The sequence below is a fragment of the Streptomyces sp. NRRL F-5630 genome (assembly GCF_000719475.1).
Classification (GTDB): Bacteria; Actinomycetota; Actinomycetes; order Streptomycetales; family Streptomycetaceae; genus Streptomyces.
Map to the genome: position 1 here is coordinate 1 of NZ_JOGO01000028.1, position 57,494 is coordinate 57,494.

The window sequence follows — 57,494 nt, forward strand, 5'->3', positions numbered from 1 at the left end:
GAGGGGGTGCGGGGGTCTCGGTGGGGGATCTACTGCGGTCGGGGTGCCTTCGTCCTTGTTGCCGGGGCGGGGCCTGGCTGTCGGTGGGGCTCGTCGCCAGGGCGGGGAGGGGAGGGGAGGGGTTGGTTGGGGCCCTCGCCGAAGCTTGGGGTGCCGGTTGGGGTTCCTCGCCAAAGCGGGGCGGGGGCGTCGGTTGGGGTCCCTCGCCAGGGCGGGGCGGGGCGTCTCGGCTCGTGCGGGCTCCCCGCCGGGGTGGGGACCTTGGCTACCGGCGGGCGTCTCCTCGTCGCAGTGGGCGCGGCTGGGCTGTCGGCCGGCGTCCGCGCGGCAGCGGGTTGGAGTTGCCGGCTCGGGGGCCCCTCACCGCAGCGGGGCTGAGGTGTGGGCAGGCATCTCCTCGCCCAGGCGGGACCTGGGCCGTCGGCGGCGCCGCCTCGCTGCCTCGCCCCCGCCTTCTCGCCGCGACGGTGCCAGGGCAGCCCCCACCCTCCCTGGGGGGCGACCCCAATACCAGTCTCTCGCACCCCCCACCCGCCCCGCCCCCCACCCCGCCCGATCTGTGGACAACTCCGCAAGATTCTTCACCGGCTCACTCGTTGAGGTGAGCCGCTTTTCGCGCCTCCTTTCCGACCCGCCCTCGAAGGGGTGAAGTCGCAGGCGTCTCGCGGCCCCTGGAGCCCTTTCGTCGCACCACTCGGGAGGGGATATCCACATGCTCGGCCGCAAATACGGTTAATGCCCTCATGTGCGTGTCGCCCGCCAAGCCCCATATTCAGGTGGGTAGTTTGCGCGGACCGATACCGCTATGGATGGGCTGGTCTCTTGCCGATGGCCGTCGAGCCACTGATCGAACTGCGTGACGTCAACAAGTACTACGGGCAGTTGCACGTACTCCGGGACGTCTCGCTCACCGTGCATCGCGGGGAGGTGGTGGTCGTGATCGGTCCCTCCGGGTCCGGCAAGTCCACGCTCTGCCGCACGGTCAACAGGCTGGAGGCGGTCCGGTCCGGCTCCATCCTGCTCGACGGAGAGCCGCTGCCGGACGAGGGCCGAGGTCTCGCCCGGCTGCGGACCGAGGTCGGCATGGTCTTCCAGTCCTTCAACCTCTTCGCGCACAAGACCGTGCTCCAGAACGTCTCGCTCGCGCAGATCAAGGTCCGCCGCCGCAAGCGTGAGGAAGCCGACCGGCGTTCGCGCGAACTCCTCGACCGCGTCGGGCTCGCCCCGCAGGCCGACAAGTACCCCGCACAGCTCTCCGGCGGCCAGCAGCAGCGCGTCGCGATCGCGCGGGCCCTCGCGATGGACCCGAAGGCCCTGCTCTTCGACGAGCCGACCTCCGCGCTCGACCCCGAGATGATCAACGAGGTCCTCGACGTCATGAAACAGCTCGCCGAGTCCGGCATGACGATGGTGGTCGTCACGCACGAGATGGGGTTCGCCCGGTCCGCCGCGGACCGTGTCGTCTTCATGGACGGTGGCCGTATCGTCGAGGACCGCACGCCAGAGGACTTCTTCACCGCCCCGGAGAGCGAGCGTGCCAAGGACTTCCTCTCCAAGATCCTCAAGCACTGAGTGGAGAGGAGCCCCGTCGTGACCAGCACCCCCAGCCCCGGCCCCCACTCCCGCGAGCCCGAGCACCGCCACCTTGGCGCACCTTCGTGCTGCCCCTCCCACAAGCCCGAGCACAGCCACCCCCGCCAGCCCGCGCACCGCCACCCCGACACGTCTGCGTACCGCCACCCCCGCAAGCCCGCTCGCCCCCATCCCCGTGAGCCGCGCCGCCGCTCCCGCGCCGCCGTCCTCCTCCTAGCCCTCCTCTGGCTCCTCGCCGCCGCCTGCGGCAAGGAGGGCAGCCCGCCCGCGAAGGGTCCCAGCGCCGCCGAACTGCCGCGCTACCGCGTGGACACCGGCTTCCGGCTGCCCGCCTCGACGACGTGGCGCAAGGCCAAGGCGCGCGGCCGGCTCGTCGTCGGCGCCAAGGAGGACCAGCCGTACCTGGGCGAGAAGGACCCGGCGAGCGGCAGGTACAGCGGCTTCGACATCGAGATCGCGAAGATGGTCGCGGCAGGTCTCGGCTTCCCCGCGAACCGCGTCACCTTCCGCACCATCGCCTCCGCCAACCGCGAGACCTCGCTCCAGAACGGCCAGATCGACTACTACGTCGGTACGTACACGATCAACGCCAACCGCAAGAAGCTCGTCGGCTTCGCCGGGCCGTACTACATGGCAGGGCAGGGCCTGCTCGTGCGGAAGGACGAGAACGGCATCAAGGGCCCGGCCGATCTCGACGGCAAGCGTGTCTGCTCGGCGGCCGGATCGACCCCGTACCAGCGCATCCAGCACGATTACCCCAAGGCGCACCTCGTGTCGTACGACACGTACTCGATCTGCGTCGACAACCTGCTCACCTACCAGGTCGACGCCGTCACGACCGACGACTCGATCCTGCTCGGCTACGCGGCCAAGGTGCCCGAAGAGCTGAAGGTGGTCGGCAAGCCCTTCTCGAAGGAGCCGTACGGGATCGGCGTGCCCCGCCGGGACAACGCGCTGCGCCTCGCCATCGACGGCATTCTCGCCGCGCGCGAGCGCGACGGCACCTGGAAGAAGGCGTACGACGCGACCCTCGGCCTCTCCGGTGTCCCCGCCCCGAAGCCACCACCGATCGACCGCTACCCGGCCCCCTGACCCGCACGGGTGCCCGCCCCCGGCGAGCGGCACCACGGGGCGCGCCACTCGGCGCGCGAACGGCACCACGCAAGGCCGGGCACCCGCCGGCAAGGCACCGCGCAGAAAGCACCCCCGGACCGCCCATGGACGTACTGACCCAGAACTTCTCCGAATACGGAAAGGGTTTCCTCGGCACACTCGAACTCACCGTCTATGCCTCGCTGCTCGCCCTCGCCCTCGGCTTCGTCATGGCTTCCTTCCGGGTCGCCCCGGTCGGCAGCCTGCGGGCCTTCGGTACCGCGTGGGTCACGGTGCTGCGCAACACACCACTCACGCTGCTCTTCTTCGCCGTGCTGCTCGGCCTGCCACGCTTCGGGCTCGTACTGCCCTTCCAGCTCTTCGCCGTGCTCGCGCTCGGCTGCTACACCTCGGCGTTCATCTGCGAGGCGCTCCGCTCGGGCATCAACACCGTGCCCAAGGGGCAGGGCGAGGCGGCGCGTTCGCTCGGCATGAGCTTCGGCCAGACCCTCACGACGGTGATCCTCCCGCAGGCGTTCCGCTCCGTGATCCCGCCCGTGGGCTCGCAGTTGATCGCCCTCGCGAAGAACTCGGCGATCGCGGGCGCCTTCAGCGTCACCGAACTGCTCGGCACGTACAAGACGCTCAACGAACGCGGCTTCAACATCGTGTGGGTCTTCGTCTGGATCGCCGTCGGCTACCTCATCCTGACCCTCGCCATCAGTGCCCTGTTCAACTACCTCGAACACCGTTGGGGGGTGCCGCGGTGAAGTCCGTCTTCTCGCGTCGCGGCGAGACCGGGGCCAGTGCCCTCTACGACATCCCCGGGCCACGCACCCGCCGCAGGCACGCGCTCTACGGCGTGGCCGCGACCGCGGTGCTCCTCGGCCTCCTCGGCTGGCTCGTCTACCTGCTTTTCGACACCGACCAGTTCACGGCGGCCAAATGGACTCCCTTCGAGTACGTCGGCATCCAGGAGCTACTGCTGCGCGGGCTCGGCAACACGCTGAAAGCCTTCGCGATCTCGGCGGTGCTCGCCCTCGCGCTCGGCACCCTGCTCGCGGTGGGGCGCCTGTCCGAGCACCGCCTCGTCCGCTGGCCCGCGACCACGCTCGTGGAGTTCTTCCGGGCGATGCCGGTCCTCGTGATGATCTTCTTCGTCTTCATCGCGCTGAAGGTCCAGCCCCTGCCCGCCCTCGTCACCGGGCTCACGCTCTACAACGGCTCGGTGCTCGCCGAGGTGTTCCGCTCCGGGATCGCGTCCGTCGACCGCGGCCAGCGGGAGGCGGCGTACGCGCTCGGCATGCGCAAGACGCAGGTCATGGCATACGTGCTGATCCCGCAAGCGGTCCGTGCCATGCTGCCGTCGATCATCAGCCAGCTGGTCGTGGCGCTCAAGGACACCTCGCTGGGCTTCCTGATCACCTATGAGGAGTTCCTCCATGCCGGAAAACTGATCGCGTCCAACCTGGACTACGACCTGCCCTTCATCCCCGTGGTGATGGTCATCTCGCCCGTCTACATCGGGATGTGCATGCTCCTGTCCTGGCTGGCCCGGTGGCTCGCGCGCCGGGAGCGCCGCGACCCCAAGGCCAAGGCGGCCGCGACACCGGAGCCGGGCCCCGGTGCCCCGCTCCAGAACACCGCGTCCCCCGCCCACTGAGGACGAGGGACGCAGAGGGTGGTGTGACCCGTCCGGCGCCAGCCGGGGATCACTGCTCGCGCAGCGGTACCGACAGATACGAGGGGTCGGCCGCCGGCGAGGAGAAGGTCAGCTGCGCGCCGGACGGGTTGTGCTCGACGTAGAGCGGGTCCACCGTGTCCACGACGAGGGCGAGCTTGTGGCCCGCCGGGACGTCGTACGCCGTCGCGAAGAGGTCCACGTCGACGGCGAAGGGCTGCCCCGGGGTGCGGTCGTGGAACGTGTACGGGGCGTGGGTGACGAGTTTGCCGACGCCGAGCGGGCTCACGTCGTAGAGGTACGCGACGAAGGTGCCGTCCGCCTTCGTCGGGGTCACCGTCGTGTGCAGACGCGTCGTGCCGCGTACGTGGCGCTCGCTGCCGTACGCCGACGACTGCCACACCGCTGTCCAGGCGCGCGGAAGGAGCGGAACCGAGACGGTCGGGGGCAGCTTGACGAGCTGGTCGAGCGCGTTGGACAGGAGGGTGATACCACCGTCGGCGCCGGAGTCGAGGTTCGTGGCGATGCGCTGACTGCCGCCGAGGTCGAGCTTCGTGTCGGCCTTGCCGACGTCCTGCCAGCTCGCGTAGTCCTCGTAACCGCCGCCCGAGCGCGAGGAGATGTGCACGGGCGCCTCGTTCTGCACGCCGTTGTCGTCGCCCTTGAGGTAGTGGTCGAGCCAGCGGCGCGTGTCGGTCCAGGTGTCGTTGGGCAGTCCGAGCAGGCCCGTCGCCTCGGACGTCGCGTGGTCACCGGGCCGGAACTCCAGGCGCTTGGGCCCGGCGAGCTTGGAGAAGAAGTCGGCGTACTGGTTGGGAGGGAAGAACGAGTCGCCCCACGCGTTGCCGAGGAAGACCGCGGGTTTGTTGCGGTTGATGCCGTCGAGATACGTCGAGGGGGAGCGGACCTTCCCCCACGCGATCATCTCGTCCTCCTTGGCCAGGTTCGAGCCGAGGAAGTCCTTCAGGATCTGCTGGAACTCGGCGCTCGGCCGTCCGGTGAGGTAGCCGAGGCCGCCGAGGAGCGCGCCCGCCATGGCGTGCTGGGTGCGACCGCTGTAGATCGAGTCGATGAGGTCGCCCCACCCGCTCAGCGCGGCGACCGCCTTGATGCGGGGATCGTGGCCCGCCGCGAGCAGGCTGATCCCCGCCCCGTACGAGACCCCGGCCATGCCGATGCGGTCGGCGTCGGCGGACGTGTGGGCGAGCGCCCAGTCGATGACGGCCGAGGCGTCCGCGACGTCCTTCGGGCCGCCGACCTCGATCTCGCCGCCGGACTGGAGGAAGCCGCGCGAGTTGTACGTGACGACGACGTAGCCCGTCTCGGCGAGCTTCTGCGCCTGTGCCAGGTATTCGACCTGCGGTGTCGACCAGCTCGTCGGCAGGACGACGAGGGGATAGGTGCGGCTCGTGTCGGCCGGGGCGACGACGTTGCCCTTGAGGACGGTGCCGCCGTCACCGGGGATGTCGGCGAAGCGGACGGTCGGCGCGGCGGCGGAGGCGGCGGGGGCCGCGACGGCTCCTGCGGCGGCCGGCCCGGTGAGCAGGAGCGCCGCCGCGAGGACGGCGAGCGTGGGGGAGGAGCGGGGGGCGCGCATGGGTCACCTTTCGGCAAGGGTGAGCGACGCGGTGAGGACCGCTAAGTGACCCGACGGTAACCGGAGGTGCTTACCGGAGGTAACCGGTTGGCATGTTACGCGCGAGTAACGATTGCGTGCGGGCGGGTGCGCGCGGAAGAGCGCGGAGGACGGCGGCGACCTCGGGGGTCTCGGCGGCGGTCCGGGCACGCACGGAAAGGCGCCCCCGGGCCCGTACGGACCGGGGGCGCCGCGCGGCGCGTGCCGCTCAGGCCGCCCGCGCCTCGTCCGGAGCCGGCCCAGCCCCGCCCTTGCGCACCGACGTCTGGAGCGACTCGTCCCCCATGTCCACGACCACCGTGTCCCCCGGGTCCGCCTCACCGCCGAGGAGCAGATCGGCGATGCGGTTGTCCAGCTCCGCCTGGAGCGTGCGGCGCAGGGGCCGCGCACCGAACTCCGGCCGCGTGCCGTGCGCGACGAGCAGCTTCTTCGCCGCGGGGGTGATCTCCAGGCCGAGACCCTGGGCGCGCACCCGCCGCTCGCTGCGCTCCAGGAGCAGGTCGAGGATCGAGGTCAGCTCGGTGTCGCCGAGGCTGTGGAAGATGATGACCTCGTCCACGCGGTTGAGGAACTCCGGCAGGAAACGGGACCGCAGGTCCTCCATCAGCTCGTCCTTGATGCCGCTGATGTCGCCGTGGTGATTGAGGATGCGCTGCGCGCCGATGTTCGACGTCATGATGATGACGGTGTGCCGGAAATCGACGGTGCGGCCCTGCGCGTCGGTGAGCCGTCCGTCGTCGAGGACCTGGAGCAACGTGTTGAAGACGTCCGGGTGCGCCTTCTCGACCTCGTCGAAGAGCAGCACGCTGTACGGGCTGCGGCGCACCTTCTCGGTGAGCTGCCCCGCCTCCTCGTGCCCGACGTATCCGGGCGGGGCGCCGACGAGCCGCGAGATCGTGTGCTTCTCCTGGAACTCGCTCATGTCGAAGCGCACCATGCGGTTCTCGTCGCCGAAGAGCAACTCCGCGAGTGCCTTCGCGAGTTCGGTCTTGCCGACCCCGGTGGGGCCGAGGAAGAGGAAGGAGCCGACGGGCCGGTCCGGATCGCCCATCCCGGCCCGGTTGCGGCGCACCGCCTGCGCGACAGCGGTCACCGCCTCCTCCTGCCCGACGACGCGTGAGTGCAGCGCCTCCTCCAGCTTCATGAGCTTCTGCTTCTCGTCCTCGGTGAGCTGCGCGACCGGGATGCCGGTACGGTGCGAGAGGACCTCCGCGATGTCGGCGACCGTCACCTCGCGCACGCCCTCGCGCCGCTCGGCGATCCCGTCCAGCTCCGCGCGCGCCGTCCCGATCTCCCGTTTGAGGCCGTCCGCCCGCTCGAAGTCCTCGGCCGCGACCGCCTGGTCCTTCTCGCGGCCCAGCTTCGCGAGCCGGTCCTCCAGCTCCGTCGCCTCCGTCGAGCCACCGAGCGAGCGCAGCCGGACGCGCGCCCCCGCCGTGTCGATGAGGTCGATCGCCTTGTCGGGCAGGAAGCGGTCCGTGACGTAGCGGTCCGACAGCTCGGCGGCCCCGGCGAGCGCCTCGTCGGTGAAACGCACCTGGTGGTGTGCCTCGTACGTGTCGCGCAGCCCCTGAAGGATCTGCACCGTCTCCTCGACGCTCGGCTCGGAGACCATCACCGGCTGGAAGCGGCGTTCGAGTGCCGCGTCCTTCTCGATGTTCTTGCGGTACTCGTCGATCGTCGTCGCACCGACCACGTGCAGCTCGCCGCGCGCGAGCGCCGGCTTGAGGATGTTGCCCGCGTCCATCGCGCCCTCGCCGCCCGCGCCCGCGCCGACGACGGTGTGCAACTCGTCGATGAAGAGGATCGTCGAGTCCTGGGCCGCGCGGACCTCGTCGATGACCTTCTTCAGCCGCTCCTCGAACTCACCCCGGTACTTGGAGCCCGCGACGAGCCCCGGCAGGTCGAGCGCGACGACGCGCCGGTCCTTGAGCGTCTTCGGCACGTCACCGCTCACGACGCGCTGCGCGATGCCCTCGACGATCGCGGTCTTGCCGACGCCCGGCTCGCCGATGAGCACGGGATTGTTCTTCGAGCGCCGCGAGAGGACCTCGACGGTTTGCTCGATCTCCTCCGCGCGCCCCACCACGGGGTCGAGCCGGCCGGCCTTCGCCTCCTCGGTGAGGTCGCGACCGTACTCGTCGAGCGTCGGGGTGGCACTCTCCTCACGGCCCGCACCGCCCTGCCGCCCCGCAGCCGCCCCCGCGGCCCGCTCGCCGCCGCCACGCCCGGCCTCCGCGCGTATCTGCTCCGCGTCGGCGCCGCTGTCGCCGAGCACCCGCTCGACGGCTGGGGACGAGCCGTCGACCAGGCTCGCGAGGATGTGCTCCGGGCCGATGTACGAGACCCCCGCGGCCTGCGAGCGCGCGTGCGCGTCGATCAGTACCCGCTTCGCCGCGGGCGTGAGCCCCGGCTCGGCGGAGGGCACCGCGCTCTCACCGGGCAGCACCCGCGCGAGCCGCTCCGCGAGCGCCTCGGGGTCGGCTCCGGCCCGCGCCAGCAGTGAACGGGTCGGCTCCACCTGCGTCGCCGCCCACAACAGGTGCTCCGTGTCCAGGTCCGGGCTCCCGTCCCGCTCCGCCCGCCGGGACGCCCGCGCGAGCAGTTCACGCGCCGAGTCGCTCAGCAGCCGCCCGATCGGCACCCGCTGCACGGCGGGCGGCGAGGAGCCGGGGGACATCCCGAAGAAACGGTTGAGTAGATCCGAGAAGGGGTCCTGGCCGCCGAGGGACCCGAAGGACGACAGTGACATAGGCGCTCCCTGTGAACGGCACGCACGGATGCCGAGGCATGTGCCCTGCGTGGACGTGTCCTACTACGGGCGCATTCGCCCCCACTACCGAAACACCGCCGCATGGGGGACGCAAGCGGGGCGGCCCCGGCCCCGGACGGACGACCGCCGGTTTTCCGCGCGTGTCCCGGCCGGGCAGGGCGGTGCCGCCCGGCAGGAGCGGCAACGCGGCGAGCCGTACGAGGGCGCGAGCGGGTGCGGCCATCGCGCCCGGCGGTCGGCAGGGGGTGCGTTGCCGCTCCGGCGATCCCGGCACGCGCTCCTTCCGCCCGCGCGGCGGCCCGAGGGACCGTCCCCTACGGCACCTCGCCACCACTTGGCGATACGACGACGACCCCACCGCACTCGGTCACGCCGACGGCCGGTGTCACGCCTCCGCGGCGTCCACGGGGGCCGTCTCCGGGGGAGCCCCGGCGCGGGTCATCGCCGCGCGCGTGACGTCGCCGATCAGTTCGACGACGTCGGGGCCGTACGCCGCCGAGTTCACGACCCGCAGCAGCAGGACGAAGGAGTCGCGGCGGTAGCGGCGGCGCAGGCGCTCCTGGTGGGTCACGAGGTAGCGCGCCGCCGCCTGGTTGTTCACCGAGCGCTGCCCGCACAGGAGGAACACCGGACGCGTCAGTTCCTCGCGCCCCGTCGTGAGCCGCGCGAGCAGGACGTACTCGGACCGGCCGCGGTCGAGCGCGTACCGCTCGCCGTCGATGACGAACGCGTTGCGCTCGGGACTGGGGTCGCTCTCCACCCGTATCCCGGGGAGCAGGGCGGCCAGGTGCGCGGCCGTCCGGCGGTTCGAGTACGGGCCGCCCACGCAGAACTCCGCCAGTTCGCCGAAGCCCCGCCTGGCCTCGTCGTGGGCGAGGACCTGCGCACGTGCCCCGCACTCCTTGATCAGTGCCGCGAGTTCGAGCAGCGCGTACGCGTCGAAGCGGGCGACGGCGAAGTCCGGGCCACCCGCGTCCTTGTTCACCACGAGCAGCGCCTCGCTGTGCGCGGGCAGCCCGAAGAACTCCCTGGTACGGCCGAGGCGTCGGCGCGCGAGGAAGGCGCGCGCCGACCAGGCGAGCGCGGCGCTGAGGGCCGAGGCGAGGAGGCCGAGCAGGATGTCGCGTACGTCGTCCGTCATGGCGCGCGATCGTACTGGCTCGGAGGTCCAACAGGCTGGCGAACGGCGCGGGTTGGAGTCTCTCCGCGCACCGCCGGGAGGCGGGGTGGTGCGGTGGCGGTCCCGTGTGCGTGCTGGTGGTGGGGTGCGGTTTCCCCTGGCGTCCTGGTGGTGGCGCGGGTGTCAAGTTAGTCTGCTGGGACGGCTGTTCACTGGAGGAAAGACCGGATGTCACATTCCGCGGCGCGGCGCGTCGGGCGTCGCCGCACCTTCTCGTACTTGTCCCTGACCGCCGTTGTCGCCGGGGCGCTCAGTCTCGGCGCGGCGCCACCGCGGCACGGTTCCCCGGAGCCTCCCGCGAAGACCCCCGTCGCCACCGGCTGGGGCGGGGCCGTGGCGAGCGTCGACGCGGACGCGAGCGCCGCCGGGATCGAGGTGCTGCGCAAGGGCGGCAACGCCGTCGACGCGGCCGTCGCGACCGCCGCCGCGCTCGGCGTCACCGAGCCCTACTCCTCGGGCATCGGCGGGGGCGGCTACTTCGTCTACTACGACGCCCGCACCCACCGCGTCCACACCCTCGACGGCCGCGAGACCGCGCCCCGCGCCGCCGACAAGGACCTCTTCGTCGAGAACGGCAAACCGCTCGCCTTCGCCGACGCGGTCACGAGCGGCCTGAGCGTCGGCACCCCCGGCACCCCCGCGACCTGGGACGAGGCGCTCCGCTCCTGGGGCCGCAAGTCCACCCGCGACGTCCTCGCGCCCGCGACCCGCCTGGCGCGCCAGGGCTTCACCGTCGACGACACCTTCCGCCAGCAGACCGCCGACAACGCCGCCCGCTTCCGGGACTTCCCGGCGAGCGCGAAGCTCTTCCTGCCCGGCGGCGAGCCCCCGGCGGTCGGCACCACCCTCAAGAACCCGGACCTGGCCCGTACCTACGACGAACTCTCCCGCAAGGGACTCCGCTCGCTGTACGGCGGTGCCCTCGCCCGGGACATCGTGCGCACCGCCACCCACCCGCCGCTCGCGCCCGGCTCGACCCGCGACGCGCGCCCCGGCAAGCTCGCGCTCGCCGACCTGCGCGCCTACGACGTCAAGCACCAGGCCCCGACCCGTACCGGCTACCGCGGCCTCGACGTCTACTCGATCGCGCCCTCCTCCTCCGGCGGCACGACCGTCGGCGAGGCGCTGAACATCCTGGAGAACGACAAGCTCGGCACGCTCTCGCAGGAGCAGTACCTGCACCACTACATCGAGGCGAGCCGCATCGCCTTCGCCGACCGGGGCCGCTGGGTGGGCGATCCGAGCAGCCAGGACGTGCCGACGAAGGAACTCCTCTCGCAGCGCTTCGCGGACTCGCGCGCCTGCCTGATCCAGGACGACGCGGTTCTGAAGAGCCCGCTCGCCCCCGCCGACCCGCGCCACCCCGGCAAGGGCTGCGCGCCCGCGGGCAAGGGCCTCGACACGACGTACGAGGGGGAGAACACGACGCACCTGACGACCGCCGACCGCTGGGGCAACGTCGTCTCGTACACCCTGACCATCGAGCAGACCGGCGGCAGCGGGATCACTGTGCCGGGGCGCGGCTTCCTGCTCAACAACGAGCTGACCGACTTCTCCTTCACGCAGGCGAACCCCGCCGTGCCCGACCCGAACCTGCCGGGCCCGGGCAAGCGCCCGCGCTCCTCCATCTCCCCGACGATCGTCCTCGACCGGCACGGCGAGCCCGTCGTCGCCCTCGGCTCGCCGGGCGGAGCGACGATCATCACGACCGTGCTCCAGACCCTCACCGGCTACGTCGACCGGGGCCTCCCGCTCGTCGACGCGATCGCGGCGCCCCGCGCGAGCCAGCGCAACGCCGCGGCGACCGAACTCGAACCCGGGCTGTACGACAGCGCGTTGCGCGGCAAGCTGGAGGCGATCGGGCACACGTTCACGCAGGTGCCGGAGATCGGCGCGGCGACCGGGATCGAGCGCCTGAAGGACGGCCGCTGGCGGGCCGCCGCCGAGCCCGTACGGCGCGGGGGCGGCAGCGCGATGGTGGTCACACCGACGCGGTAGGCGTTGCGTGAGGTGACGGGCGGCCGGGGCCCGCGAAGGGCGCCGGCCGCCCGTGGCACGTCCGCGCTTCTCGGGGCCCGGCCCCGTCTGCCGTGCCGAACGCCCCGGATCAGGCGCGCGTGCTCCCGGTCCCGTGCGCAAGCGGCGTCCCCCCGAGCGAGGCCGTGCCCGGGGCTACAGCGCCGTGAGGATCTGCGGGCCCTCCTCCGTCACCGCCACCGTGTGCTCCACGTGTGCGGCGCGGGAGCCGTCGTTGGTGCGCAGGGTCCAGCCGTCGGGGTCCGGGTGGTAGCCGTCGGTGCCGCCCGCGACGACCATCGGCTCGATGGCGATGACGAGCCCCGGGCGGAGCACCATGCCGCGCCCCGGCCGCCCCTCGTTGGGCACGCCCGGGTCCTCGTGCATCGCGCGGCCCACACCGTGCCCGCCGAAGTCCTCGGGGATGCCGTACCCCTCCGCCCGGCACACCGTGCTCACCGCGTAGCCGATGTCGCCGATCCGCGCGCCCACCTTCGCCGCCTCGATCCCGGCGGCGAGCGCGCGCTCCGCCGTCGCGATGAGCTTGACGTCCTCGGGGCGCGGCGTCCCCACCGTGAAGCTGATCGCCGAGTCCCCGGCCCAGCCCCCGAGGAGCGCCCCGAAGTCCGCGCTCACGAGGTCGCCGTCGCGCAACGGCTCGTCGCCCGGGATGCCGTGCACGATCGCGTCGTTGACCGAGATGATGAGCGTCGCGGGGAACGGGACCGGGGCGAAGTGCGGGTGGTAGTTCAGGAACGGCGAGTCCGCCCCCGCCTCCCGCAGCACCTCGCGTGCCACCTCGTCCAGCTCGCGCGGCCGCACACCTGGCGCGGCGGCCTCCCGCACGGCGTGCAGGCCCCGGGCCACCACCCGCCCGGCTTCGCGCATCTCAAGAATCTCGGCTGCTGTCTTCCTTCGCACCATGCCAATTACTATACCGAGATTCTTATACCGGTCGCGCACGCCCGGTCAGCGGCCCGGACCCACCCGCCCCGGGGTCGTCCTGATCGCGCCCCTCCGTACGCCGCGCGGGCCCCGTAGAATCGCCGTATGGTCCGAACACCGCTCACTCCCGAGGAACGCGCCCGCGGCGAACGGCTCGGGGCGCTCCTCCGGGACGCGCGCGGCGGGCGCAGCATGGCCGAGGTCGCCATCGAGGCGGGCATCTCCGCCGAGACCCTCCGCAAGATCGAGACCGGGCGGGCGCCCACGCCCGCCTTCTTCACCGTGGCGGCGCTCGCCCGCGCCCTGGAGCTGTCGCTCGACGCCATCGAAGAGGCGTGCGGCACCGCTCCCCTCACCGCGGCGAGCTGACGCCGTCTCGCGCGACTCCGCTCCCGCACGGCCGGGGCCCGGACCGTGCGGGGGCTCAGGCTGAGGCCGCCTGCCGGAGCGAGGCGACCAGCGCGCGCTCGAAGCGCGTACGCGTCTCCGCGTCGAGCAGCCCGAGCGACAGGTACGGGTTGTGGTCCTCCAGCTCGACGAGCAGCAGTTGCCCCTCCCGTGTGCGGCACGCGTCCACGCGCTGGATGCCGTACGGCAGGGCGTTCCACTCGACGAAGCGGCGCGCGACGGCGAGATCCGCCGCGCTCGGGCGGTAGGGGGCCAGCTCCCAGCGGCGCGCGGGGTCCGAGGCGTACAACGCGTACTGGAACACCCCGTCCACGAAGGTGAAGGAGACCTCGTACCGGAACGGGACGTACGGCTGGACGAGCGTGCGCGGGTCGGGGGTGCGGGCGGCGAGCGCGGCCGGGTCGAGGTGCGCCAGGCCCACCGAGTCCGCGCCGTCGACCGGCTTGACGACGTAGGAGCCGGACGCGGGCAGGTCGCCGGGGGCCGTGTCGCCCGCGTACGTCGGGATGACGGGCAGGCCCGCGCGCGTCAGTCCGACGAGGTATCCCTTGCCCGCCATGTCGGCGCGGCCCGTGAGCGGGTTGTGGACGGGGATGCCGCGCCGCAGCGCCTCGGCGCGGAACTCCGCGTAGGCGGCGCGGTAATGGAGGACGGGGCCGCTGTTGCGGACGAGCACGGCGTCGAAGCCGTCCATGAGGCGGGCGGCGTCGCGCGGGTCGCACAGGGCGAGCGGGAAGTCGGCGCGCAGGCGGGCCGACAGCTCCAGGTCCTCGTCGGCGTAGCGGCGTCCCGCCGCCCGGTAGGCGAGGTCGGTCACGTAGAGCAGTCGCGGCGGGCGCCGGGCCATGGGGAGTCAGTCCTCGTGCCCGCGACGGACCGGCGTGTCGTCGGGGGAACCACCGCCGTGCGAGCGGCTCATCTCGATACGCAGCGGGACGGCGACGCAGACGACCGCCGCGGTGAGGAGGAGGCCGAGCACGAGGAGCCAGTCGAGTCCGGGTAGCCAGACGCCGGCCCGGACCCACCCGTCGTGCTGCGTCATCCTGTGCGACTCCTCCGTCATGCCCCGCGCGGGGTTCTCCTGCCCCGCCCCGACGGCGCCACGCCTCTCCGCCGACGGAGACCACCATGCTCCGCGACGCCCGGTAACCGGAAACCGGGGCGGGGGACTCGCCCCGGTACGCCACGAAGATCACGTCGAGGCTGGGGCCGTGGCCGTGGCGGGTGTCCCCGCTCGGGCGGCGGGGTCTCGGGGCGGACGCGGGTACGTACGGCCGGTCGGCCGCGCGCCCTGCTCCCCCCCGCGTCACTCCGTCGCTCCCCGAAAAGCCCGTGTAGCGACCGCGTAACACGGGGGGTGTTTCCTTCCGCACCAAAGGACGCCGCAGCGGGAGCGGGGCACGCGTGATGGGACAACTTCCCTTAGGGGCCGAACAGTTCGAGAACCCCGGGGAGCGGGACCCGGTCGCGGAGTTCGCGCGCGCCTTCGGTGAGTTGCTCGCGGGGCTCGACCCGGGCGACGGCTGGTGCCAGGTCTTCTGGGCCCGCGATCCCCAGGGGCTGCGGGCCTGCGTGGACGGCACGGAGACGCCGCCGTGGGACGTCGTCGAAGCGCTCGTCGAGGACCACGTGACGCGCGCGGCGCCGGGGACGGAGCCGCGGCAGGCCGCCGCCGGACTGCGTCCGGCGTATCTGGCCGCCCTCGCCGGACGCGACGCCCGCCCCGGTGCGGCCGGGGAACTCGCCCGCCGCCTCCCCGGCATGGTGCGCGCACGCGAGCGCGCCGCCAGGCGCGTCACCGACCTCGAACGCGGACTCGTGGGAGCGGACGGCCCTGCGGCGGCCCACCTGCACGGGCACCTCGCCTGGGCGCGCGACGACCTGTGGCGCGCGGAGGCCCGCTGCGCCGAACTCGCCGACAGGCTCGCGCGCGTGCGACCGGGGGAGGGGCACGGGGTGCCGGGCGGCCCCGCGCCCGAGTCGCCGCCCACCGGGCGGCGGCCCGCCGGGGCGGACGCCCCGCGACGCGAGGCACCCTCGTACGGAGGCGCCCCCGATCCCGACCCGGACCCCCCGGAGCCGCGCCCCGCTCCCCGGCGCGAGCCCGCGCCGGGCGGCACGGCGAAGCCCGTCAAGTCCACGCCCAGGAGCAGGCGTTCGGCTCGTTTCGCCGGTGTGGACGACGCGCTCGTGGGGCCCGGCAGTGTGCTGCCGCCGCGCGCGGCGCCGCCTGTGGCGGCGGCGGGGACGGGGGAGGCGCCCACGGGGGCGCGGTTCGCCGGGAGCGCGGCGCACGGGGCCCGCGAGGCGGCCGCGCCGGACGCGGAAGGGATGCGGCGGTCCGGGGAACTCCTCAGCCTGCTGGGTCACGTGCGCGCCGAGGGGCGTGAGGGCGAGGCGCATCTGCTTCTCGTGGACGCGGCGCACTGGCCGCCCGCCCACGTGTGCGCGCTCGGCTCCCGCCTGGCCGCCGACGGGCTCGCCGCCGACTGGAGCACCGTGCTGTGGGAGGCCGCCGCGCTCCCGCTGCCGCCCCTGACCGCGCTCGCGACCGCGCTGGAGGCGGCCGGGCACCGTGCCGACGCAGCGCGCATCCTGCGGCAGGGCGTCGTACGGCCGCTCCGGGAGGTCGCCGCCGCTCTCGCGGACCCCGCCGTCACCGGCGTGCCGGGCGCGCTCGACCGCCTCGCCGTGTCCTGCGTGACCGCCCGCAGTGCCGAGGACGTGGCCCGCATCGCCGCCTCCGCGCCCGGCACCCTCACGGCACCCCTCCTCGCGGCTGCCGCCCGCACCTCCGACCTGTGCCACGAGGCACTGACGCACGCGCTGAGAGTGGCAGGGGTGGCCGGGGGCTGACGGGTGGAGGCGACCCGGCCCGGGCACCGGCCCCCTGCCGCCCCCTGCCCCGCACCTCGTCCCCCGGCCGGGCGCCTCACCCCCGGCCAGGTACCTCGCCCCACGGCTGGGCGCCTCACCCCCGGCCGGGCGCCTCGCCCCCCGGCCAGGCGCCTCCGCACCGGCCACCCGGCCCTCCGCCCCGTTCCCGCTCACCCGCTGGGGTGGCATCCCTCGTGTCCGGCGACCCGGCGGTCTTGCCCCGCCACCGCCCCGGGCTTACGTTCGTGCCTCTACGGCCCGGGGCTCCGGGCGGTAGCGGCTCTCTGACGTCTTGTCGAAGGAGCACTGCTCATGGCTGCCTCCGTCGTCCGCGCCGCACTCGTCCAGGCCACCTGGACCGGCGACACCGAATCCATGATCGCCAAGCACGAGGAACACGCCCGTGAGGCCGCCCGGCAGGGCGCGCGGATCATCGGCTTCCAGGAAGTCTTCAACGCTCCGTACTTCTGCCAGGTGCAGGAGGAGGAGCACTACCGCTGGGCCGAGCCCGTGCCCGACGGGCCGACCGTGCGCCGGATGCGGGACCTCGCGCGCGAGACCGGCATGGTGATCGTGGTACCGGTCTTCGAGCGCGAGGCCGAGGGCTTCTACTACAACACCGCCGCGGTCATCGACGCCGACGGCAGCTACCTCGGCAAGTACCGCAAGCACCACATCCCGCAGCTCAAGGGCTTCTGGGAGAAGTTCTACTTCCGTCCCGGCAACGCGGGCTGGCCGGTCTTCGACACCGCGGTGGGCCGCGTCGGCGTCTACATCTGCTACGACCGTCACTTCCCCGAGGGCTGGCGCCAACTCGGCCTGAACGGCGCCCAGATCGTCTACAACCCCTCCGCCACCTCGCGCGGCCTCTCCAGCTACCTGTGGCAGCTCGAACAGCCCGCGGCGGCCGTCGCCAACGAGTACTTCGTCGCCGCGATCAACCGCGTCGGCCAGGAGGAGTACGGCGACAACGACTTCTACGGCACGAGCTACTTCGTCGACCCGCGCGGGCAGTTCGTCGGCGAACCCGCGAGCGACAAGGAGGAGGAACTCGTCGTACGCGACCTGGACCTCGGCCTCATCGACGAAGTGCGCCACCAGTGGGCCTTCTACCGCGACCGCCGCCCCGACGCCTACGAGGGACTGACCCGCCCGTGAGCGACCTCCTGGCGCGGCACCGCGCCGTACTCCCCGACTGGCTCGCCCTCTACTACGACGAACCCATCGAGCTCACCCACGGCGAGGGCCGCCACGTGTGGGACGCCGAGGGCCGCCGCTACCTCGACTTCTTCGGCGGCATCCTCACCACCATGACCGCGCACGCCCTCCCCGAGGTGACCAAGGCGGTCAGCGAGCAGGCCGCCCGGCTCGTCCACTCCTCGACGCTCTACCTCAACCGCCCGATGGTCGACCTCGCCGAGCGGATCGCGCACCTCTCCGGCATCCCCGACGCGCGCGTCTTCTTCACCACGTCGGGCACCGAGGCCAACGACACCGCGCTGCTCCTCGCGACCGCGTACCGCCGCTCCAACCAGATCATCGCGATGCGCAACAGCTACCACGGCCGCTCCTTCTCGGCGGTCGGGATCACGGGCAACAGCGGCTGGTCCCCGACGAGTTACTCACCGCTCCAGACTCTGTGGGCACACGGGGCCGTCCGCGGGCGCGGCCCGTTCGCGCACCTGGACGACCGCGAGTTCACCGAGGCGAGCGTCGCCGACCTGCGCGACCTGCTCGGCCAGGCACGCGGTCAGGTGGCGGCGCTGATCGCCGAACCGGTGCAGGGCGTCGGCGGGTTCACCTCGCCGCCCGACGGGCTCTACGCCGCGTTCCGTGAAGTCCTCGCCGAGCGCGGCATCCTGTGGATCGCCGACGAGGTGCAGACCGGCTGGGGGCGCACGGGCGACCACTTCTGGGGCTGGCAGGCCCACGACGGGGCCGGGCCGCCGGACCTGCTCACCTTCGCCAAGGGCATCGGCAACGGCATGTCCATCGGCGGCGTCGTCGCACGTGCCGAGATCATGAACGTCATCGACACCAACTCGCTCTCCACCTTCGGCGGTTCACCCATCACGATGGCCGCGGGGCTCGCCAACCTCACGTACCTCCTGGAGCACGACCTCCAGGGCAACGCGCGCCGCGTCGGCGGGCTGCTGCGCGAGCGGCTGCGGGCGGGGACGGCCGGCATGGCGCACGTGCGGGAGGTGCGCGGGCGCGGGCTCATGCTCGGCGTCGAACTCGTCGCGCCCGGCACGGACCGCGCCGACCCGGCACGCGCGGGCGCCGTCCTGGAGGCCGCGCGCGCCGCCGGCCTCCTCATCGGAAAGGGCGGCGGCCACGACACGAGCGTGCTGCGCGTCGCGCCGCCGCTGAGCCTGACCGTCGCGGAGGCCGAGGAGGGCGGCGACCTCCTCCTGTCGGCCCTGCGCGCGACGGCCTGAGCGGTCAGGAGCGGGCGCCACGGATTCGGGCCCCGCACCCGTGGCGCGAGCCCCCGTGGCACCCGCCCCGCAGCCGCACGAGAGCCGCCCGCCCCACCCGAGCCCGAGGAGAAGGAGCCCCCATGAGCAACCGCACCCTGATCCGCGGCGGACTCGTCGTCACCGCCGCCGAGGAGACCCACGCCGACGTGCTCGTCGAGGACGGGCGGGTCGCCGCCCTCGCCACCACAGGCTCCGCCGCCGCCGAGGCGTGGACGGCGGAGCGGGTCGTCGACGCGCGCGGCACGTACGTGATCCCCGGCGGTGTCGACGGGCACACGCACATGGAGATGCCCTTCGGCGGTACGTACGCGTCCGACACCTTCGAGACCGGTACCCGGGCCGCGGCCTGGGGCGGCACCACGACGATCGTCGACTTCGTCGTGCAGAGCGTCGGCCACGGACTGCGCGAGGGCCTCGACGCCTGGCACGCGAAGGCCGAGGGCAACTGCGCGATCGACTACGGCTTCCACATGATCCTCGCCGACGTCAATGAGGACACCCTGAAGGAGATGGACCTCCTCGTCGGCGAGGGCGTCACGAGCTTCAAGCTCTTCATGGCCTATCCCGGCGTCTTCTACTCCGACGACGGCCGCATCCTGCGCGCGATGCAGCGCGCGGGCGAGAACGGCGGCCTCACGATGGTGCACGCCGAGAACGGCATCGCCATCGACGTCCTCGTCGAACAGGCCCTCGCGGCGGGCCGTACCGACCCGCGCCACCACGGCGAGGTCCGCAAGGCCCTCCTGGAGGCCGAGGCCACCCACCGCGCGATCCAGCTCGCGCGCGTCGCGGGCGACGTCCCGCTGTACATCGTGCACGTCTCGGCGCAGGAGGCACTCGCGGAGATCGCCGCCGCGCGCGACACGGGCCTGCCCGTCTACGGCGAGACGTGTCCGCAGTACCTCTTCCTTTCCACCGACAACCTCGCCGAACCGGACTTCGAGGGCGCCAAGTACGTGTGCTCGACGCCGCTGCGCCCCCGGGAGCACCAGGCGGCACTGTGGCGCGGGCTGCGGACCGACGACCTCCAGGTCGTCTCGACCGATCACTGTCCCTTCTGCTTCAGTGGCCAGAAGGAGCTGGGCCGGGGCGACTTCTCGAAGATCCCCAACGGGATGCCCGGCGTCGAGCACCGCATGGACCTCCTCCACCAGGCCGTCGTGGAGGGCCACATCTCCCGCCGCCGCTGGATCGACCTCGCCTGCGCCGCGCCCGCCCGCATGTTCGGCCTCTACCCGAGGAAAGGCACGATCGCCCCCGGCGCGGACGCGGACATCGTGATCTACGACCCGCACGCGGAACAGGTCCTCTCGGCCGCCACCCACCACATGAACGTCGACTACTCGGCCTACGAGGGCAAGCGCGTCACGGGCCGGGTCCGCACGGTCCTCTCGCGCGGCGTCCCGGTCCTGGAGGACAGGGAGTACGTGGGCCGCGCGGGCCACGGCGTGTACGTGCCGAGGGGACTGAGCACGTACAGGAGCTGACCGGCACGCGGTACGGCGGCGGGGGCGGGGCGCACGGGCGGGGCGCGGGACCACCGGTGCCTGATCGGTCCCCTTCGCGCGGTATCGCCTGACACCCTCACGCACACCGTCGTCCGCGGCCCGGCGGTACGACGGCCCCCAGGAGCCCCGAACACAGGAGCACTCGCCATGGACTTCGGACTCGTCCTCCAGACCGACCCCCCGGCCTCCACCGTCGTCGGCCTCATGCGCCGCGCCGAGCAGCAGGGCTTCACCCACGGCTGGACCTTCGACTCCGCCGTCCTGTGGCAGGAGCCCTTCGTCATCCACAGCCAGATCCTGGAGCACACCGAACGGCTCGTCGTCGGCCCGATGGTGACCAACCCGGGGACCCGTACGTGGGAGGTCACCGCCTCGACCTTCGCGACGCTCAACGACATGTTCGGCAACCGCACCGTGTGCGGCATCGGGCGCGGCGACTCCGCGATGCGCGTCGCGGGCCGCCCGCCGAACACCCTCGCCCGCCTCGGCGAGGCCATCGACACCATCCGCGATCTCGCCGAGGGTCGCGGCGCGCGGCTCGGCGACACCGAGGTGCGGCTGCCGTGGGTGCGGGAGGGGCGGCTGCCGGTGTGGGCCGCCGCGTACGGGCCGAAGGCGCTCGCCCTCACCGGGGCGCGCGCCGACGGCTTCATCCTCCAGCTCGCCGACCCCTACCTGACCGCCGCGATGGTCGAACAGGTCCGCACCGCCGCCTCCGACGCGGGCCGCGACCCCGCCTCCGTCACGATCTGCGTCGCCGCCCCCGCCTACGTGAGCGAGGACCTGGCCCACGCGCGCGAGCAGTGCCGCTGGTTCGGTGGCATGGTCGGCAACCACGTCGCCGATCTCGTCGCCCGCTACGGCAGCGAATCCGCCTCCGTACCGCCCGAGCTGACCGCGTACATCGCCGACCGCGAGGACTACGACTACAGCCACCACGGCCGCGTGGGCAACAGCTCGACCGACTTCGTGCCCGACGAGATCGTGGACCGCTTCTGCGTCCTCGGCCCCGTCGAGGCGCACATCGAGAAGCTGCGCGAACTCCGCGCCGTCGGCGTCGACCAGTTCGCCGTCTACGCGATGCACGACGCGCGCGAAGAACTCATCGACGTGTACGGGAAGGAAGTCATCCCCGTCCTCAACTCCTAGAGTCGGCAGACCTTTCCCCCGCCCGGCGCGCCCCCGCCCCACGCGACGGGGCACGTCCCGCCGGAAGCGCGGCACGTCCGCGCGCCCTTTTACCCCGCACCCGCACGGCACCCCACGGCACCCGAGCACGGCACCGCATCCTCCCGCACCGTTCTCCCCGAAGGGTCCCGCCATGACTGACGCCCTCGCCACCCCGCCCGGCACCCCGCCGGGCCCACCGCGCCCCTCCCACGCGGCCACCGCTCCGGGGCAGCACCTCACCCCCGACGGCCGCGTCGAACTCGACCCGGGCGCCTTCCCCGCCGACTCGCCGCACGCCAACGAGGATCTGCGCCCGATCCCCGTCGCCCACCGCCACTGGGGCACCTACAACTTCACGGCCCTGTGGATCGGGATGGCGCACAACATCCCCTCCTGGACGCTCGCTTCGGGCCTCGTGGCGCTCGGCATGGACTGGAAGCAGGCCGTCCTCACCATCGCCCTCGCCAATGTCGTCGTCCTGCTCCCCATGCTCCTGACCGGGCACGCGGGACCCAAGTACGGCATCCCCTTCCCCGTCCTCGCGCGCGCCTCCTTCGGGCTGCGCGGCGCGAACCTGCCCGCTCTCCTTCGCGCGGCCGTGGCCTGCGGCTGGTTCGGCATCCAGACGTGGATCGGCGGACAGGGCGTCTTCGTCCTACTCGACAAGCTGCTGCCGGGCTCCTGGGCGCACGCCTCGCGCCTCGGCGGGCAGCCGTGGCCGCTGTGGGTGTGTTTCGGGATCTTCTGGCTGCTGCAACTCCTCATCATCCACCGGGGAATGGAGACCCTGCGGCGCTTCGAGAACTGGGCCGGGCCCTTTGTGTTCCTCGGCGCGCTCGCGCTGCTCGCGTGGATGGCGGACGAGGCGGGCGGCTTCGGCCCGCTGCTCGACCAGCCCTCGGAGCTCGGCTGGGGCGGCGACTTCTGGCCCGTGTTCTTCCCCGCGCTCATGGGGATGATCGGCTTCTGGTCCACGCTCTCGCTGAACATCCCCGACTTCACGCGCTTCGGCAGGGGCCAACGCGCCCAGGTCTGGGGCCAGTCGCTCGGCCTGCCCACCACGATGACGGCCTTCGCGCTCCTCTCCGTGCTCGTCACCTCGGGCTCCCAGGCGGTCTACGGCGAACCCGTGTGGGAGCCGGTCGACCTGGCGGCCCGCGCGGACAACGCCTTCGGTCTGCTCTTCGCGCTGATCACGGTCCTCGTCGCGACGATCTCGGCGAACCTCGCGGCGAACGTCGTCTCGCCCGCGTACGACCTCGCCAACCTCGCCCCCCGCTTCATCAGCTTCCGCACCGGGGCGCTCATCACCGGTGTGGTGGGCGTGCTGATCATGCCGTGGAAGCTCATCGCGACGCCGGAGCTGTACATCTACACGTGGCTCGGGGTGGTCGGCGGGCTGCTCGGCACGGTCGCGGGCATCCTCATCGCCGACTACTGGCTCGTCCGGGGCACCTCGCTGCACCTCGCGGAGCTGTACCGCAGGGAGGGCCGCTACTGGTACCGCCGCGGCTGGCACCCGGCGGCGGTCCTCGCCTTCCTCGCCGGTGGCGTCCTCGCGGTCGGCGGCTCCCACTCCGCGCCCGGCAAGGGCCCCTTCCCGGAGGACGGCCTCATCCCCCTCCTCAAGCCGCTCGCCGACTACGGCTGGGCGATCGGCTTCGCCTCGTCACTCCTCGTGTACGTGATCCTCGCGGGACGCTCGGGGAGGCGGGCGGAGCGGGAGTGAGGGCCGGGGAGGGGCGCGGAAGCCGCGGGGCGCCGTACGGGGCCCGCCGCCACCGCGCGGCCCGTGGCACCCCCGAGTACCCTCCCACCCGTCCCCAGCTGCGGTTTCCGCCCCCCGCGGTTAGCGTGGGCTGAGGGCTGGGCCCTCCCGGCCGGCCGGTCCCGAGCCGGAAGGACGTGTGACATGCGAACGCCCCGTACCGGAACCCGTACCGCCGCCGGAGCCGCGCGGTGACCGCCGCCGCGCACGGGCTCGCTCCCGTCATGACCGGCATCGCGGCCATGGTCTTCGACGTCGACGGGGTCCTCACCGACTCCGCGCGCGTCCACGCCGAGGCGTGGAAGGAGGCGTTCGACGCCTGCCTGCGCGCGCATCCCCCCGCCGACAAGGCGCTGGACAGGCCCTTCGACGCCGCCGACGACTACCTGCGCTACGTCGACGGCAAGCCCAGAGCCGACGGCGCCGCCGCCTTCCTGCACTCCCGGCGGGTGCCGATCCCGGACGGCAGCCCCTCCGACGCCCCCGGCACGGACTCGGTCGCCGCCGTCGCCGCGCTCAAGGACGGCATGTTCACGCGCCGCGTCCGCGAGAACGGCATCGAACCCTTCCCGGGCTCCGTCCGGCTCCTGAAGGCCCTGCGCGCCGCCGGTGTCCCCATGGCCGCCGCCTCCTCCTCGCACCACGCCCGCGACGTCCTCGCGGGGGCCGGACTCCTCGACTACTTCGTCAGCCTCGTCGACGGCGACGAGTCCCACCGCCTCGGCCTGCCCGGCAAACCCGACCCCGCGCTCTTCCTGGAGGCCGCGAACCGTCTCGGCACCGAGCCCGCGCACGCCGCCGTCGCCGAGGACGCCCTCGCGGGGGTCGAGGCGGGGCGGCGCGGCGGCTTCGGCCTCGTCATCGGCGTCGACCGGGCCCACACCACCGACACCGCCAGGAGCCTGCGGGAGCACGGCGCCGACCTCGTCGTCGACGACCTCGCCCACCTCCTGCGCGCACCGGGCACCGACGACCGCCCACCCGGGAAGGACGACCGCGCGTCCGGGGCCCACGGCGGTGCGTCCGGCACCGACGGCAAGGAGTGACCGCATGTCCGAATGGACCTGGGAGTACGAGGGCTACGACCCCGCAGAGGAGACGCTGCGCGAATCCCTGTGCAGCCTCGGGAACGGCTACTTCGCGACCCGCGGCGCGGCCCCCGAGTGCGCCGCGGGCGGCCCGCACTACCCGGGCACCTACGCCGCCGGCGTCTACAACCGGCTCACCTCGGAGGTCGCCGGGCAGACGGTCTCCAACGAGGACATGGTCAACCTCCCCAACTGGCTGCCCCTGCGCTACCGCCTCGCCACGCCCGACGGCAGCGGCGGCGACTGGTACACGCCCGACGACGCCGCGCTGCGCTCGTACCGCCAGCTGCTCGACCTGCGCGCCGGGATCTACGAGCGCCACCTCTTGTTCGAGGACGCCTCGGGCCGCAGGCTGCGCGTGCGCCAGTCCCGGATCGTCCACATGGACGACCCCCATCTCGCCGCCCTGCGCACCGAGTTCACCGCCGAGAACTTCAGCGGCACCGTCGAGGTCGAGTCCGCGATCGACGCAGCAGTCACGAACGACGGCGTGGCACGCTACCGCGAGCTGAACGGCCAGCACCTGGCCGAGATCATGAGCGGCTACCCCGAGGACTGCACCGTGTGGGTCCGCGCGCGCACGATCAACTCGGGCATCGCGGTCGCCGTCGCCGCCCGGACGTACAGCAGCCAAGGCCCCTCGTGCGAGCCCCGCCCCTCCACAGGCACCCCGACCCGGCCCGCGACGCGCGTCGACCTGGCCCTGAAGCAGGGCGAGACGGCGACGGTCGACAAGATCGTCGCCCTGCACACCTCGCGGGACTCCGCGATCAGCGACCCGCTCGACGCGGCGCTCGACGGCGTGCGCAACGTGCCCGGCTGGGACCAGCTCCTCCTCGGCCACCGTCTCGCCTGGCAGCGCCTGTGGCACCGCGCGCTCCTCGAAGTCCCCGGCGAGGCCGGGCACATCCTGCGCTTCCACCTCTTCCACGTCCTCCAGACCCTGTCCCCGCACACCGCCGACCTGGACGCGGGCGTGCCCGCGCGCGGCCTCAACGGCGAGGCGTACCGGGGGCACGTCTTCTGGGACGAACTCTTCGTCCTGCCCTACCTCAACCTGCACTTCCCCGAGGTCTCCAAGGGCCTGCTCCGCTACCGCCACCGACGCCTGAACCGCGCCCGCCGCCTCGCCCGCGACGCCGGGTACGACGGCGCGATGTACCCCTGGCAGTCCGGCAGCGACGGTCGCGAGGAGACCCAGGAACTCCACCTCAACCCCAGCTCCGGACGCTGGCTGCCCGACAACTCACGCCTCCAGCACCACATCGGCTCGGCCGTCGCGTACAACGTGTGGAGCTACGCGCGCGCCACGGGCGACAGACGCTTCATGGAGCAGGAGGGCGCCGAGACGCTGCTCCAGATCTCGCGCTTCTGGGCCTCGAAGTCCGAGTGGGACGGCGACATCGGCCGCTACCGCATCCGCCGCGTCGTCGGCCCCGACGAGTACCACGACGCCTACCCCGACGCGACCGAACCCGGGCTCGACGACAACGCGTACACCAACGTCACCGCCGCCTGGGTCCTCCAGCGCACCCTCGAATCCCTCGCCGCGCTCCCCGAGGAACGCCGCGCCGAACTCGCCGAGCACACCGGGCTGGACGACACCGAACTCTCCCACTGGGACGACATCTCGCACCGCCTCCACGTGCCCTTCCACCAGGGTGTCGTCAGCCAGTTCGACGGCTACGGGGAACTGCGCGAACTCGACTGGGTCGGCATGTCCACCAAGTACGGCGACATCCGCCGCCTCGACCGCGTCCTGGAGGCCGAGGGCGACAGCGTCAACCGCTACCAGGCGTCCAAGCAGGCCGACACCCTGATGCTCGGCTACCTCTTCCCGCCCCGCGAACTGCGCGCCCTCTTCGCGCGCCTGGGCCACCGGCTCGACGACGAGACGTGGCGCCGCACGGTCGACTACTACGTGGCCCGTACGAGCCACGGTTCCACGCTCAGCGGCCTCGTGCACGCCTGGGTGCTGGCCCGCGTGCGGCCCGCCCAGGCGTGGGGCTTCTTCCAGGAGGCGCTGCGCGGGGACGTCGCCGACCTCCAGGGCGGGACGACGGGCGAGGGCATCCACCTCGGCGCCATGGCCGGGACCCTCGACCTCGTGCAGCGCTGCCTGACGGGACTGCGCATCCGCTCCGACGGCGCACTCAGCCTCGCCCCCGTGCCCCAACCCGAGCTGTCCGGCTACGACTTCGCGATCCACTACCGCCACCTGTGGGGCGTGCGCTTCCGGATGCGCTCGGGCGGCCTCGACATCAGCCTCCCCGCCACCAACCGGCGCTCGCTCGACATCCGGCTCGTGGACCGCACGGTGACGCTGCGGCCGGGCGACTCCTTCCACCTGACCCTGCCGGACGGGGACTGACCTGCCCCCCGGGGCGCCGGGGGCGCGCCGGGTCCCTACGGAACCCGCGCCGTCCACTCCTGCGAGTCGAACTTCGTGCGTGCCAGCTCGCGTGCGCGGGCCATCTCCGCCTCCGTCACGGCGCCCTCCGTGAGCCCGTAACGGCTGCGGAAGGAGGCGACCATGTTCGCGATGACGCTCTCGCGCGGCAGACCGGTCTGCCGGCGCAGCGGGTCGACGCGCTTCTTGGCGCTCGTCGTGCCCTTGTCGGAGAGCTTCTCCTTGCCGATCCGGAGGACTTCGGTCATCTTGTCGGCGTCCATGTCGTACGCCATCGTGACGTGGTGCAGCACGGCGGGCATCCCGCCCTGCGGCGCGGCGACCCGGCGCTGCGCGGCACCGGCGATCTTCCCCGCCTCGGTCGCGATGTCGTTGAGCGGCTGGTACCAGGCCTTGATGCCCATGTCGCCGAGCGCGGAGAGCACCCAGTCGTCGAGGTAGGCGTAGCTGTCGGCGAAGGAGAGGCCCTCGACGAGCGCGCTCGGCACGGAGAGCGAGTACGTGATGCTGTTGCCGGCCTCCATGAACATCGCCCCGCCACCGGTCACGCGGCGCACGACGGTCACGCCGTGCCGCGCGGCGCCGTCCGGGTCCACCTCGTTGCGCAGCGACTGGAAGCTGCCGATCACGACGGCCGGGTCCTGCCACTCCCACACCCGCAGCGTCGGCGGGCGGTTCCCGGCGGCGACCTCCTGCGTGAGGATCTCGTCGAGCGCGAGGTGCAGGCCGACGGGCTGCGGGCCGACGTGGATGAGCTGCCACTCGTAGTCGGTCCAGTCGGTGGCCCGCGCGAGCGCCCGGCGCACCGCGACCCCGATGCCCTCGGCGGTCAGCCCGTACATCACCGTGCCCGGCGGCAGCGCGGCCTGCACCCGCGCGGCGAGCCCGGCCCCGTCCGTGCCGGAGGGGGCGCCTTCGAGCGCGGCGTTGATCGCGTCGATCGCCTCGTCGGGTTCGAGGAAGAAGTCCCCGGCCACCCGCACATCGCGCAGCACCCCGTCCCGCTCGTCGAGGTCCACCACCACGAGCTTCCCGCCCGGGATCTTGTACTCACCGTGCACGGCCGCCGCCTCCAGTTGTTTCGGGCCCGGGACGGGCACTTCGGTCATTTCCCTGCGGACAGGGCAACGTTAGCGGGGAGTACGGGATTCCCGGGGCGGGGGTGGGGGAGAGGCGGCACGGTACGCGAGGAGGCGGCGCGTCCCCCGGATGCGGAGGCCGTGCGGGGGGTACGGGGCGGGAAAGGCGCGACCGGCGCCCGCCCCTCGACCCCGTCCGTTCCCCTCCCCGCAAGCCCCCGTTCCCCCTCCCTCTCCGCGATGTCAGTACCACGTGCTCTCATGAAGCCATGCTCGAAGACCTGCGCGATTCCGCCCCGGCTCACCCCGCCACCAGCGCCTTCGCCGATCCCCCCGCCGTGGCGGCGCTCGCCTCCGCGCTCGACGCCGACCGCGTCGCGGCCGTCGAGGCGGCCGTGCGCGCCGCCGTGGACCGTGCCGTGCTGCCCCGCTTCCGCCACCTCGCGGACGGCGAGGTCAGCACGAAGGCCGGGCCCCACGACCTGGTCACCGTCGCCGACCGCGAGGCCGAACAACTCCTCACCGAGAGCCTGCCCGCCCTCCTCCCCGGCTCCGTCGTCGTCGGCGAGGAGGCCGTCGCCGAGGACCCGCGCCGGTACGAGGCGCTGCGCGAGGCCGCGCCCGTGTGGATCGTCGACCCCGTCGACGGCACCCGCCAGTTCGTACGCGGCGAGCCGGGCTTCTGCACCCTCGTCGCGCTCGCGGTCGAAGGCGAGGTCGTCGCCTCCTGGACGTACGCGCCCGTCCTCGGCCTCATGGCCGTGGCGGTACGCGGCAGGGGCGCCCTGCTCAACGGGGAGCCCCTGGCCCGCACCGCCGCCGTGCCGGGCGCGCCGCTGAGCGTCGCCTGCTCGCACCCCGACTACACGACGGGTCCCCAGCAGGCCCAGCTCCGCCGCCTCGCGGTCCCCGGCCTCGCACCGCGCCCCTGCGGCTCCGCCGGGCTCGAATACCTCGCGGTCGCGCGCGGTGAGCTGGACGCCACGGCCTTCGGCTGGGAGCTGGCCTGGGACCACGCGGCCGGGCTCCTCCTCGTCGAGGAGACCGGCGGCGCGCACCTGACGGCCGACGGCGTCCCGTTCCGTGTCACCGGGGGCAACGCGCTGCCCTTCACCACCGCGCGCGACGCGGCGACGGCCGAACGGGTCCGCGCGCTGCTCGCCGGGGAGAGGGGCGGCGCCCCGGCGTGAGGGAGGCGCGTGAGGGAGCGTCAAGGGCCGGGAAAGCGGGGCGGCGGCCGTGCCGGGCGGCATATCCTGGCCGCCGGGCCGTCGGCTGACGTGAGGAGTCCGGAGGTGTCGACTTTGCTGGACGCGGTCGTCGTGGGGGCGGGACCCAACGGGCTCACCGCCGCCGTCGAACTGGCCCGGCGGGGCCTCTCCGTCGCCGTCTTCGAGGCCGCGTCCGAGGTGGGGGGCGGCGCACGCACGGAAGAGCTGACCCTCCCCGGCTTCCACCACGACCCCTGCTCCTCCGCGCACCCCCTCGGCATCGCCTCGCCCGCCTTCCGGGCCCTGCCCCTCGCGCGGTACGGGCTGCGCTGGCTCCACGCCGACCTGCCGATGGCCCATCCGCTGCCGGGCGGCGACGCCGTCGTGCTCGCCCGTTCCGTCGGCGAGACCGCCGCCTCGCTCGGCGCGCGCGACGCGGGGAGGTACCGGCGCCTGGTCTCCCCGCTCCTTCGGCACTGGGACGCCGTCCTGCGCGACTTCATGGCGCTCCCCTCCACCGCGCTGCCCCGGGACCCGCTCGCCCTGGCCCGCTTCGGCCTCGCCGGGCTGCCCCCCGCCCACGTCCTCCTCGCCCGCTTCCGCGAGGACCGCGCGCGAGCGATGCTCGCCGGGCTCGTCGGTCACGTCATCGCCCCGCTGAGCGGTCCCGCCACCTCCGCCGTGGGGCTCCTCTTCGCGCTCGCCGCGCACGCGCGCGGCTGGCCCGTCGCCGCGGGCGGCTCCGGCGCGATCACCGGCGCCCTGGCGGCGTACCTCAAGGACCTCGGCGGCACCATCGAGACCGGCTTCGAGGTCCGCCGCCTCGACGACCTCCCGCCCGCGCGCGCCTACCTCTTCGACACCTCGCCGCACGCCCTCGCCCGCATCGCCGGGCTCGGCGCGCGCGCCTACCCGCACTACCGCTACGGCGCCTCCGTCTTCAAGCTCGACTACGCGCTCGACGGCCCCGTGCCCTGGAGCTCCGGGGCCGCCCGCCGCGCCGGCACGGTGCAACTCGGCCCCGGCAGCCGCGACATCTCCCGCTCCCTCGTCGATGTCTCACGGCGCGGCACCCCGCCGGACGACCCCTTCCTCATCACGGTCCAGCCGAGCCTTGCCGATCCCTCCCGCGCCCCGGAGGGCAAGCACGTCTTCTGGGCGTACGGGCACGTGCCGCACGGCTGGGACGGCGACCTCAGCGACGTCATCGAGCGCAAGATCGAACGCTTCGCCCCCGGCTTCCGCGACCTGATCCTCGCCCGTGCCACGGCCGGGCCGCCCCAACTCGCCGCGCGCAACCCCAACTACGTCGGCGGCGACATCGCCTGCGGCGCCGCGAGCGGCCTCCAGCTCCTCTTCCGCCCCCGCCCCACCCTGCGCCCCTACGCCACCCGCCACCCCGCCGTCTTCCTCTGCTCCTCGGCGACCCCACCGGGCCCCGGCGTCCACGGGATGAGCGGCCACAACGCGGCACGAGCGGTGTGGCGGGCACTGAGGGCGCGGGACGCGGCATAGCACTGGAGCCCGCGACGGGCGCGCGGCGCCGTTGGGCGAGCCGCAGGGCTCTCGCCGTCCTCTCGGCCGCATGGACGTCGCCCTGCCCGTTCCGCGTCCCCAGCGGGAACCGTGCCCGCCGCAAGGCGACCACGGACCGGCGAACCCCCCTGCCCGCACTCCCGGCCCTGGTCGAAGCAGTCGAGCACCAGCGCGGGGACATCCGGGCCCGTCACGCCACCGGGCGGGAGGCCCCTGCCGGAGCCCCGCCCGCCACCCCGGCGGGCGAGAACCTCTCCCGCCGGGGTGGCGGCGTCCTCCCGCCTCTGCGCCGCCGCCACCGGCCGTCGCCGGGCCCCGACGAGGGAAGAGGAACGTGCCTGCCCCGCCCTTGGCCTGCGGGTGCTGGGCTGGTTGCTGCCGATCTTCCGGGTGTCCGCCGACAGGCTTTGGACGGCCCGGGGCACCCGGCGGTGATTGCGTCGCCGGGCCCGCCGAGGGCCGGCGCCTGACCTGGTCCCGTTCACGGCGACGGTCGTCGCGCCGGAGCGCGGTCGCCGTCCGTCGCCGTGATCCTCGCTGCCACGGTCGGCAGCGAGGCGTCAGGACGCTGACATGCCGGCGTCGATCTTGTGCTCCGCGCCGGTGATGTAGGAGGACTCGTCAGATGCCAGGAACAGCACCAGCGAGGACACCTCGTCCGCCTCCGCGAGCCGGCCGAGGAAGATCTGTGCCAGCGCGTCGCCGCCTTCCTCGTCGGTCGCCTCGACCATCATCGGCGTGTTGATGAAGCCGGGGTGCACGGAGTTCACGGGGATGTTGTCGCGCCCGTACTCCTGGGCGGTCGCCTTCGTCATCCCCCGGGTCGCGAACTTGCTGGCCACGTAGGCGAGGCTCGGGAAACCGTAGTTGGCCCGCAGACCCGCCAGGGACGAGATGTTCACGATCGAGCCGATGCCCGGGCGCTGCATCGACGGGATGACCGCCTTCATCCCCAGGAACTGGGAGTGCTGGTTGATGGCACAGACTTTGAGGTAGTCGTCTTCGTCGAGGTCCGCCGTCTTGGCGATCGGCCCCAGGATGCCCGCGTTGTTCACGAGGACGGTGACGTCACCGAACGCCGTCTCGGTCTCCTCCACGACGCGCCGCCAGTCGTCGGCCTTCGTGACGTCCTGCACCGTGTACCGCGCGTTGTCCCCGAGTTCTTCGGCCAGCTCACGGATGGCGGCCTCGTTGACGTCGGTGAGAGTGACCTTCGCTCCCTCCTTGACGAAGCGGCGGGCGTGCGAGGCGCCCATTCCTCGGCCCGCTCCGGTGATGATCGCGACCTTGTTGTCCAGACGAGCCATGGCAGGGACTCCTTCGTCCTGTGCGGCACCCGACTTTCGGGACCTGGTCCCAAAATACACGCGGGGGCACACGTCGGGTCAGGACAGGTCCCTTCCGTTGAGCAGCGTCTGGAAGGCGTCGGTGACGGGGCGCAGTGCCTCGTCCAGTTCGGCGAAGTCGACCGGCTCGTCCCTGGTGGTCCAGCGCCTGAGCACCGCGACGTAGGCGGCCTGGACCGCGCCGCCGATGGCGGCCGGGACGGGAGCGCTCGCGTCGAGTCCCGTGCGCTCCGCCACGTAGCGGCTCACCGTCTCGGCCCAGACGTGCCAGTGCGCGGCGGTCTCCGCGGCGAGCGCGGGGTCCCGGTCCAGCACGCGGAAGCGGTCGAGCCATGATTCCGGCGCCGCCGCCTGGGACAGGCGTGTCGAGCGGACCACCGCCGCTCGCACGGCCGCCATGACGGGTGCGTCGTCGGCGTCCCGCAGGGCCGACCGCAGCCGCTCGACGGCGCGGTCGAACTCGCCCCACACGATGCCCGCCTTGGAGCCGAAGTAGCGGAACAGCGTCGAGCGGCCGACACCTCCGGCGGCCATGATGGCCTGGAGCGTCGTGGCCTCGTAGCCGTCGCGCAGCAACAGCTCGAAGGCGACCTCCTCAAGGGCTTCGCGGGTCGAGGCCGGCGGTCGTCCGCGGCGCGTACGGGGGCGGGGGCTTGTCATCGTCCGAGCCTAGAGGAGTATTTTCGGTACCTGGTATCAATAATGAGTCGGGAGCGAATGATGCGCGCATGGCAGTTCACCGAAGTCGGGAAACCCCTCACCCTGAGCGAGGTGCCGGCACCGGCACCAGCCGCCGACGAGCTCGTCGTCCACGTCCGCGCCGCCGGACTCTGCCACAGCGACGTCGGATTCCTGGACGGCACGCTGACGTCGCTGCTGCCGTTCCGGCCCATCACCCTGGGGCACGAGATCGCGGGCACCGTGTCCGCCGTGGGGCCTGAGGTGACCGAGTTCTCCGTAGGCCAGAAGGTCGTCGTTCCGGCAGCCATCGAAGGGCCGGGAACTTCGCTGAACGGCGGGTTCGCGGACGAGGTCGTCGTCCCCGCACGGCTCGTGGTCGCCTTGCCCGACGGCGTGCCGTTCGATCAGGCGGCAGCCGCCACCGACGCGGGGCTGACCTCGTACCACGCGGTCGCCGTGCAGGGGCGGGTCGCCTCCGGTGACCGCGTCGGCGTCATCGGGCTCGGTGGGCTCGGTTCGCTCGGCGCGCAGACCGCGCGCGCCCTCGGTGCCAGGCTCTTCGTCGCCGAGAAGAACGAGCGCGTGCACGACTTCGCCCGCTCGCTCGGTGCCGAGAGCGTCGCGAGCGACATCACCGACTTCGCCGGCGAGGGACTCGACGTGGTCATCGACTTCGCGGGGTTCGGGACGACCACCGACGGTGCGATCCATTCCGTGCGGCGCGGCGGACGGATCGTCCAGGTGGGCCTCGGTCGCGCGCGCGGCGAGATCGACCTCCAGGCGCTCACGCTCAACGAGGTGGAGCTGGTCGGCTCGCAGGCCGGGACGAAGGAGGACTGCGTCGCGGTGCTGGATCTCGTCGCCGAAGGCAGCTTGTCGTCGCGCATCACCGAGATCGGCTTCGAGGAGATCGCTGACGGGATCGGCCGCCTTGAGCGAGGAGAAGTGATCGGACGGCTGGTCGCCACGTTCGGATAACGGGTCTCGGGCGGGAGGATCACCCCGGGACCGTCCGGAAACGGCGGGAGCCTTCGTAGTGGTCGCGTCGGGGCTGCCCCGGGGGCGCCTTCGTGCCCGGCCGCGCCTTCACGGCCTCCCGGCCCCGTGGCCTCCGCCGCCGGGCCCGGCGACGGCGCCGCGCTCACCGCGTCATCCCGCCGCCTTCCCCAACGCGTCGAGGACCGGCCGGATCAACGGGTGCTCCTCCGCCCCGCACCGCACGGCCGCGAACACCCTGCGGGTCGGGGCCGCGCCGTCCACCGGGCGGACGACCGCGCCGTCGAGGTCCATGCCCCGCAGCGCCGAGCGCGGGACGAGCGCGACGCCCGCGCCCGCGGCGGCGAGGGCCACCACCGCGCGGAAGTCGTCGGAGAGGTGCTCGATGGGTGGCTGGAAGCCCGCGTGCTCGCAGGCGAGGACGACGACGTCGTGGCAGGGGTTCCCCGGGAAGGGCCCGATCCACGGGTCGGCGGCGAGGTCCGCGAGCGGGACGTGCTCCTCGGCGGCGAGGGCGTGGCCCGGCGGGAGGACCGCGTCGAAGGGCTCCGCGTAGAGCGGGACGCGGGTCAGGCGCGGGTCGTCGGCGCCCGGCGCGCCCCGGTACTCGACGGCCACCGCGACATCCGTGCGGCGGTCGAGGACCATCCGCAGGCTCGCGTCGCCCTCGGCGTCCCTTACCCGCACCCGTATCCCCGGCGCCGTGCCGGCCAGCACCGCGAGCGCCGGGGCCACGACGAGGTTGATGCCGGTCGCGAAGGACGTCACCGTGACCGTGCCCGAGGCGCCCGTGCGGTAGGCGGCCAGCTCGGCCTCCGCGCGCTCCAGCTGGGCGAGGACGGTGTGCGTGTGCGCGAGGAGGATCTCGCCCGGCGGTGTGAGCCGTACGCCCCGGGCGCCGCGCTCGACGAGCCGGTGCCCGGTCTCCTGCTCCAGGGCGCTGAGCTGCTGCGAGACCGCCGAAGGGGTCAGGTAGAGCGCGGCGGCCGCCGCGGTCACCGTGCCGTGGTCCGCCACCGCGCGCAGGATGTGCAGCCGCCGTGCCTCGATCATGGGAACGATTGTCGCAAATCGGCGGAACGGGTGGTGCCGGGGCGGTCGAGCCCCGGGCACCACCCGCTCGGGCGGCTTTGGGCTCAGACCGCCGGCCTGTCCGTCGCCGCGGCCTCGCGCGCCGAGACGAAGGCCGCGACGGCACGGTCCACGTCCTCGGCCGAGTGGGCCGCCGAGAGCTGCACGCGGATGCGCGCCCGCCCCTGCGGCACGACCGGGTACGAGAACGCGGTCACGTACACGCCGCGTTCGAGCAGCAGCTCCGCCATGCGCCCCGCGAGGGCCGCGTCGTGGAACATGACCGGCACGATGGGGTGCTCGCCGGGCAGCAGCTCGAAGCCCGCCTCGCTCATCGCCGCACGGAAGCGCGCGGTGTTCTCGCGCAGCCGTACGCGCTGGTCCGAGGCGCCTTCGAGGAGGTCGAGGACCTTGAGGGAGGCGCCCGCGATGACCGGCGCGAGGCTGTTCGAGAAGAGGTAGGGGCGCGAGCGCTGGCGCAGCAGCGCGACGATCTCGGCCCGCGCGGCCACGTACCCGCCCGAGGCCCCGCCCAGCGCCTTGCCGAGCGTGCCCGTGAGGATGTCGACGCGGTCGCTCACCCCGGCCAGCTCCGGGGTGCCGCGTCCGTTCTCGCCGACGAAGCCGACCGCGTGCGAGTCGTCGACCATGACCATCGCGTCGTAGCGCTCGGCGAGGTCGCAGATCTCGCGCAGCGGGGCGAGGTAGCCGTCCATCGAGAAGACGCCGTCGGTGACGACGAGGCGGCGGCGCGCGTCGCCCGCCTCCTTCAGGCGCTGCTCCAGCTCCGCCATGTCACGGTTCGCGTACCGCAGCCGGCGCGCCTTCGACAGGCGGATGCCGTCGATGATCGAGGCGTGGTTGAGGGCGTCCGAGATGACGGCGTCCTCGGGGCCGAGCAGCGTCTCGAAGACACCGCCGTTGGCGTCGAAGCACGAGGAGTAGAGGATCGTGTCCTCCTGCCCGAGGAACGCGGACAGGCGCCCCTCCAGCTCCTTGTGCACCTCCTGCGTGCCGCAGATGAAGCGGACCGAGGCCATGCCGTAGCCCCAGCGGTCGAGCGCCGCGTGCCCGGCGGCGATGACCTCGGGGTCGTCGGCGAGGCCGAGGTAGTTGTTGGCGCAGAAGTTGAGCACCTCGCCGGGCAGGCCCCCGGCGGTGACGTCGACGGTCGCGGACTGCGGGGTGCCGATGACGCGCTCGGGCTTGTACAGGCCCTCGGCGGCGATCTCGTCGAGAGTGGTACGCAACTGGTCGCGCACGGAACCGAACATGGGGGATTCCTCCGGAGGATGGATGCGGGCGGTACGAAGGTTCAGGCCGCGGGGGAACGGCTCACGCGGTCCAGTCCATGACGACCTTGCCGCCGTGCCCGCTCGCGGCGTCCGCGAACGCGGCCTCGAACTCGGCGGCCGGGTAGCGGCCCGTGATGACGGGGGCCAGGTCAAGACCGCCTTCGAGGAGGACGGACATCGCGTACCACGTCTCGAACATCTCACGGCCGTAGATGCCCTTGATCGTGATCATCGAGGTGACGATCCGGGCCCAGTCGACGGCGAACTCCTGCGCGGGCAGGCCGAGCATCGCGATCTTGCCGCCGTGCGTCATGTTGGCGAGCATGTCGCGCATCGCGGCCGGGTTCCCGGACATCTCCAGGCCGACGTCGAAGCCCTCGCGCAGGCCGAGGAGCCGCTGGCCGTCCGCGAGGGAGGCCGAGGAGACGTCGAGGGCGAGATCCGCGCCGACCTTGCGGGCCAGGTCGAGCCGCGCCTCGCTCACGTCGCTGACCGCCACATTGCGCGCCCCGGCGTGCTTGGCGACGGCCGCGGCCATGAGCCCGATGGGGCCCGCGCCCGTGATGACCACGTCCTCGCCGACGAGCGGGAAGGAGAGCGCGGTGTGCACGGCGTTGCCGAAGGGGTCGAAGATCGCGGCGATGTCGAGGTCGACCGGCTTGCGGTGCACCCACACGTTGGAGGCCGGGAGCACGACGTACTCGGCGAAGCAGCCGTCGCGCCCGACGCCCAGCCCGACCGTGGCGCGGCACAGGTGGCGGCGGCCCGCGAGGCAGTTGCGGCACGTGCCGCACACGAGGTGGCCCTCACCGCTGACGAGGTTCCCCACCTCGATGCCGTTGACGTCGCGGCCCACCGAGACGACCTCGCCCGAGAACTCGTGACCGACGACGAGCGGCGCGCTGACGGCCTGCTGGGCCCAGCCGTCCCAGGCCCGGATGTGCAGGTCCGTGCCGCAGATCCCGGTGCGCAGCACCTTGATGAGCACGTCCCCGGGACCGGCCTCGGGCTCCGGGACCTCCACGAGGCTCAGACCCGGCGCCGCCTTCTCCTTGACCAGTGCCTTCACTCCGGTGGCTCCTCTTCTGTGCGCGCCGCACCGCGCGACCGGCGGACCGGCGGGTACGGAGGGGTGGGGGACAGCCGCGGCCCGACAGGGCGCGCACGACCGGCATCAAGATCCTGCCGCCCCGCACACCACCAGGTCCATCGAGGTTTTCTTAACCGCGCCTGCGGCTTTCCTACAGGCTGCGGGCACCCGGCGGCGTGCGCGGCACGCCGTCCCCGCCGGTGCTCAGCGCGGCGGCAGGTCGTTCAGGATGATCTGGAAGAGCCGGTGGTCGCGCCAGGCGCCGTTGATGTGGAGCATCCGCGGAGCGACGCCGAACTCGGTGAACCCGGCCTTGGCGAGGACGCGCTGCGAGGCGAGGTTGTCGAGCAGCGTCCCGGCCTCCACACGGTGCAGGCCGAGCACCTCGTCCGCGTAGCGGACGACGAAGGCGGCGGCGGCGCCGGTCAGGCCGCGGCCCGCGTACTCCCCGTCGACCCAATAGCCGAGGTTCGCGCTGTTGAGCGGGCCGCGCGCGACGTGCGTGAGCGTGATCGTGCCGACGATCCGCTCCTCGTCCACGAACACCCAGCCGAAGAGCGCCCCGGCCTCCTGCGCGGCGAGCTGGTTCGCGAGCCGCTCGCGCTGCCCGGCGAGCGTGTAGAACTCCTCCGTCCGCACCGGCTCGAACGGCTGGAGGTGGGAGCGGTTGCGCACGTAGGCGTCGAGCAGCGCGGGGGCGTCGCCTCCGGCGAGCGGGCGCAGGAGGATACCCCCGGGGAGGATGGTGTGATCATCGTTCGCCATGTCGGGAGGCTATCCGACCAGCCGGAACGCCGTACGGGCCCGGGCGCGGCCCTCGGCCCGCCCGGCCCCGTGCCGCGTGCGCTCACTGCCCCCCGAGGCCCGTCGTCGCGACGGACTTCACGATCTGGCGCTGGAAGACCATGAAGACGAGCACGAGCGGCAGTGAGGCGAGCATCGCCGCCGCGGCGGACTGCGCGTACTGGAGTCCGTAGGAGTCCTTCACCGTCGAGAGTCCCACCGGGAGCGTCATGAGGTCCGGGTCGCTCGTGCTGACGAAGGGCCACAGGAAGTTGTTCCAGGTCGTGATGAACACGAAGATCGCGACGGCCGCGAGGATGGGGCGCGACAGCGGCAGCACGATGCTCCGGAAGACGCGCAGGCTCCCGGCTCCGTCGATGCGTGCCGCCTCCTCCAGTTCACGCGGCACCCCGTCGAAGAAGCGCTTCAGGATGAACACCATCGCGGGCGCCACGACCTGCGGCAGGATCACCGCCCAGTAGGTGTCGGCGAGGCGGGCCGTGATCATCTCGCGGAACAGCGGCACGATGAGGATCTGCGGCGGCACCATGATCGACGCGAGGGTCAGCGCGAGGAGCGCCTTGCGGCCCCGGAAGAGGGTCCGCGAGAAGCCGTAGGCGGCGAGCGCCGACACGGCGACGGTCAGCGCCGTCACGACGACCGTGACGAGCAGGCTGTTGAACGCCCACAGCGGCAGGTTCCCCTGGCCGAGGATCTCGCGGTACGCGCCGAGCGTGAAGCCGTGCGCGGGTATCCAGCCGTCGTCGGGGGTCGCCGCGTCCGTCTCGCTCTTGAAGGACGTCACGAGCCCCCACGCGAGCGGCAGCAGCCACAGCACGGTCGCCGCGAGCAGGACGAGGAGCGCGACGATCTTCGGGAGCGGCCCCGAGCCGAGCACGGGCCCGGGGCGTACGGAGAAGCGCTGCCCGCGCGGGACCGGCCGGGGCGGGCGGCGGGACGCGGCCACGGGCGGTCGCCCGGCGGAGGGAACGGTCGGGGTGCTCATGTGTCACGCCTCCTTGCGCGAGAAGAGCTTGAACTGCGCGAGCGACAGGATGACGAGGATCGCGAAGAAGACGTACGAGACGGCCGAGGCGTAGCCGAGCCGGTAGCCGGTGAAGCCGGTGTCGTAGATGTACTCCAGGATCGGCCGCGTCGAGCCGTTCGGGCCGCCGCGCGTCAAAAGGTAGATCTGGTCGAACACCTTGAGCGAGGCGAGGACCTGGAGCACGGCGATGAGCCCCGTCGTGCGCCTGAGCTGGGGCAGGGTGATGGACCACAGGCGCCGCCAGGCGCCCGCGCCGTCGAGCGCGGCGGCCTCGTAGAGGTGGTCGGGCACGGCTTGGAGAGCGGCGAGGTAGAGCAGGAAGTTGAAGCCCGCCGTCCACCACACCGTGACGAGGACGACCGCGTACATCGCCCACTTCTCGTCGACGAGCCAGCCGACGCCGTCCAGCCCGATCGCGTGGAGGAAGTTGTTGACCAGTCCCAGATCGGGCTGGAACATCATCGACCACACCTGCCACACGACGGCGACGGGCAGCACGTACGGCGCGAAGAACGCGAACCGCCACAGCCACTGTCCCGGCAGGTTCGCGTGCACGAGCAGCGCCATCGCGAGCGCGAGCACGACGAGCGGTACGGAGGAGAGCACCGTGAAGACGGCGGTGTTGCCGAGGCTCTTCCAGACCTCGGGGTCGGTGAGCGCCTCGGCGTAGTTGCCGAGCCCGGCGAAGGAGCTGTCGCCGTGCCCGGTCAGGCTCGCGTCCGTGAAGCTCATCCAGAGCCCGTAGACGAGCGGGACGAGCAGGAAGAGCCCGAAGAAGAGCAGGAAGGGGGCGACGAAGAGGCCGCCCGAGCCGCTGCGGGGGGAGCGGGCCGCGGGACCGCGCGTGGCCGCGCGGGCGGCCCCGGCGGAGGAGGTGGCTTCGGCGGCGGGGGTCGCCGGGCCCGTGGTGGGGACCGTACTCATCGTTGAGTGCCTTTCTGTCCCGGTCAGGCCGGATTGGGCTTGGAGAGGAAGAAGTCGAGGCCGGAGAGCATCTCGGCGACCGCCCCCCGCGCGGAGTCGGCACCTCGCACCCCTTGCAGGAGGGCACTGCACATCCGCGCCTGGAAGTCCGAGCCGGCGCCCGTGAACCACGCGGGCGGGTCGATCGCGGGATGCTCCGCCGCCGGTGCGTACGAGGACTGCGGGTCGAGCTTCGCGTACGCCTTCGAACCGACGACCGGCAGGTAGGCGGGGATGTGGCCCGCCCGCGCCCACGTCATGCTGCCTTTGAGGAGTTCGGCCACGAGCCGGTGGGCGGCGCGCCGCCGTCCTTCGTCGGCGCTGTCCTGGTGCGGCAGCACGAAGGAGTGGCTGTCGGCGTACGAGGCGGGGGAGCCGAACAGGGTCGGCATCGGCGAGGCCCCGAGGTCGAACTTCGCGCCCTGGAACGTGGGCAGTTCCCACTCGCCCGAGAAGATGAAGGGCGACTGCCCCGTGGTGAAGGCGGCGACCCCGGCGGGGTAGTCCATCGACCGGGAGTCGACGGCCACCTTCGTGAAGAACTCCACCACCTCGGTCATCTTGTCCCGGTCGACCCCCGGCTTCCCGCCCGACAGGTCGAACGCCCCGCCGGTCTGGCTGTAGAGACCCCAGAACATGCGCCAGGCCTGCGCCGTGTCGTTGAACAGGCCCATGACCGGGCCCAGTTTGCCCTTCCTTCCACGCAGTCGCTCGGCCGTCTCCAGGAAGTGAGCGGGCGACTCGGGCGGCAGGAGCCGCCCGTCGCTGTCGAGCAGCCCGGCCTTGTCCATGACGGTGCGGTCGTAGAAGACGACGAAGGGGTGGGTGTCGAAGGGGATCGCGTACGGCTGCTTCTCGAACCGTCCGAGGGCGCGCACGCGCGGGTTGACCTGCTCCTGCGGGACGCCGAACTCTTCGAGGAGCGCGGTGTCCCAGGGGTCGAGCAGGCCGCCCGGTGCGTACCCGGCGAGTCGCGAGAGGTGCATGATCGCGAGGTCGGGGGCGCGACCGCCCGCCGAGGCCATCGCGAGCTTCGTGTAGTACGCGGCGCCCCAGTCCAGGACCGTGTCGTCGGGGTCGAGCCCGGGGACGTCCTCGCGCACCTTCGCGAGCATCCGGCGCATGAGCGCCCCGTCGCCGCCCTGGAAGAGGTGCCAGAAGCGCACCCTGCCCGGCGAGGAGGACACCGAGCCCGCCACCGAGTCGCAGGCGGCGAGGGCGGGGGCGAGCGCGGCGGCCGAGAGCCCGGCGAGGGCGCCGCGCAGCAGACCGCGTCTGGTGGTCGTCACGCTCACCGCTCCTCTCCCGCGGCGCTCCCCGTGCTGCCCAGCTCATAGGCGGCGGGGCGCAGTTGGGCCTCCCGCACCCGGCTCACGTCGAGCTTGTCCGAGCGGTCGAAGCGGTAGACGCCGTTCTGCTCCTGGAAGACATCGGTGAGCTGCGTGTAGCAGTAGCCGAACATGAGCGGGTCGTCGAGCAGGACCCCGGTGAGCCCGGCGAAGCGCGCGTGGAACTCCTCCTCGTCGCGCGGCCGTTGCCCGTACCCCCACGAGACGTCGCGGTCCTCGCCCGCCGCCGCGGCTTCCTCCGGGTTCCACCAGATGCCGCCGAACTCGCTGACGAAGTAGGGCTGTCCGCGATACGGGAGCGACCACACCCGGTCCGGTTCCTCGGGGTTGACGAACGGTTTGTCGTCGGCGAGCCCCGCCATCTGCCGCGCGAAGGCGGCGGGGTCCTGCTCGTAGGTGTGCGCGTCGTACACGTCCGTCTCGGCGACACGGTGCGCGTAGCCGGAGGCGTCGATCACCGGGCGCGAGGAGTCGGCGGCCTTCGTCGCGAGGAACATCGCCCGTGTCACGTCGTCGAGTTGGGTGCGGCGGTCGTGGAGGAGCTGGTGCGTCTCGTTGAGCGGGCACCAGCCGACGATCGAGGGGTGCGCCTGGTCCCGCTCGACGGCCTCCAGCCACTGGTGCACGAAACCGGCGGTCGGTCGCTGGTTGTCCCAGGCCGTGCCGCCGCCCGTGTGCGCGCCCCAGTCGCCGAACTCGCCCCACACGAGGTAGCCGAGCCGGTCGGCGTGCCACAGGAAGCGCTCCTCGAAGACCTTCTGGTGCAGCCGCGCCCCGTTGAAGCCTGCGGCGAGGGAGAGTTCGATGTCGCGCACGAGTGCCGCGTCGTCCGGCGCCGTCATGAGACCGTCCGGGTACCAGCCCTGGTCGAGCACGAGGCGCTGGAAGACGGGCTCGCCGTTGAGCAGGAACCGCTTCCCGTCGAGCGAGACCGCGCGCAGCCCCGCCGTGCACACGGCCCGGTCGACGACCTCGCCCTCCGCGTCGGTCACTTCGAGCAGGACGCGGTAGAGGTGCGGGTCCCGGGGCGACCAGGTGCGCTGCCGCGCGGGCGGCACGGTGAGGACGAGGCGGGGCGCGAGGTCGAGATCGGCCCGTACGGCCGCCTGCGCGACCGTCCCCTCCGCGTCGAGCAGGCGCGCCCGCACGCGGTGCCCCGGGCGGTTGGCGGAGAGCGGAAGCTGCAGGTGGAAGCAGCCTCCCGCGAGATCCGGGGTGATACGAGGGCGGCGCAGGTGCACATCGGCGACCGGCTCCAGCCACACCGTCTGCCAGATCCCCGTCACCCGCGTGTAGTTGCAGGCGTGGTTGGCGTACTCCGTGGACTGCTTGCCGCGCGCCTGCGGCCCGTGGGCGGCGTCCCGCGCCCGTACGACGACGACGGCCTCGTCGCCCGGCTCCACGACCCCGCCGAGATCGGCGCTGAACGGGGTGAAGCCCCCGCTGTGGCGCGCCACTTCGGTGCCGTTGACCCACACCGTCGCGTCGTGGTCGACGGCGCCGAAGTGCAGCACCGGCCGTCGTCCGGCCCACTCGGCGGGGATCGTCACGGTACGGCGGTACCACACGGCGTGCAGGAAGTCGGTGTCCCCGATGCCCGACAACTCCGACTCGGGACAGAACGGCACCGTGATCCGCTCGGGCAGTTCCCGCTCGGCGATCCCCCGTTCGAGGCCGCTGTCCCCGGGGTCGCGCGCGAACTCCCACGTGCCGTTGAGGTTCAGCCACTCCGCACGCGCGAAAGAGGGGCGGGGGTACTCGGGCCGGGGCACGTCAGGGCCGGCATCGAGCGGATGCGGACAGATGCCGTCGTACTCGGGCATGAACTCTCCTCGCGGGGACACCACTTGGGCCATCACTGGGTGGGATCACATGTCAGCACCCGCGTTACATCGTTGTAAAGAGGTGGTGACGGGGTTTGCCGCCCGTGAGCGGGAGAGCACGGAACGCACCGTCCCGACACCGCGGTCGAAAGGGCCGATGCGGGGAGCGCGGAGGCGGGGGAGAGGGGGCGAGGCGCCCGCAAGGGACGCGGGGCGGCGCGTGTCGTGGGCCCGGTCGGTGCGGGAAGCGCGGCAGCCGGGGCACGCGCACCGCCATGTCGGATTTCCGCCAGCCCAGCCTCCGGGGATGTCGCATGCTGGAGGCATGTCAGCCACTCCAGGGGCGGCCCCAGGGACCGCCGCGACCAGCACCGTCGTCAGCGGTCCGCAGGGCGGTCTGCACGCCGACCGGGACCGGTGCGTGCGGGCCGTGCGCTCGCGAGACGCGCGATTCGACGGGTGGTTCTTCACCGCCGTCACCTCGACCGGCATCTACTGCCGCCCGAGCTGCCCGGCCCTCACACCCCGGCCCGAGAACATGGTCTTCCTGCCGAGCGCGGCCGCCTGCCAGCAGGCCGGTTTCCGCGCCTGCAAGCGGTGCCGCCCCGACGCGAGCCCCGGCTCGCCCGAGTGGAACCACCGCGCCGACCTCGTCGCCCGCGCCATGCGGCTCGTCGCGGACGGCGTCGTGGACCGCGAGGGCGTGCCCGGACTCGCGGCCCGCCTCGGCTACAGCGCCCGCCAGGTCGAGCGCCAGCTCAACGCCGAACTCGGCGCCGGGCCGCTCGCCCTCGCCCGCGCCCAGCGCGCGCAGACCGCGCGCCTGCTCATCGAGACGACCGCGCTGCCGATGGCGGACATCGCCTTCGCCTCGGGCTTCTCCTCGATCCGCACCTTCAACGAGACCGTCCAGGAGGTCTACGCCCTCGCTCCCTCCGCGCTCCGTGCCCGCGCCGGGGGCGCCGCCGAGCCCGGCGCGGGCACCGTACGGCTCCGCCTCCCGCTGCGCGGCCCCTTCACGCCCGACAACCTCTTCGGCCACCTCGTCGCGACCGCCGTGCCCGGCGTCGAGGAGTGGCACGACGGCGCCTACCGCCGCACCCTCGACCTCCCGCACGGACCCGGCATCGTCGCGCTGAGCCCCCTGCCGGAGTACGTGGACTGCCGCCTGCGGCTGCGCGAGCTGCGCGACCTGCCCGCCGCGATCAGCCGCTGCCGCCGCCTCCTCGACCTCGACGCCGACCCCGAGGCCGTGGACACGGCGCTCGCGGCCGACCCCGACCTCGCGCCGCTCGTGCGCAAGGCACCGGGGCGCCGCGTACCGAGGACGACCGACGAGGCGGAGTTCGCGGTACGGGCCGTGCTCGGGCAGCAGGTCTCCACCGCGGCGGCCCGCACCCACGCGGGACGCCTGGCCGCCTCGTACGGCACTCCGGTCGACGACCCCGACGGCGGTCTCACGCACCTCTTCCCCCGACCGGCCGCCCTCGCCGCGCTCGATCCCGAGCAGCTCGCGATGCCGCGCAGCCGTCGCCGCACCCTCACGGGCCTCGTCGACGCGCTCGCCGCGGGCACGCTCGCGCTCGGCGCGGACAGCGACTGGGACCTCGCCCGCGCGCGGCTCGCCGAACTCCCCGGGGTGGGACCCTGGACCGTCGAGGTCATCGCCATGCGGGCGCTCGGCGACCCCGACGCCTTCCCCGTCACCGATCTCGGAATCCGCCAGGCCGCGGAAGCGCTCGGCCTGCCCGCGACCCCCGCGGCGCTCACCCGCCGCGCCACCGCCTGGCGCCCGTGGCGCGCCTACGCGACGCAGTACCTGTGGGCGACGTCCGCGCACCCCATCAACGTCATGCCCCGTTCCTGACCCCCGCCCGAGCTTGAGGAAGTGTTTCCCGTGCGCCGTCAGCACACCCTGACCGACAGCCCCTACGGCACGCTCACCCTCGTCGCGACGGACGGTGTGCTCAGCGGCCTCTACCTGCCGCAGCACCGCCACCGCCCCGCCGAGGAGACCTTCGGCGAGCGCGACGAACGCCCCTTCGCCCAGGCGCTCGACCAGCTCGGCGCCTACTTCGCGGGCGAGCTCACGACGTTCGACCTGCCGCTCCACCAGACGGGCACGCCCTTCCAGCGCACCGTCTGGGACGCGCTCGTCCGCATCCCCTACGGCGAGACCCGCAGCTACGGACAGCTCGCCGCCGCGCTCGGCAAGCCCGGCGCGTCCCGCGCGGTGGGCCTCGCCAACGGCCGCAACCCGATCAGCATCGTCGTCCCCTGCCACCGCGTCGTCGGGGCGAACGGGAGCCTGACGGGGTACGCGGGCGGCGTCGACAAGAAGAAGGCGCTCCTCGCGTTCGAGCGGGGGCGGGCGGGGGTGACGACGGGCGGCGCGGACACGCTCTTCGCGCTGTCCTGACCGGCGGGTCCGCTCCGGGCGGAGCCCGGGGTACGGGGCCCGCGTGAACGCCCCCTGGGCGCGCCCCTGGGAAGGAGCCGGTGGCCCCCGGTCCGCTCAGCCCTCCGTCCCGCGCGGCAGCACCCCGTCCTCCAGCTCCACCGTCCCCTCGCCCCGGTCGAGCACGTCGAGCGCCGCCGTGACGCGAGCCGCCAGTTGCGGGGGCAGGAACTCGGCGAGGCGAGTTCTCGGCACCATGCGCCAGGAGAGCAGCTCGGACTCCTGGAGCCGGATCGACCCGAGCCGGCGTTCGGTCAGTACTCCGCCGTCGTAGAGGTGCATGACGATCGGCGGGCGGCCGGGGCCGCGCGACCAGTCGACCGCGAGGAGCCGCCCGAGCGGCAGGTCGAGGCCGATCTCCTCCAGCGTCTCGCGCCGCGCCGCCTCGCGCGGCGACTCGCCCGTGTCCGACTCCACCGTCCCGCCGGGGACGCCCCACCCGGGCCGGTAGTTGGGCTCGACGAGCAGCACCCGCCCCTCCGCGTCCCGGAAGAGCGCCGCCGCCGCCGCGAGCACGCGGGGCAGGCCCGCGATGTAGTCGGCGTACTCGCTGTCCACACTGTTCTCGCTCACGGTCACCGACCTTAGTGCCCGCGCCGCGGACGCGCCGCGCGCTGCGCCCGCCTCCCGGGTGCGCGGGGGCCCCGCCCGCCCCGCCGGTTAGGGTCGCTGCGGCGTGCGCGGCCGGGGAGGCCCGGCGGCGGGCACGCGACCGAGCCGCCTAACAACTTACGGAGAACCGTGACCGAGGAGCAGGGGCACCCGAGGGTGCTGATCGCCGCCGACAAGTTCAAGGGCTCGCTCACCGCCGTCGAGGTGGCGGAGCGCGTGCGCGCCGGGCTGCGGTCCGTGCGGCCCGGGCTCGCCGTCAAGGCGCTGCCGGTCGCGGACGGGGGCGACGGTACGGTCGCCGCGGCCGTAGCCGCGGGGTTCACACGGCGCGAGGCGGCCGTGACGGGTCCGCTCGGCGAGCCCCGTACCGCCGCCTTCGCCCTGCGCGCGGACACCGCCGTCGTGGAGATGGCGGAGGCGAGCGGGCTCCAGCACCTGCCCCCGGGACAATTCGCGCCGCGCACCGCGACGACGTACGGGACCGGTGAGCTGGTGCGCGCCGCGCTCGACGCCGGCGCGCGCAGCATCGTGCTCGGCGTCGGGGGCAGTGCGACGACGGACGGCGGCGCGGGGATGCTCACGGCGCTCGGCGCCCGGTTCCTCGACGACCGGGGTGCCCCCGTCGGCCCGGGCGGCGGCGGGCTCGCCGCGCTCGCCCGCGCGGACCTCAGCGGACTCGACCCGCGCCTCGCCGCCGTCGACCTCGTCCTCGCCTCCGACGTCGACAACCCGCTCACCGGCGCGCACGGCGCCGCCGCCGTCTACGGCCCGCAGAAGGGCGCGGACCCCGAGGACGTCGCGGTGCTCGACGCGGCTCTCGCCCACTACGCGCACGTCCTGGAGGCGGGCGCGCGGGCGCAGGCGCCGGGCGCGGGTGCCGCGGGCGGCCTCGGCTACGGCGCGCTCGTCGGCCTCGGCGCGCGCTTCAGGCCCGGCATCGAGGTGCTGCTCGACGTCCTCGGCTTCGCGCCCGCGCTGGAGCGCGCGGATCTCGTCGTCACGGGAGAGGGCTCGCTCGACGCGCAGACCCTGCGCGGCAAGGCGCCCGCCGGGGTCGCCGCCGCGGCCCGCGCGCGCGGAGTGGAGGTCGTCGCCGTGTGCGGCAGGCTCGCCCTGGCACCGGAGGAACTGCGCGCGGCGGGCATCGCCGCCGCGTACCCGCTCACCTCGCTCGAACCCGACGTGGACACGTGCGTCAAAGAGGCGGGCCCGCTCCTGGAACGCCTCGCGGCCCGCATCGCCCGCGAACGCCTGTAGCCCGCCGCGCGGGGCGGCCGAAGCGAGGAGCCGACGCCGGGGGCCGGGCGACGCGAAGGGGCCGCCGCGCAGGGGCCGACGCGAAGGGCCCCGCGCCTCCGGGCAGGAGGGGCGGGGCCCTGTCAGCTCACGCGCGAGCCGTTACGGCAGCCGTACCGCCCGGGCCTCGCGCCGGTTGCCCCGGAAGTTGTTGACCCGGCGCGCCGTCGCGAAGAGCGGGATGACGGCGGCGAGCACGAGCTGGAGCGCGCAGCCCGTCTGGAGCAGGAGCTGTCCGCCCGGGGCGTCGAAGGCCCAGGCGGCGAGGAGCCCCATCGCCGCGACGATCCAGCCGAGCATCGCCACGGCGAGCGGCCCGCGCGGCTTCGGGTACTCGACGCGGCTCACCATGAGCCACGCCGTCCCGATGATCGCGAGCAGCGTCGCCACGAACGGCAGCTCCAGAAGCACGACCGACACCACGGTGAGCGCCCCGAACGGGCTCGGCATCCCCTGGAAGACGCCGTCACGCAGCGTCACGCAGGAGAAGCGGGCGAGTCGCAGCACCACCGCGAGGAGCACGACGATCGCCCCGAGCGCGGCGACTCTCTGGTGCGCGTCGTCCGCGACCAGCCCGTACACGAGCACGAAGTAGGCCGGCGCCAGACCGAAGCTGATCAGGTCCGACAGGTTGTCCAGCTCGGCGCCCATCGGCGAGCTGCGCAGCTTGCGGGCCACCAGGCCGTCGAAGAGGTCGAAGACCGCCGCGCACAGCATGAGGATCACCGTGGTCGCCGCCGAGTGACGCGCCATGCCGAACTCGTCGCTGCCGGTGAGGTGCGGGATGAGGATGCCCGTGGTGGTGAAGTACACCGCCATGAACCCGCACGTCGCGTTGCCGAGCGTGAGGGCGTCGGCGATCGAGAGGCGCAGGGAGAGGGGCATCTCGGGCTCGCCCGCCTGGTCGGCGTCGAGCCCCCACGGGTCCCCCGTCTCGGGGTCGTGTGTCTCGCGGTCGTGGGTACCGCGGTCAGTCACGGTCAATGCGAGTCACCCCCGCGAGCGTCGGCTGCCCGACCTCCACGGCGACCTCGACCCCCTCCGGCAGATAGAGGTCCACGCGGGAGCCGAAACGGATCAGCCCGATCCGCTCGCCTTGCTCGACCTTCGTGCCGCTCGGCACGTACGGCACGATGCGGCGCGCCACGGCCCCGGCGATCTGGATCATCTCGATGTCGCCGAGCTCCGTGTCGAAGTGCCACACGACACGCTCGTTGTTCTCGCTCTCCTTGTTGAAGGCGGGCACGAAGCCACCGGGGACGTGTTCCACGGAGGTGATGGTGCCGGCCAGCGGAGCGCGGTTGACGTGCACGTTGAGCGGGCTCATGAAGATCGCCACGCGGGTGCGGCCGTCCTTCCACGGCATGATGCTCTGCACCACGCCGTCGGCGGGCGAGATGACCCTGCCCTCGGAGATCTCGCGCTCGGGGTCGCGGAAGAACCACAGCATCCCCGCGGCGAGGGCCGTGGCCGGTACCGCGAGCGCCGCCGCGCGCCCGGAGCGCCGGGCGCGGCCGAGGGAGAGGGCCGCCGTGGCGACGGTGGGCAGCAGCCAGGGAGAGGCGCCGCGGGCCAGGCGGACCCGGCCGCGAGTTACAGGGGTGTGGCTGTCGGGCATGGATGACCTTCGTAGCGGATGAATGCCGCGCGGACGAGACGGGGGACGGCGGCTTTCCGGGGATGGTATCGGTTGCGGCCCGCAACTGGGCAAGCCAGGAAGCGAGTCGACGGGCGAACAGCCCTCACCGGATGTGATCAGGAGCACCTCCGTGCGTGCGAGGTGAACCCTTCAGTCCTTCCGTCAGTCTTTTCATCATCCCATGCCAACTTCCTGTGTGACAGAGGTCTCGCCGGACGGTACGAAGCGCGGGCAGCGCCGCGCGCACGCGCCCCTCACTCCGGCGCCGTGAACGACGTCGTGCGGCGGAGGCCCGCCGCCCGGCCCTTGCCCGCGATCACCAGCGCCATCTTGCGGCTGGCCTCGTCGATCATCTCGGTGCCGAGCATCGCCGCGCCCCGTGCCCCGCCCGCGGCCGAGGTGTGGTGGGCGTACGCGTCGAGGATCAGCTCGGCGTGGTCGTAGTCCTCCTGGGCGGGCGCGTAGACCTCGTTCGCGGCCGCGATCTGTGCCGGGTGCAGGACCCACTTCCCGTCGAAGCCGAGCGCGGCAGAGCGCCCGGCGACGGCGCGGAATCCGTCCACGTCGTGGACCCGGAGGTAGGGGCCGTCGATCGCCTGGAGCCCGTGGGCCCGCGCGGCGATCAGAATCTTCATGAGGATGTAGTGATAGGCGTCCGCGCCGTAGCCGGGCGGTTGTTCGCCGACGACGAGCGTCTTCATGGCGATCGAGGCCATGAAGTCGGCCGGTCCGAAGACGAGGGCCTCCAGGCGCGGGGAGGCGGCGGCGATCGCGTCGACGCCGGCGAGCCCGCGCGCGTCCTCGATCTGCGCCTCGATGCCGATGCGGCCCACCTCGAAGCCCATGGCCTTCTCGATCTGCGTGAGCAGCAGGTCGAGCGCGACGACCTGCTCCGCGTCCCGCACCTTCGGCAGCAGGAGGCAGTCCAGGTGCTGTCCGGCGCCCTCGACGACCGTCACGACGTCGCGGTAGGTCCACTGCGTCGTCCAGTCGTTGACCCGCACGACCCGGGTCCTGTCGCCCCAGCCGCCCTCGTCGAGGGCGCGCACGACGTTCTCGCGCGCCTCCTCCTTCGCCGCCGGTGCCACGGCGTCCTCCAGGTCGAGGAAGACCTCGTCGGCGGGCAGCGAGCGCGCCTTCTGGAGGAACCGCGGGTTGCTGCCGGGCACGGCGAGGCAGGAGCGGCGCGGGCGGACGGGACGCCGGCCTGGCATGCCGTTCATGCGGGGACCTCCGGGGGAGCGGCTGGTACGGGCTCCTCCCGACCCTACGGGGGGTGATCACCGCACCCCGGCGCGGGACGGGGCGGGGGCGCCGTGCCCGGCGGACGCCGCCGGTGCTGCCGGGGCCTCGTACGCGCCGAGCGCGACCCGCAGTGTGCGCGCCCACTCGCCCGTCGTGACCCCGGCGCGCACGCAGTCCAGCGTGGCGTCCATGAGGCAGTCCCCGCCGAGGGCGGCGTCGGCGAGCCTGTCGAGGCTCTGGCGCACGCTCGGCCAGAGGTAGGGGTCGGCGAGGCCCTGCCGGTCGGTGGACTCCTCGCGGGTCTGCCGCCAGCGCGCGAGCGCCGCGACGGCGGCCGCCTCGTCGCCGGGCCAGGCGCTTCGGGAACCGCCTCCCGGCAGGGTGCCCGGGCGGAAGGCCCAGCGGGGCAGAGAAGCGGAGACGTACGCGGTGAGGTCGCCGCGCAGCCGCAGCGCGAGCGCCGTCGCCTCGGGCCGCTCCTCGTGCGTGGTCCCGTGCAGTTCGTCCGGCGCGAGGCCCCGCTCCTCCGCGGCGACCAGGCAGAGGGCGAGCAGCCACATCCCCGTGAGGCCGCCGGGGAGCGCGAGGCGCACCCGGTCGAGCGGGACGCCGTCGAACAGCCGCCGCACGTCGCCGAGGTGAGCGAGTGCCACGCCCTCGCGCCCGAAGGCGCCCGCGTCCCGCTCGCCCGGGTCGAAGCCGGCGCGCGTGGGCGCGTCGCACACGACGGCGAGCGTCGCGCGGTCCCCGGCGAGGGAGTGCGCGGGCGCGGTGGGGGAGGGGGCGGCGGCCGGGCCAGTGGTCCGGGGAGTGTCGCTGGTGTCCTTCACGGGTGCCTCCGGCGGGGGGGCTGTGGCGTGGCGGCCCACGGAGGGGCCGCCCGGACTTCCTCAACGTATGGCACGCGGTGTCAGTCAGCAAGACGGAGAAGCTACTCGCGGGTATGAATCTGGTAAAGAGAGTGCTCACTTGAGCGATGATCGATCATCCCAAGTGGCGCAAGGGATTCTCGTCCATGGCTGCCCCGAATGATCGATCACGGCTCGGCGGAACGAGGGCTTCCTCGCGTGTGTGCAGGCGTAACAGGATGGAGGAGGCGGCGCGGCAATGGCACTGCGTGCCATGCTTTGCGGAGGAGGTGCGGAGGTGCGGAGATGCGGGCAAAGCGAAAGGGGCGGCGGGGCCTGTGCGGCCCGCCACCCCTCGTGGTGATGTCCTCCGGTGCGCTCAGTCGCCCTGCGGGCGCAGCGCCTCCTTGATCGTCCGCATGACCTCGTCGAGCGGCGCGTCCGTGCGCGCCACCGTCACGAGCACTTCGCCGCGCGCGCTCGCCGTCGCGGCGGCCCCGGGCCGCCCCGGCGTGAGGCCGCCGACCGCGAAGTTCGCGCCGACCGTGGCCCGGACGATCGCGAAGGCGCGGTCGAGCTGGGACATGACGTCGCCCTCGCCACCGGCCCGCAGCCAGCGCCGCAGGACGTGGTTGTGCGCGGTCACGACGGCGGAGGCGGCTACCTCGGCGAGCAGCGGCTCGTCGTTGCCGTTCTGCTCGTGCTCGTCGAAGTGCCCGAGGAGGTAGCGCGTGAAAAGGCGCTCGTAGCGCGAGACCGAGGCGATCTCGCGCTCGCGCAGCGTCGGCACCTCGCGCGTCAGTCTGTAGCGCTCGACCGAGACCTGAGGCGCCGCCGCGTACATCTTCATGACCTCTTTGATGCCCCGGCAGACCGTGTCGAGCGGGTGCTCGTGCGCGGGCGCCGCCTTCAGTACGTCCTCCACACGGACGAGGGTGTCGTCGTGGTCGGGGAAGATCGCCTCCTCCTTGGACCGGAAGTGGCGGAAGAAGGTCCGGCGGGCGACCCCGGCGGCGGCGGCGATCTCGTCGACGGTCGTCGCCTCGTACCCCTTCGTCGCGAAGAGCTCCATCGCGGCGGACGCCAGTTCGCGGCGCATCTTGAGGCGTTGGGCCGCGGCCCGGCCGCCCGAGCCGTTCTCGGTACCCGCCGGGGGCGGGGCGGCAGGGGGTGCGGAGGGGGATGACGGTGGCGTGGCCGGCTGGGACATGCACCCGAACGTACTGCATCGACGCCGTGCGCGTGCGCGCTGCCCGCGGCTCGCGGCCCGTCTCGCGCGCCCCTCGTCCGCACCCCGCGCCGGCCCCGCGTCCCGCCCGCGCGCCGCTCCGATGAGCGCCGCCCGCGCGCCATGAGCGGCCCGGTCCGCCTCCGGGCCCCGGACGGGTGAACTGGTCAACGAGGAAGGGGGGTTCCTTCCTTCTGGCCCCCTGACCCGGCGCCGCTTCAGCCGCTACGCTCGGCTGCCATGAACAAAGAGTTGCGTGCGCTCACGGACCGCTTACGGTGCGAGGCGGTGGTGGAGGGGGAGCGAGCGGTCGAGGAGTGCGAACGACTGGCACGCGCGGCCGGGCCCGAGGAGCTGGCCGGGGTGCTGAGCGACCCGGGCCGCCCGCTGTGGGCCAGGGAACTCGCGGCCTACCGCCTCGGCGTCGCCAAGGACCCGCGCGCCTTCGAGACCCTCGTCCTCTTCCTCAATCACCGCGACCCGCAGCGCTGCGCCACCGCGGCCCAGGCCCTCGCCGCGCTCGGCGACCCCAGGACCGCGCGCGCCGCCGCCGCGCTCGCCACCAACGAACTGCGCGTCGCCTACGCCGGTCAGGCGGTGCGGCTCCTCACCATGCTCCGCGCGCCCGAGTCCGTGCCCGCGCTCATCGCGACGCTGGAGCGGCGGCTCGTGCGGAACGACCCCTACCGGAACGTGGCGCTCGCGTGCGTCGCCGGGCTCGGCGTGCTGGGCGACCGGCGGGCGCGCCGCGTGCTCCAGGCCGCCGAGCGGCACCCGGGACTCGGTGCCGCGGCCTCCGCCGCCCTCGCCCGCATCCCGGCCCCGCGCACCCGGCGCCCCGCGGAACTGCGCAAGAAGGAGGCCGGGGCCGAGGGCTGAGTCCCGGCCGCGGCGAGGACCGGGTGGCCGGTCCCGAGTGGGCAGGTTCCGGGCCCGAGGCGGCCGGTTCCGGCAGTGAGGTCACCGGTTCCCGAAGGCGTGTGGGCCGTGCGCCACCGGCTCAGAGAAGGCTGAGCTGGGTCGGGCCCGCCGGTTCGGACCCCCGCGTGTGCTCCGGGGCGCGCGAATGCCGGATGTGCGCCGGCGCGGCGGGCGAAGCGCCGTCCCGCGTACCGCCGCGCCGCCCGCCGTCCCCGTCGGCACGCCACGAGGCGGCGCGCCGTTCGCCCATGCCGTAGGCGCGGGCGAGTTCGTGGACCTGGCGCGTGACGCGGCGCTGGTACCACGTCGGGGCGTAGGCCCCGTCCCCGTACAGGCGCTGGTAGGGCCGCACGAGGTGCGGGTGCTCCCGGGCGAGCCAGGACATGAACCACTCGCGCGCGCCGGGCCGCAGGTGCAGCACGAGCGGCGTGACCGAGGTGGCGCCCGCCTCGGCGACGGCCCGCACCGTCGCCTCCAACTGCTCGGGGCTGTCGCCCAGGTACGGGATGACGGGGGCCATGAGGACGCCGCAGTCCAGGCCGCGCTCACCGAGCCGCCGTACGACGTCGAGCCGTCGGGCGGGGGCCGGGGTGCCGGGTTCGACCGTGCGCCACAGCGTCTCGTCCGTGAAGCCGACCGAGACCGAGACGCCGACCTGCGTCACGCGCGCCGCCTCGGCGAGCAGCGGGAGGTCGCGGAGGATCAGCGTCCCCTTGGTGAGGATGCTGAAAGGGTTGGCGTGCTCGGTGAGCGCCGTGATGATGCCCGGCATGAGCGCGTACCGGCCCTCGGCGCGCTGGTAGCAGTCCACGTTGGTGCCCATCGCGATGTGCTCGCCGTGCCAGCGCGGGGAGGCGAGGCGCTTGCGGAGCAGTTCGGGCGCGTTGACCTTGACGACGATCTGGCTGTCGAAGCCGAGGCCCGTGTCGAGGTCGAGGTAGCTGTGCGTCTTGCGCGCGAAGCAGTAGACGCAGGCGTGCGAGCAGCCTCGGTAGGGGTTCACGGTCCACTCGAAGGGCATCCGGGAGGCGCCCGGGACGCGGTTGACGATCGAGCGGGCGCGGATCTCGTGGAAGGTGATGCCGGCGAACTCGGGGGTCTCGAAGGTGCGGGTCGTGACGGACTCGGCGGAGAACAGCGCGTTCTTCGCGGTCGTGGCGTCGTCGGCGGTGTCGTTCAGGTTGTCCCAGCGCATGGCGGCCTCCTCGGGGTAGCGGACCGGCCGCGTGCGTCGCGCGGGCCGCGAGCGAGTCGCGGAGGGAGCGCGAACACGTCGCGAACGGGTCGCGTTCGAACAATAGAACATCTGTTCCCTTGATCGCTGGGACGCAGGATTTGGCGGCGTGGCCCCGCGATGGTTGGGTGGGCCCCACCGCCGCACCGGCGGGCGTGTGAGTACACCCGGCGAAGTCCCTGGAGGTAGTGCAATGGCGCAGGTCGAGGCCACGACGGAGCGGATCATCGCGGCCGGCCCCGAGGACGTCTTCGACGCGCTCGCCGACTACAGCGGCACGCGCGAGAAGCTCCTGCCCGAACAGTTCAGCGAGTACGAGGTGCGCGAGGGCGGCGACGGCGAGGGCACCCTCGTGCACTGGAAGCTCCAGGCGACGAGCAAGCGGATCAGGGACTGCCTCCTGGAGGTCAGTGAGCCGCAGGACGGCACGCTCGTCGAGAAGGACCGCAACTCCTCCATGGTGACGACCTGGACCGTGACCCCGAGCGGCGAGGGCGCCTCGCGTGTCGTCGTCACGACGACGTGGAACGGGGCCGGGGGCATCGGCGGCTTCTTCGAGAAGACGTTCGCGCCGAAGGGGCTCGCGCGGATCTACGACGCCGAACTCGCGAAGCTGGCGGCCCACTTCGGAGGCTGACCCCTCACGGGAGGGCGTCTCGGGGCTCCGGCCCCGGAGCGACGCGCCCGGCGTCACCAACGCTCGTGATCAACGCGCCTAGCGCCGGAGGGGCTGTTTCCGCAACCCCTCCGGCGCTTCGCCACCCCTTCCGGTGTCAACATGCCTCCCCGTCTCCCGCCGTTCCGGTGTCACTGAGATGAGTGGATCTCCGTATCCCTCCCGTCGTACGCCGTAAGGCCCCTACCGGCACAGATGACCGCGCGCCCGCGCACAACCGCCCCTTCCTGCCCACTCTTCGTACTTGCGTCGCCACGGAACGCGATGCGAGAACTGTCCCCGCACGGGCGGACGAAGGGGACAAGGGTGAGCGGTACGACGCTGGCGGAGAACTGGGCGGGGCTCGACGAGCGGGGTGGTGCGCCCCTCGCCGAGCCGGTGCCCCCACCCCCCGTGCTCCGGCGGGCCGGCGGCCCGCCACCCCCGCAGGTGGCCCCCGAGCTGAGCCGGGCGCAGGTCCGCACCGTCTTCCTCGGGCTCATGCTCGCGCTCCTCCTCGCGGCCCTCGAGCAGATGATCGTCGCGACCGCGCTCCCGAAGATCGTCGGCGAGCTGCACGGGCTCGACCGCATGTCGTGGGCGATCACCGCGTACCTGCTCACCTCGACCGTCGGGCTGCCGATCTACGGAAAGCTCGGCGACCTCTTCGGGCGCAAGGGCGTCTTCCAGTTCGCGATCCTCGTCTTCGTCGTCGGCTCCGCGCTCGCTGGCTGGTCCCGCTCCATGGACCAGCTCATCGCCTTCCGCGCCATCCAGGGCATCGGCGCGGGCGGGCTCATGATCGGCGTGCAGGCGATCATCGGGGACATCGTGCCGCCACGCGAACGCGGCAAGTACATGGGCCTCATCGGCGCCGCCTTCGGCCTCGCCTCCGTCGCGGGACCGCTCCTCGGAGGCTTCTTCACCGACCACGTCTCGTGGCGCTGGTGCTTCTACTTCAACGTCCCCTTCGGCCTGCTGACCCTCGTCGTCGTCACCCTCGTCCTCAAACTGCCCCGCCCGCGCCGCAAGGCCAAGCTCGACGTGCTCGGCGCGACCCTGCTCGCCCTCGCGTCGGCGTGCCTCGTGCTGCTCACGAGCTGGGGCGGCACCGAGTACGCGTGGGGCTCGCGCATGATCATCGGGCTCGGCGCGGGCGCCGTCGTCAGCTCCGCGCTCTTCCTGCTCGCCGAGCACTACGCGACCGAACCGCTCATCCCGCTGCGCCTGTTCCGCGAACGCGCCTTCAACGTCACCGGGCTCGTCGGCGCCGTCGTCGGCATCGCGCTCTTCGGCGCGGCGAGCTACCTGCCGACCTATCTCCAGATGGTCGACGGGGCGAGCGCCACGGAGTCCGGGCTGCTCATGCTGCCGATGATGGGCGGCGTCGTCATCGCCTCGATCGTCGCCGGGCAGCTCATCACGCACACCGGGCACTACCGGATCTACCCGATCCTCGGCGGGATCCTCTCGACGCTCGGCATGTGGCTCCTGTCCCGCCTGGAGACCGGCACCTCGCGGTTCACGTACAGCGTGTGGATGGCCGTGCTCGGCGCCGGGATCGGGCTCATCATGCCCGTCCTCGTCCTCGCCGTGCAGAACGCGGTGCGCCCCGGTGACCTCGGGACGGCGACGAGTGCGAACAACTACTTCCGGCAGATCGGCGGCAGCGTCGGGGCCGCGATCTTCGGCACCCTCTTCGCGAGCCGCCTCGCCGACGCGCTCGCGGACCGGCTGCCCGCGGGCGCCGGTGACACCCTGCCCGACCCCGAGTCCGTCACCCCGCAGCTCGTGCACCACCTCCCGGCGCCGCTGCGGGACGGATTCATCCAGGCGTACGCCGACGCGATGCCGAGGATCTTCCTCTACCTCGTACCGGTGCTCGCCCTCGGCCTGCTGATCGCCTGCTTCCTGAAGGAGACCCCCCTCGTGTCCACCGCCGCAGCGCACACCCCCGCCGAGCCCGCCGAGCCGGGGCCCGAGGCGCTCGCCGACACCACCGAAGTCCGCCTCCCCGCGAGCCGCACCCCACACGCGGGGCCGGGCGTCCCGGTGTGCGGCAGCGTCCAGCACCCGGACGGCAGCCCCGTCCCGCGCGCCGCGCTCACGCTCATCGACATCGCGGGGCAGCAGGTCGGGCGTGGCGCGAGCGGCGAGGACGGCAGGTACGCGCTCGCGACGCCCGGCATCGGATCGTACGTGCTCATCGCCGCCGCGGGCGGGCACCAGCCGCAGGCGGTCACGGTGACCGTCGCCGAGCGGCCCGTGGAACTGGACGTCGTGCTGGGCGGCGCGGGGCGGCTCGCCGGGCGGGTCGTCACGGCGGACGGCACCCCCGTCGCGGGCGCCTCGGTGACGCTCACGGACGTGCGCGGCGAGGTCGTCGCGCACGCGCGCTCGGAGCACGACGGGGCGTACGTGCTGGACGACCTCGTCGCGGGCGAGTACACGCTCGCCGC

47 protein-coding genes (1 of these 47 running past the window's edge) are annotated in these 57,494 nt (G+C 73.2%); 23 read left to right on the plus strand and 24 right to left on the minus strand.

The annotated features are described in order from the left end of the window. Positions 1–828 precede the first annotated feature (828 nt). The 4 genes from IF99_RS0115225 (at position 829) to IF99_RS0115240 (ending at position 4,348) form a co-directional block, all read left to right on the plus strand. Complete coding sequence (locus IF99_RS0115225; protein ID WP_030997024.1) at positions 829–1,572, plus strand: amino acid ABC transporter ATP-binding protein; 744 nt, start codon at positions 829–831, stop codon at positions 1,570–1,572. A gap of 18 nt (positions 1,573–1,590) precedes the next feature. Then, on the plus strand, positions 1,591–2,685 hold the full coding sequence (locus tag IF99_RS0115230) for a glutamate ABC transporter substrate-binding protein (RefSeq protein WP_234340711.1): 1,095 nt from the start codon (positions 1,591–1,593) through the stop codon (positions 2,683–2,685). Positions 2,686–2,810: 125 nt separating this feature from the next. Beyond that, positions 2,811–3,455 (plus strand): amino acid ABC transporter permease, encoded by a 645-nt coding sequence (locus IF99_RS0115235; RefSeq protein WP_030997026.1) that lies wholly within the window; start codon positions 2,811–2,813, stop codon positions 3,453–3,455. Continuing rightward, positions 3,452–4,348 (plus strand): amino acid ABC transporter permease, encoded by an 897-nt coding sequence (locus tag IF99_RS0115240; RefSeq protein ID WP_030997027.1) that lies wholly within the window; start codon positions 3,452–3,454, stop codon positions 4,346–4,348. The genes IF99_RS0115235 and IF99_RS0115240 overlap by 4 nt, the downstream gene beginning before the upstream one ends. A gap of 49 nt (positions 4,349–4,397) precedes the next feature. Here the strand turns inward: IF99_RS0115240 and IF99_RS0115245 are convergent, their stop codons facing one another. From IF99_RS0115245 to IF99_RS0115255, 3 genes are all read right to left on the minus strand, one after another. Then, a complete protein-coding gene (locus IF99_RS0115245) occupies positions 4,398–5,963 on the minus strand; it encodes an alpha/beta fold hydrolase (RefSeq protein ID WP_030997028.1) in 1,566 nt (521 codons plus the stop codon). Positions 5,964–6,210: 247 nt separating this feature from the next. Further along, the gene (locus IF99_RS0115250) at positions 6,211–8,754 is read right to left on the minus strand and encodes an ATP-dependent Clp protease ATP-binding subunit (protein ID WP_030997029.1); all 2,544 of its coding nucleotides are present in this window, start codon (positions 8,752–8,754) and stop codon (positions 6,211–6,213) included. A gap of 406 nt (positions 8,755–9,160) precedes the next feature. Further along, the gene (locus IF99_RS0115255) at positions 9,161–9,916 is read right to left on the minus strand and encodes a hypothetical protein (protein WP_030997030.1); all 756 of its coding nucleotides are present in this window, start codon (positions 9,914–9,916) and stop codon (positions 9,161–9,163) included. Positions 9,917–10,123: 207 nt separating this feature from the next. Between IF99_RS0115255 and ggt the strand changes: the two genes are divergently transcribed. Next, positions 10,124–11,953 (plus strand): gamma-glutamyltransferase, encoded by a 1,830-nt coding sequence (ggt, locus tag IF99_RS0115260; RefSeq protein WP_051703513.1) that lies wholly within the window; start codon positions 10,124–10,126, stop codon positions 11,951–11,953. 174 nt (positions 11,954–12,127) lie between these two features. Here ggt and map read toward each other — a convergent pair whose 3' ends face one another. Next, the gene (map, locus tag IF99_RS0115265) at positions 12,128–12,895 is read right to left on the minus strand and encodes a type I methionyl aminopeptidase (protein ID WP_030997032.1); all 768 of its coding nucleotides are present in this window, start codon (positions 12,893–12,895) and stop codon (positions 12,128–12,130) included. Positions 12,896–13,021: 126 nt separating this feature from the next. Here map and IF99_RS0115270 point away from each other — a divergent pair, with 126 nt between their 5' ends. Next, positions 13,022–13,285 (plus strand): helix-turn-helix domain-containing protein, encoded by a 264-nt coding sequence (locus tag IF99_RS0115270; protein WP_030997033.1) that lies wholly within the window; start codon positions 13,022–13,024, stop codon positions 13,283–13,285. 55 nt (positions 13,286–13,340) lie between these two features. Here the strand turns inward: IF99_RS0115270 and IF99_RS0115275 are convergent, their stop codons facing one another. Together IF99_RS0115275 and IF99_RS0115280 are read right to left on the minus strand one after the other, a co-directional pair. Beyond that, complete coding sequence (locus IF99_RS0115275) at positions 13,341–14,171, minus strand: hypothetical protein (RefSeq protein ID WP_030997034.1); 831 nt, start codon at positions 14,169–14,171, stop codon at positions 13,341–13,343. 6 nt (positions 14,172–14,177) lie between these two features. Next, entirely contained in the window at positions 14,178–14,366 is a 189-nt protein-coding gene (locus IF99_RS0115280; protein WP_030997035.1) for a hypothetical protein, read from the minus strand. A 365-nt stretch (positions 14,367–14,731) separates the two neighbouring features. Between IF99_RS0115280 and IF99_RS0115285 the strand changes: the two genes are divergently transcribed. The 8 genes from IF99_RS0115285 (at position 14,732) to IF99_RS0115320 (ending at position 26,589) form a co-directional block, all read left to right on the plus strand. Further along, positions 14,732–16,180, plus strand: coding sequence for a hypothetical protein (locus IF99_RS0115285; RefSeq protein WP_030997036.1), 1,449 nt, complete (start codon positions 14,732–14,734; stop codon positions 16,178–16,180). A gap of 333 nt (positions 16,181–16,513) precedes the next feature. Beyond that, positions 16,514–17,359 carry a nitrilase-related carbon-nitrogen hydrolase gene (locus IF99_RS0115290; RefSeq protein WP_030997037.1) on the plus strand — a complete coding sequence of 282 codons (846 nt, stop codon included), beginning with the start codon at positions 16,514–16,516 and terminating at the stop codon, positions 17,357–17,359. Next, positions 17,356–18,642, plus strand: a complete 1,287-nt coding sequence (locus tag IF99_RS0115295; protein WP_030997038.1) for an aspartate aminotransferase family protein — start codon at positions 17,356–17,358, stop codon at positions 18,640–18,642. The genes IF99_RS0115290 and IF99_RS0115295 overlap by 4 nt, the downstream gene beginning before the upstream one ends. 122 nt (positions 18,643–18,764) lie before the next feature. Next, positions 18,765–20,171 (plus strand): dihydropyrimidinase, encoded by a 1,407-nt coding sequence (gene hydA / locus IF99_RS0115300; protein ID WP_030997039.1) that lies wholly within the window; start codon positions 18,765–18,767, stop codon positions 20,169–20,171. A gap of 168 nt (positions 20,172–20,339) precedes the next feature. Beyond that, the gene (locus IF99_RS0115305) at positions 20,340–21,341 is read left to right on the plus strand and encodes a TIGR03842 family LLM class F420-dependent oxidoreductase (RefSeq protein WP_030997040.1); all 1,002 of its coding nucleotides are present in this window, start codon (positions 20,340–20,342) and stop codon (positions 21,339–21,341) included. A 172-nt stretch (positions 21,342–21,513) separates the two neighbouring features. Continuing rightward, the gene (locus tag IF99_RS0115310) at positions 21,514–23,091 is read left to right on the plus strand and encodes an NCS1 family nucleobase:cation symporter-1 (protein ID WP_030997041.1); all 1,578 of its coding nucleotides are present in this window, start codon (positions 21,514–21,516) and stop codon (positions 23,089–23,091) included. A gap of 230 nt (positions 23,092–23,321) precedes the next feature. Continuing rightward, positions 23,322–24,176 (plus strand): HAD family hydrolase, encoded by an 855-nt coding sequence (locus IF99_RS0115315; RefSeq protein ID WP_051703514.1) that lies wholly within the window; start codon positions 23,322–23,324, stop codon positions 24,174–24,176. A gap of 4 nt (positions 24,177–24,180) precedes the next feature. After that, positions 24,181–26,589 (plus strand): glycoside hydrolase family 65 protein, encoded by a 2,409-nt coding sequence (locus IF99_RS0115320; protein WP_030997043.1) that lies wholly within the window; start codon positions 24,181–24,183, stop codon positions 26,587–26,589. A 35-nt stretch (positions 26,590–26,624) separates the two neighbouring features. Here IF99_RS0115320 and IF99_RS0115325 read toward each other — a convergent pair whose 3' ends face one another. After that, positions 26,625–27,689, minus strand: a complete 1,065-nt coding sequence (locus tag IF99_RS0115325) for a lipoate--protein ligase family protein (RefSeq protein ID WP_030997044.1) — start codon at positions 27,687–27,689, stop codon at positions 26,625–26,627. A 287-nt stretch (positions 27,690–27,976) separates the two neighbouring features. On the opposite strand from IF99_RS0115325, the gene IF99_RS0115330 reads away from it, so the two are divergent. Both IF99_RS0115330 and IF99_RS0115335 read left to right on the plus strand, forming a co-directional pair. Then, positions 27,977–28,897 (plus strand): inositol monophosphatase family protein, encoded by a 921-nt coding sequence (locus tag IF99_RS0115330; RefSeq protein ID WP_030997045.1) that lies wholly within the window; start codon positions 27,977–27,979, stop codon positions 28,895–28,897. A gap of 105 nt (positions 28,898–29,002) precedes the next feature. Then, positions 29,003–30,433 carry a phytoene desaturase family protein gene (locus IF99_RS0115335; protein WP_030997046.1) on the plus strand — a complete coding sequence of 477 codons (1,431 nt, stop codon included), beginning with the start codon at positions 29,003–29,005 and terminating at the stop codon, positions 30,431–30,433. 581 nt (positions 30,434–31,014) lie between these two features. Here the strand turns inward: IF99_RS0115335 and IF99_RS0115340 are convergent. Further along, on the minus strand, positions 31,015–31,761 hold the full coding sequence (locus tag IF99_RS0115340; RefSeq protein WP_030997047.1) for an SDR family NAD(P)-dependent oxidoreductase: 747 nt from the start codon (positions 31,759–31,761) through the stop codon (positions 31,015–31,017). Between the two features lie 78 nt (positions 31,762–31,839). Next, a complete protein-coding gene (locus IF99_RS0115345) occupies positions 31,840–32,460 on the minus strand; it encodes a TetR family transcriptional regulator (protein WP_030997048.1) in 621 nt (206 codons plus the stop codon). A gap of 57 nt (positions 32,461–32,517) precedes the next feature. Between IF99_RS0115345 and IF99_RS0115350 the strand changes: the two genes are divergently transcribed. Next, positions 32,518–33,459: a zinc-binding dehydrogenase gene (locus IF99_RS0115350; protein ID WP_234340712.1), complete on the plus strand. Its 942-nt coding sequence runs from the start codon at positions 32,518–32,520 to the stop codon at positions 33,457–33,459. Positions 33,460–33,630: 171 nt separating this feature from the next. On the opposite strand, the gene IF99_RS0115355 is transcribed toward IF99_RS0115350, so the two are convergent. The 8 genes from IF99_RS0115355 to IF99_RS0115390 form a co-directional block, all read right to left on the minus strand. Further along, the gene (locus IF99_RS0115355) at positions 33,631–34,530 is read right to left on the minus strand and encodes a LysR family transcriptional regulator (protein WP_030997050.1); all 900 of its coding nucleotides are present in this window, start codon (positions 34,528–34,530) and stop codon (positions 33,631–33,633) included. 83 nt (positions 34,531–34,613) lie between these two features. After that, on the minus strand, positions 34,614–35,822 hold the full coding sequence (locus IF99_RS0115360) for a glycine C-acetyltransferase (RefSeq protein WP_030997051.1): 1,209 nt from the start codon (positions 35,820–35,822) through the stop codon (positions 34,614–34,616). Positions 35,823–35,883: 61 nt separating this feature from the next. Continuing rightward, the gene (gene tdh, locus IF99_RS0115365) at positions 35,884–36,912 is read right to left on the minus strand and encodes an L-threonine 3-dehydrogenase (protein WP_030997052.1); all 1,029 of its coding nucleotides are present in this window, start codon (positions 36,910–36,912) and stop codon (positions 35,884–35,886) included. A gap of 225 nt (positions 36,913–37,137) precedes the next feature. Then, the gene (locus IF99_RS0115370) at positions 37,138–37,698 is read right to left on the minus strand and encodes a GNAT family N-acetyltransferase (RefSeq protein WP_030997053.1); all 561 of its coding nucleotides are present in this window, start codon (positions 37,696–37,698) and stop codon (positions 37,138–37,140) included. An 82-nt stretch (positions 37,699–37,780) separates the two neighbouring features. Beyond that, the gene (locus tag IF99_RS0115375; protein WP_030997054.1) at positions 37,781–38,722 is read right to left on the minus strand and encodes a carbohydrate ABC transporter permease; all 942 of its coding nucleotides are present in this window, start codon (positions 38,720–38,722) and stop codon (positions 37,781–37,783) included. A 3-nt stretch (positions 38,723–38,725) separates the two neighbouring features. Then, entirely contained in the window at positions 38,726–39,688 is a 963-nt protein-coding gene (locus IF99_RS0115380) for a carbohydrate ABC transporter permease (RefSeq protein ID WP_030997055.1), read from the minus strand. Between the two features lie 23 nt (positions 39,689–39,711). Continuing rightward, on the minus strand, positions 39,712–41,022 hold the full coding sequence (locus IF99_RS0115385; RefSeq protein WP_030997056.1) for an extracellular solute-binding protein: 1,311 nt from the start codon (positions 41,020–41,022) through the stop codon (positions 39,712–39,714). Then, positions 41,019–42,899, minus strand: coding sequence for a glycoside hydrolase family 2 protein (locus IF99_RS0115390; protein ID WP_030997057.1), 1,881 nt, complete (start codon positions 42,897–42,899; stop codon positions 41,019–41,021). The genes IF99_RS0115385 and IF99_RS0115390 overlap by 4 nt, the downstream gene beginning before the upstream one ends. Before the next feature lie 397 nt (positions 42,900–43,296). On the opposite strand from IF99_RS0115390, the gene IF99_RS0115395 reads away from it, so the two are divergent. After that, a complete protein-coding gene (locus IF99_RS0115395; RefSeq protein ID WP_030997058.1) occupies positions 43,297–44,766 on the plus strand; it encodes a DNA-3-methyladenine glycosylase 2 in 1,470 nt (489 codons plus the stop codon). Between the two features lie 30 nt (positions 44,767–44,796). Further along, positions 44,797–45,318, plus strand: coding sequence for a methylated-DNA--[protein]-cysteine S-methyltransferase (locus IF99_RS0115400; protein ID WP_030997059.1), 522 nt, complete (start codon positions 44,797–44,799; stop codon positions 45,316–45,318). Positions 45,319–45,414: 96 nt separating this feature from the next. On the opposite strand, the gene IF99_RS0115405 is transcribed toward IF99_RS0115400, so the two are convergent. Then, the gene (locus IF99_RS0115405; protein ID WP_030997060.1) at positions 45,415–45,915 is read right to left on the minus strand and encodes an NUDIX domain-containing protein; all 501 of its coding nucleotides are present in this window, start codon (positions 45,913–45,915) and stop codon (positions 45,415–45,417) included. Positions 45,916–46,098: 183 nt separating this feature from the next. Between IF99_RS0115405 and IF99_RS0115410 the strand changes: the two genes are divergently transcribed. Continuing rightward, a complete protein-coding gene (locus IF99_RS0115410) occupies positions 46,099–47,226 on the plus strand; it encodes a glycerate kinase (RefSeq protein ID WP_030997061.1) in 1,128 nt (375 codons plus the stop codon). Positions 47,227–47,367: 141 nt separating this feature from the next. Here the strand turns inward: IF99_RS0115410 and pssA are convergent, their stop codons facing one another. The 5 genes from pssA to IF99_RS0115435 form a co-directional block, all read right to left on the minus strand. After that, entirely contained in the window at positions 47,368–48,150 is a 783-nt protein-coding gene (pssA, locus tag IF99_RS0115415; protein ID WP_030997062.1) for a CDP-diacylglycerol--serine O-phosphatidyltransferase, read from the minus strand. Positions 48,151–48,235: 85 nt separating this feature from the next. Next, a complete protein-coding gene (locus tag IF99_RS0115420) occupies positions 48,236–48,883 on the minus strand; it encodes a phosphatidylserine decarboxylase (RefSeq protein WP_030997063.1) in 648 nt (215 codons plus the stop codon). Positions 48,884–49,158: 275 nt separating this feature from the next. Then, positions 49,159–50,127: an HpcH/HpaI aldolase/citrate lyase family protein gene (locus IF99_RS0115425; protein ID WP_030997064.1), complete on the minus strand. Its 969-nt coding sequence runs from the start codon at positions 50,125–50,127 to the stop codon at positions 49,159–49,161. Positions 50,128–50,184: 57 nt separating this feature from the next. Next, a complete protein-coding gene (locus tag IF99_RS0115430) occupies positions 50,185–50,979 on the minus strand; it encodes a methylmalonyl-CoA mutase family protein (RefSeq protein WP_078655106.1) in 795 nt (264 codons plus the stop codon). A 397-nt stretch (positions 50,980–51,376) separates the two neighbouring features. After that, positions 51,377–52,207 carry a TetR family transcriptional regulator gene (locus IF99_RS0115435; RefSeq protein ID WP_030997066.1) on the minus strand — a complete coding sequence of 277 codons (831 nt, stop codon included), beginning with the start codon at positions 52,205–52,207 and terminating at the stop codon, positions 51,377–51,379. A 258-nt stretch (positions 52,208–52,465) separates the two neighbouring features. On the opposite strand from IF99_RS0115435, the gene IF99_RS0115440 reads away from it, so the two are divergent. After that, entirely contained in the window at positions 52,466–53,104 is a 639-nt protein-coding gene (locus IF99_RS0115440; protein WP_051703515.1) for an adenylosuccinate lyase, read from the plus strand. 121 nt (positions 53,105–53,225) lie between these two features. Here the strand turns inward: IF99_RS0115440 and IF99_RS0115445 are convergent, their stop codons facing one another. Further along, positions 53,226–54,341, minus strand: coding sequence for an Rv2578c family radical SAM protein (locus IF99_RS0115445; RefSeq protein ID WP_030997068.1), 1,116 nt, complete (start codon positions 54,339–54,341; stop codon positions 53,226–53,228). A gap of 232 nt (positions 54,342–54,573) precedes the next feature. Here IF99_RS0115445 and IF99_RS0115450 point away from each other — a divergent pair, with 232 nt between their 5' ends. Together IF99_RS0115450 and IF99_RS0115455 are read left to right on the plus strand one after the other, a co-directional pair. Then, complete coding sequence (locus tag IF99_RS0115450) at positions 54,574–55,017, plus strand: SRPBCC family protein (protein WP_030997069.1); 444 nt, start codon at positions 54,574–54,576, stop codon at positions 55,015–55,017. A 345-nt stretch (positions 55,018–55,362) separates the two neighbouring features. After that, on the plus strand, positions 55,363–57,494 hold the 5' portion of the coding sequence (locus IF99_RS0115455) for an MFS transporter (protein ID WP_030997070.1). It continues 340 nt past the right edge of the window; 2,132 of the gene's 2,472 nt are visible here — the first part of the coding sequence; its start codon is at positions 55,363–55,365; its stop codon lies beyond the right edge, outside the window.

What these genes read in the sequence shown, in the direction of transcription:
- IF99_RS0115225 (WP_030997024.1), top strand. Translation starts at nt 829, where the DNA reads ATGGCCGTCGAGCCACTGATCGAACTGCGTGACGTCAACAAGTACTAC.
- IF99_RS0115235 (WP_030997026.1), top strand. Translation starts at nt 2,811, where the DNA reads ATGGACGTACTGACCCAGAACTTCTCCGAATACGGAAAGGGTTTCCTC.
- IF99_RS0115245 (WP_030997028.1), bottom strand. Translation starts at nt 5,963, where the DNA reads ATGCGCGCCCCCCGCTCCTCCCCCACGCTCGCCGTCCTCGCGGCGGCG.
- IF99_RS0115250 (WP_030997029.1), bottom strand. Translation starts at nt 8,754, where the DNA reads ATGTCACTGTCGTCCTTCGGGTCCCTCGGCGGCCAGGACCCCTTCTCG.
- IF99_RS0115255 (WP_030997030.1), bottom strand. Translation starts at nt 9,916, where the DNA reads ATGACGGACGACGTACGCGACATCCTGCTCGGCCTCCTCGCCTCGGCC.
- ggt (WP_051703513.1), top strand. Translation starts at nt 10,124, where the DNA reads ATGTCACATTCCGCGGCGCGGCGCGTCGGGCGTCGCCGCACCTTCTCG.
- map (WP_030997032.1), bottom strand. Translation starts at nt 12,895, where the DNA reads ATGGTGCGAAGGAAGACAGCAGCCGAGATTCTTGAGATGCGCGAAGCC.
- IF99_RS0115270 (WP_030997033.1), top strand. Translation starts at nt 13,022, where the DNA reads ATGGTCCGAACACCGCTCACTCCCGAGGAACGCGCCCGCGGCGAACGG.
- IF99_RS0115275 (WP_030997034.1), bottom strand. Translation starts at nt 14,171, where the DNA reads ATGGCCCGGCGCCCGCCGCGACTGCTCTACGTGACCGACCTCGCCTAC.
- IF99_RS0115280 (WP_030997035.1), bottom strand. Translation starts at nt 14,366, where the DNA reads ATGACGCAGCACGACGGGTGGGTCCGGGCCGGCGTCTGGCTACCCGGA.
- IF99_RS0115285 (WP_030997036.1), top strand. Translation starts at nt 14,732, where the DNA reads ATGGGACAACTTCCCTTAGGGGCCGAACAGTTCGAGAACCCCGGGGAG.
- IF99_RS0115290 (WP_030997037.1), top strand. Translation starts at nt 16,514, where the DNA reads ATGGCTGCCTCCGTCGTCCGCGCCGCACTCGTCCAGGCCACCTGGACC.
- hydA (WP_030997039.1), top strand. Translation starts at nt 18,765, where the DNA reads ATGAGCAACCGCACCCTGATCCGCGGCGGACTCGTCGTCACCGCCGCC.
- IF99_RS0115305 (WP_030997040.1), top strand. Translation starts at nt 20,340, where the DNA reads ATGGACTTCGGACTCGTCCTCCAGACCGACCCCCCGGCCTCCACCGTC.
- IF99_RS0115310 (WP_030997041.1), top strand. Translation starts at nt 21,514, where the DNA reads ATGACTGACGCCCTCGCCACCCCGCCCGGCACCCCGCCGGGCCCACCG.
- IF99_RS0115320 (WP_030997043.1), top strand. Translation starts at nt 24,181, where the DNA reads ATGTCCGAATGGACCTGGGAGTACGAGGGCTACGACCCCGCAGAGGAG.
- IF99_RS0115330 (WP_030997045.1), top strand. Translation starts at nt 27,977, where the DNA reads ATGCTCGAAGACCTGCGCGATTCCGCCCCGGCTCACCCCGCCACCAGC.
- IF99_RS0115340 (WP_030997047.1), bottom strand. Translation starts at nt 31,761, where the DNA reads ATGGCTCGTCTGGACAACAAGGTCGCGATCATCACCGGAGCGGGCCGA.
- IF99_RS0115345 (WP_030997048.1), bottom strand. Translation starts at nt 32,460, where the DNA reads ATGACAAGCCCCCGCCCCCGTACGCGCCGCGGACGACCGCCGGCCTCG.
- IF99_RS0115350 (WP_234340712.1), top strand. Translation starts at nt 32,518, where the DNA reads ATGATGCGCGCATGGCAGTTCACCGAAGTCGGGAAACCCCTCACCCTG.
- IF99_RS0115355 (WP_030997050.1), bottom strand. Translation starts at nt 34,530, where the DNA reads ATGATCGAGGCACGGCGGCTGCACATCCTGCGCGCGGTGGCGGACCAC.
- IF99_RS0115360 (WP_030997051.1), bottom strand. Translation starts at nt 35,822, where the DNA reads ATGTTCGGTTCCGTGCGCGACCAGTTGCGTACCACTCTCGACGAGATC.
- IF99_RS0115370 (WP_030997053.1), bottom strand. Translation starts at nt 37,698, where the DNA reads ATGGCGAACGATGATCACACCATCCTCCCCGGGGGTATCCTCCTGCGC.
- IF99_RS0115375 (WP_030997054.1), bottom strand. Translation starts at nt 38,722, where the DNA reads ATGAGCACCCCGACCGTTCCCTCCGCCGGGCGACCGCCCGTGGCCGCG.
- IF99_RS0115380 (WP_030997055.1), bottom strand. Translation starts at nt 39,688, where the DNA reads ATGAGTACGGTCCCCACCACGGGCCCGGCGACCCCCGCCGCCGAAGCC.
- IF99_RS0115390 (WP_030997057.1), bottom strand. Translation starts at nt 42,899, where the DNA reads ATGCCCGAGTACGACGGCATCTGTCCGCATCCGCTCGATGCCGGCCCT.
- pssA (WP_030997062.1), bottom strand. Translation starts at nt 48,150, where the DNA reads ATGCCCCTCTCCCTGCGCCTCTCGATCGCCGACGCCCTCACGCTCGGC.
- IF99_RS0115420 (WP_030997063.1), bottom strand. Translation starts at nt 48,883, where the DNA reads ATGCCCGACAGCCACACCCCTGTAACTCGCGGCCGGGTCCGCCTGGCC.
- IF99_RS0115425 (WP_030997064.1), bottom strand. Translation starts at nt 50,127, where the DNA reads ATGAACGGCATGCCAGGCCGGCGTCCCGTCCGCCCGCGCCGCTCCTGC.
- IF99_RS0115435 (WP_030997066.1), bottom strand. Translation starts at nt 52,207, where the DNA reads ATGTCCCAGCCGGCCACGCCACCGTCATCCCCCTCCGCACCCCCTGCC.
- IF99_RS0115440 (WP_051703515.1), top strand. Translation starts at nt 52,466, where the DNA reads ATGAACAAAGAGTTGCGTGCGCTCACGGACCGCTTACGGTGCGAGGCG.
- IF99_RS0115445 (WP_030997068.1), bottom strand. Translation starts at nt 54,341, where the DNA reads ATGCGCTGGGACAACCTGAACGACACCGCCGACGACGCCACGACCGCG.
- IF99_RS0115450 (WP_030997069.1), top strand. Translation starts at nt 54,574, where the DNA reads ATGGCGCAGGTCGAGGCCACGACGGAGCGGATCATCGCGGCCGGCCCC.